General features: G+C 73.6%; 50 protein-coding genes and 1 pseudogene (1 of these 51 running past the window's edge). 17 read left to right on the top strand and 34 right to left on the bottom strand.

What is annotated here, in order from left to right:
• The 5 genes and pseudogenes from AC3ET3_RS14740 to AC3ET3_RS14720 all read left to right on the top strand — a co-directional run.
• Positions 1 to 136 carry the end of a CNNM domain-containing protein gene (locus tag AC3ET3_RS14740; RefSeq protein WP_432156424.1) on the top strand. The gene continues 524 nt to the left of window position 1, outside the view, so 136 of the gene's 660 nt are visible here — the last part of the coding sequence; its start codon lies beyond the left edge, outside the window; the stop codon is at positions 134 to 136.
• Positions 30 to 755 (top strand): CBS domain-containing protein, encoded by a 726-nt coding sequence (locus AC3ET3_RS14735; RefSeq protein WP_432156425.1) that lies wholly within the window; start codon positions 30 to 32, stop codon positions 753 to 755. The genes AC3ET3_RS14740 and AC3ET3_RS14735 overlap by 107 nt, the downstream gene beginning before the upstream one ends.
• Positions 756 to 1254: 499 nt before the next feature.
• The gene (locus tag AC3ET3_RS14730; RefSeq protein WP_435612277.1) at positions 1255 to 2217 is read left to right on the top strand and encodes a hypothetical protein; all 963 of its coding nucleotides are present in this window, start codon (positions 1255 to 1257) and stop codon (positions 2215 to 2217) included.
• 252 nt (positions 2218 to 2469) lie between these two features.
• Entirely contained in the window at positions 2470 to 2823 is a 354-nt protein-coding gene (locus AC3ET3_RS14725) for a hypothetical protein (protein WP_432133811.1), read from the top strand.
• Between the two features lie 53 nt (positions 2824 to 2876).
• Positions 2877 to 3188 (top strand): annotated as a pseudogene (locus tag AC3ET3_RS14720) (hemerythrin domain-containing protein); the annotation flags it as partial.
• Here AC3ET3_RS14720 and AC3ET3_RS14715 read toward each other — a convergent pair.
• Both AC3ET3_RS14715 and AC3ET3_RS14710 read right to left on the bottom strand, forming a co-directional pair.
• Positions 3170 to 3766 carry a hypothetical protein gene (locus tag AC3ET3_RS14715; RefSeq protein WP_435612295.1) on the bottom strand — a complete coding sequence of 199 codons (597 nt, stop codon included), beginning with the start codon at positions 3764 to 3766 and terminating at the stop codon, positions 3170 to 3172. The pseudogene AC3ET3_RS14720 and the gene AC3ET3_RS14715 overlap by 19 nt on opposite strands.
• A gap of 7 nt (positions 3767 to 3773) precedes the next feature.
• On the bottom strand, positions 3774 to 4112 hold the full coding sequence (locus AC3ET3_RS14710) for a hypothetical protein (protein ID WP_435612276.1): 339 nt from the start codon (positions 4110 to 4112) through the stop codon (positions 3774 to 3776).
• Between the two features lie 275 nt (positions 4113 to 4387).
• Between AC3ET3_RS14710 and AC3ET3_RS14705 the strand changes: the two genes are divergently transcribed.
• Complete coding sequence (locus tag AC3ET3_RS14705) at positions 4388 to 5098, top strand: hypothetical protein (protein ID WP_432133809.1); 711 nt, start codon at positions 4388 to 4390, stop codon at positions 5096 to 5098.
• Between the two features lie 112 nt (positions 5099 to 5210).
• Here the strand turns inward: AC3ET3_RS14705 and AC3ET3_RS14700 are convergent, their stop codons facing one another.
• The 9 genes from AC3ET3_RS14700 to AC3ET3_RS14660 form a co-directional block, all read right to left on the bottom strand.
• Positions 5211 to 6746, bottom strand: coding sequence for an NCS1 family nucleobase:cation symporter-1 (locus AC3ET3_RS14700; RefSeq protein WP_435612275.1), 1536 nt, complete (start codon positions 6744 to 6746; stop codon positions 5211 to 5213).
• A 173-nt stretch (positions 6747 to 6919) separates the two neighbouring features.
• Positions 6920 to 7942 (bottom strand): TIGR03842 family LLM class F420-dependent oxidoreductase, encoded by a 1023-nt coding sequence (locus tag AC3ET3_RS14695; RefSeq protein WP_432133807.1) that lies wholly within the window; start codon positions 7940 to 7942, stop codon positions 6920 to 6922.
• A gap of 11 nt (positions 7943 to 7953) precedes the next feature.
• Positions 7954 to 9354 carry a dihydropyrimidinase gene (hydA, locus tag AC3ET3_RS14690; protein WP_432133806.1) on the bottom strand — a complete coding sequence of 467 codons (1401 nt, stop codon included), beginning with the start codon at positions 9352 to 9354 and terminating at the stop codon, positions 7954 to 7956.
• A gap of 94 nt (positions 9355 to 9448) precedes the next feature.
• On the bottom strand, positions 9449 to 10291 hold the full coding sequence (locus tag AC3ET3_RS14685; RefSeq protein ID WP_432133805.1) for a nitrilase-related carbon-nitrogen hydrolase: 843 nt from the start codon (positions 10289 to 10291) through the stop codon (positions 9449 to 9451).
• Positions 10292 to 10470: 179 nt separating this feature from the next.
• Positions 10471 to 12054: a PucR family transcriptional regulator gene (locus AC3ET3_RS14680; RefSeq protein ID WP_432133804.1), complete on the bottom strand. Its 1584-nt coding sequence runs from the start codon at positions 12052 to 12054 to the stop codon at positions 10471 to 10473.
• 16 nt (positions 12055 to 12070) lie between these two features.
• A complete protein-coding gene (locus AC3ET3_RS14675) occupies positions 12071 to 13369 on the bottom strand; it encodes an aspartate aminotransferase family protein (RefSeq protein WP_432133803.1) in 1299 nt (432 codons plus the stop codon).
• A complete protein-coding gene (locus AC3ET3_RS14670; RefSeq protein WP_435612274.1) occupies positions 13366 to 14208 on the bottom strand; it encodes a nitrilase-related carbon-nitrogen hydrolase in 843 nt (280 codons plus the stop codon). The genes AC3ET3_RS14675 and AC3ET3_RS14670 overlap by 4 nt, the downstream gene beginning before the upstream one ends.
• A 340-nt stretch (positions 14209 to 14548) precedes the next feature.
• Positions 14549 to 16204: a hypothetical protein gene (locus AC3ET3_RS14665; RefSeq protein ID WP_432156427.1), complete on the bottom strand. Its 1656-nt coding sequence runs from the start codon at positions 16202 to 16204 to the stop codon at positions 14549 to 14551.
• Positions 16205 to 16302: 98 nt separating this feature from the next.
• A complete protein-coding gene (locus AC3ET3_RS14660; protein WP_432133800.1) occupies positions 16303 to 16566 on the bottom strand; it encodes a helix-turn-helix domain-containing protein in 264 nt (87 codons plus the stop codon).
• A gap of 33 nt (positions 16567 to 16599) precedes the next feature.
• On the opposite strand from AC3ET3_RS14660, the gene map reads away from it, so the two are divergent.
• The gene (map, locus tag AC3ET3_RS14655; RefSeq protein ID WP_435612273.1) at positions 16600 to 17370 is read left to right on the top strand and encodes a type I methionyl aminopeptidase; all 771 of its coding nucleotides are present in this window, start codon (positions 16600 to 16602) and stop codon (positions 17368 to 17370) included.
• Between the two features lie 119 nt (positions 17371 to 17489).
• A complete protein-coding gene (locus tag AC3ET3_RS14650) occupies positions 17490 to 20033 on the top strand; it encodes an ATP-dependent Clp protease ATP-binding subunit (RefSeq protein WP_432133798.1) in 2544 nt (847 codons plus the stop codon).
• A gap of 9 nt (positions 20034 to 20042) precedes the next feature.
• On the opposite strand, the gene ggt is transcribed toward AC3ET3_RS14650, so the two are convergent.
• Complete coding sequence (ggt, locus tag AC3ET3_RS14645; protein WP_432156428.1) at positions 20043 to 21854, bottom strand: gamma-glutamyltransferase; 1812 nt, start codon at positions 21852 to 21854, stop codon at positions 20043 to 20045.
• A gap of 140 nt (positions 21855 to 21994) precedes the next feature.
• Here ggt and AC3ET3_RS14640 point away from each other — a divergent pair, with 140 nt between their 5' ends.
• Positions 21995 to 22756 carry a hypothetical protein gene (locus tag AC3ET3_RS14640; protein ID WP_432133796.1) on the top strand — a complete coding sequence of 254 codons (762 nt, stop codon included), beginning with the start codon at positions 21995 to 21997 and terminating at the stop codon, positions 22754 to 22756.
• A 145-nt stretch (positions 22757 to 22901) separates the two neighbouring features.
• Complete coding sequence (locus AC3ET3_RS14635; RefSeq protein ID WP_432133795.1) at positions 22902 to 24467, top strand: alpha/beta fold hydrolase; 1566 nt, start codon at positions 22902 to 22904, stop codon at positions 24465 to 24467.
• Between the two features lie 556 nt (positions 24468 to 25023).
• On the opposite strand, the gene AC3ET3_RS14630 is transcribed toward AC3ET3_RS14635, so the two are convergent.
• The 4 genes from AC3ET3_RS14630 to pcaDC form a co-directional block, all read right to left on the bottom strand.
• Positions 25024 to 25539 (bottom strand): DUF6278 family protein, encoded by a 516-nt coding sequence (locus AC3ET3_RS14630; RefSeq protein ID WP_432133794.1) that lies wholly within the window; start codon positions 25537 to 25539, stop codon positions 25024 to 25026.
• A 97-nt stretch (positions 25540 to 25636) separates the two neighbouring features.
• Positions 25637 to 26416, bottom strand: coding sequence for an exodeoxyribonuclease III (locus tag AC3ET3_RS14625; protein ID WP_432133793.1), 780 nt, complete (start codon positions 26414 to 26416; stop codon positions 25637 to 25639).
• Positions 26417 to 26452: 36 nt separating this feature from the next.
• Entirely contained in the window at positions 26453 to 27088 is a 636-nt protein-coding gene (locus AC3ET3_RS14620) for an MBL fold metallo-hydrolase (protein WP_432133792.1), read from the bottom strand.
• Between the two features lie 96 nt (positions 27089 to 27184).
• The gene (gene pcaDC, locus AC3ET3_RS14615; RefSeq protein WP_435612272.1) at positions 27185 to 28669 is read right to left on the bottom strand and encodes a bifunctional 3-oxoadipate enol-lactonase/4-carboxymuconolactone decarboxylase PcaDC; all 1485 of its coding nucleotides are present in this window, start codon (positions 28667 to 28669) and stop codon (positions 27185 to 27187) included.
• A gap of 767 nt (positions 28670 to 29436) precedes the next feature.
• Between pcaDC and AC3ET3_RS14610 the strand changes: the two genes are divergently transcribed.
• Positions 29437 to 29742: a PepSY domain-containing protein gene (locus AC3ET3_RS14610; protein ID WP_435612271.1), complete on the top strand. Its 306-nt coding sequence runs from the start codon at positions 29437 to 29439 to the stop codon at positions 29740 to 29742.
• Positions 29743 to 29746: 4 nt separating this feature from the next.
• Positions 29747 to 31246: a hypothetical protein gene (locus tag AC3ET3_RS14605; protein ID WP_435612270.1), complete on the top strand. Its 1500-nt coding sequence runs from the start codon at positions 29747 to 29749 to the stop codon at positions 31244 to 31246.
• 195 nt (positions 31247 to 31441) lie between these two features.
• Here the strand turns inward: AC3ET3_RS14605 and AC3ET3_RS14600 are convergent, their stop codons facing one another.
• The 5 genes from AC3ET3_RS14600 to AC3ET3_RS14580 all read right to left on the bottom strand — a co-directional run bounded on the left by AC3ET3_RS14600 (position 31442) and on the right by AC3ET3_RS14580 (position 36992).
• Positions 31442 to 31732 (bottom strand): hypothetical protein, encoded by a 291-nt coding sequence (locus AC3ET3_RS14600; protein ID WP_432133788.1) that lies wholly within the window; start codon positions 31730 to 31732, stop codon positions 31442 to 31444.
• A 92-nt stretch (positions 31733 to 31824) separates the two neighbouring features.
• Positions 31825 to 32109: a hypothetical protein gene (locus AC3ET3_RS14595; RefSeq protein WP_432156433.1), complete on the bottom strand. Its 285-nt coding sequence runs from the start codon at positions 32107 to 32109 to the stop codon at positions 31825 to 31827.
• Between the two features lie 279 nt (positions 32110 to 32388).
• Positions 32389 to 32907 (bottom strand): hypothetical protein, encoded by a 519-nt coding sequence (locus AC3ET3_RS14590; RefSeq protein ID WP_432133786.1) that lies wholly within the window; start codon positions 32905 to 32907, stop codon positions 32389 to 32391.
• Positions 32908 to 33203: 296 nt separating this feature from the next.
• Positions 33204 to 35849, bottom strand: a complete 2646-nt coding sequence (locus AC3ET3_RS14585; RefSeq protein WP_435612269.1) for a winged helix-turn-helix domain-containing protein — start codon at positions 35847 to 35849, stop codon at positions 33204 to 33206.
• A gap of 177 nt (positions 35850 to 36026) precedes the next feature.
• Entirely contained in the window at positions 36027 to 36992 is a 966-nt protein-coding gene (locus AC3ET3_RS14580) for a YhjD/YihY/BrkB family envelope integrity protein (protein ID WP_432156435.1), read from the bottom strand.
• 208 nt (positions 36993 to 37200) lie between these two features.
• On the opposite strand from AC3ET3_RS14580, the gene AC3ET3_RS14575 reads away from it, so the two are divergent.
• From AC3ET3_RS14575 to AC3ET3_RS14565, 3 genes are all read left to right on the top strand, one after another.
• Positions 37201 to 37398: a hypothetical protein gene (locus AC3ET3_RS14575; protein ID WP_432133783.1), complete on the top strand. Its 198-nt coding sequence runs from the start codon at positions 37201 to 37203 to the stop codon at positions 37396 to 37398.
• A 339-nt stretch (positions 37399 to 37737) separates the two neighbouring features.
• Positions 37738 to 38229: an SHOCT domain-containing protein gene (locus tag AC3ET3_RS14570; RefSeq protein ID WP_435612268.1), complete on the top strand. Its 492-nt coding sequence runs from the start codon at positions 37738 to 37740 to the stop codon at positions 38227 to 38229.
• A 27-nt stretch (positions 38230 to 38256) separates the two neighbouring features.
• Entirely contained in the window at positions 38257 to 38709 is a 453-nt protein-coding gene (locus AC3ET3_RS14565) for a DUF7144 family membrane protein (protein ID WP_432133781.1), read from the top strand.
• A gap of 193 nt (positions 38710 to 38902) precedes the next feature.
• Here AC3ET3_RS14565 and AC3ET3_RS14560 read toward each other — a convergent pair whose 3' ends face one another.
• On the bottom strand, positions 38903 to 39907 hold the full coding sequence (locus AC3ET3_RS14560; RefSeq protein WP_432156436.1) for an alpha/beta fold hydrolase: 1005 nt from the start codon (positions 39905 to 39907) through the stop codon (positions 38903 to 38905).
• 185 nt (positions 39908 to 40092) lie between these two features.
• Between AC3ET3_RS14560 and AC3ET3_RS14555 the strand changes: the two genes are divergently transcribed.
• Positions 40093 to 41040, top strand: a complete 948-nt coding sequence (locus AC3ET3_RS14555; protein ID WP_435612267.1) for a helix-turn-helix transcriptional regulator — start codon at positions 40093 to 40095, stop codon at positions 41038 to 41040.
• A 397-nt stretch (positions 41041 to 41437) separates the two neighbouring features.
• On the opposite strand, the gene AC3ET3_RS14550 is transcribed toward AC3ET3_RS14555, so the two are convergent.
• The 9 genes from AC3ET3_RS14550 to AC3ET3_RS14510 form a co-directional block, all read right to left on the bottom strand.
• The gene (locus tag AC3ET3_RS14550) at positions 41438 to 41758 is read right to left on the bottom strand and encodes an ANTAR domain-containing protein (RefSeq protein ID WP_432156438.1); all 321 of its coding nucleotides are present in this window, start codon (positions 41756 to 41758) and stop codon (positions 41438 to 41440) included.
• Positions 41759 to 42002: 244 nt separating this feature from the next.
• Positions 42003 to 44525 (bottom strand): SWIM zinc finger family protein, encoded by a 2523-nt coding sequence (locus tag AC3ET3_RS14545; RefSeq protein WP_435612266.1) that lies wholly within the window; start codon positions 44523 to 44525, stop codon positions 42003 to 42005.
• On the bottom strand, positions 44522 to 47359 hold the full coding sequence (locus tag AC3ET3_RS14540; protein WP_435612265.1) for a DEAD/DEAH box helicase: 2838 nt from the start codon (positions 47357 to 47359) through the stop codon (positions 44522 to 44524). Before AC3ET3_RS14540 ends, AC3ET3_RS14545 begins: the two co-directional genes overlap by 4 nt.
• 116 nt (positions 47360 to 47475) lie before the next feature.
• Positions 47476 to 48069 carry a sugar kinase gene (locus tag AC3ET3_RS14535; protein ID WP_432156441.1) on the bottom strand — a complete coding sequence of 198 codons (594 nt, stop codon included), beginning with the start codon at positions 48067 to 48069 and terminating at the stop codon, positions 47476 to 47478.
• Entirely contained in the window at positions 48066 to 49214 is a 1149-nt protein-coding gene (locus AC3ET3_RS14530; protein WP_432133774.1) for an ROK family glucokinase, read from the bottom strand. Before AC3ET3_RS14530 ends, AC3ET3_RS14535 begins: the two co-directional genes overlap by 4 nt.
• Positions 49215 to 49317: 103 nt before the next feature.
• The gene (locus tag AC3ET3_RS14525) at positions 49318 to 50088 is read right to left on the bottom strand and encodes an ATP-binding cassette domain-containing protein (protein ID WP_432133773.1); all 771 of its coding nucleotides are present in this window, start codon (positions 50086 to 50088) and stop codon (positions 49318 to 49320) included.
• Entirely contained in the window at positions 50085 to 51113 is a 1029-nt protein-coding gene (locus tag AC3ET3_RS14520) for an ABC transporter permease (protein WP_432133772.1), read from the bottom strand. Before AC3ET3_RS14520 ends, AC3ET3_RS14525 begins: the two co-directional genes overlap by 4 nt.
• A complete protein-coding gene (locus AC3ET3_RS14515; protein ID WP_432133771.1) occupies positions 51110 to 52114 on the bottom strand; it encodes a sugar ABC transporter substrate-binding protein in 1005 nt (334 codons plus the stop codon). Before AC3ET3_RS14515 ends, AC3ET3_RS14520 begins: the two co-directional genes overlap by 4 nt.
• Before the next feature lie 198 nt (positions 52115 to 52312).
• On the bottom strand, positions 52313 to 53050 hold the full coding sequence (locus tag AC3ET3_RS14510; RefSeq protein ID WP_432133948.1) for a GntR family transcriptional regulator: 738 nt from the start codon (positions 53048 to 53050) through the stop codon (positions 52313 to 52315).
• Positions 53051 to 53180: 130 nt separating this feature from the next.
• On the opposite strand from AC3ET3_RS14510, the gene AC3ET3_RS14505 reads away from it, so the two are divergent.
• Positions 53181 to 54206: a Gfo/Idh/MocA family protein gene (locus AC3ET3_RS14505; protein WP_432133770.1), complete on the top strand. Its 1026-nt coding sequence runs from the start codon at positions 53181 to 53183 to the stop codon at positions 54204 to 54206.
• 31 nt (positions 54207 to 54237) lie between these two features.
• On the opposite strand, the gene AC3ET3_RS14500 is transcribed toward AC3ET3_RS14505, so the two are convergent.
• The 3 genes from AC3ET3_RS14500 to AC3ET3_RS14490 are packed head-to-tail and all read right to left on the bottom strand — an operon-like array spanning position 54238 to position 56739.
• Entirely contained in the window at positions 54238 to 54678 is a 441-nt protein-coding gene (locus AC3ET3_RS14500) for a PaaI family thioesterase (RefSeq protein WP_432133769.1), read from the bottom strand.
• A 59-nt stretch (positions 54679 to 54737) separates the two neighbouring features.
• A complete protein-coding gene (locus tag AC3ET3_RS14495; protein ID WP_432156442.1) occupies positions 54738 to 55979 on the bottom strand; it encodes a cytochrome P450 family protein in 1242 nt (413 codons plus the stop codon).
• 58 nt (positions 55980 to 56037) lie between these two features.
• Complete coding sequence (locus tag AC3ET3_RS14490; protein WP_432133767.1) at positions 56038 to 56739, bottom strand: response regulator transcription factor; 702 nt, start codon at positions 56737 to 56739, stop codon at positions 56038 to 56040.
• Positions 56740 to 56915: the final 176 nt, after the last annotated feature.

The following is a 56915-nucleotide window of genomic DNA, read 5'->3' as shown; positions in this document are numbered from 1 at the left end:
GCCGCCCAGCCCCGAAAGAGCTACGGGACATGGTCATCAGCCACCGTGGTCTGACCACACAGCAGCGGACCATCATCTCCAGCGCCCTGGAGATCCACGAGCGCCCCCTGCGGACCGTTGTCGTTCCGCGCCCTGACGTGTTCACCCTGCCCGACGACATGCCCGCCGCCCAAGCCCGCCTGGCCCTGGCGCGCTCCGGACACTCCCGTGCCCCCGTCCTGCAAGCGGGCCACTTCGACGACGTCCTCGGCATCGTTCACCTGCGCGACCTGACCACCGGCGACGACACAGCCCCCGTCACCGCCCTCGCCCGGCCGGCACTCTTCTTATCCGACTTCATGAAGGTCTCCGAAGCCCTGCGGCGCCTGATGGCCGCCCACGAGCAGTTCGCCCTCGTCGTCGACGAACACGGTTCCGTCGACGGCATCGTCACCATCGAGGACCTCCTGGAAGAGCTCGTCGGCGAGATCCACGACGAGACCGACCACACCACAACCGACTACACCCAGCCCGACGGCTCCCTGCTCCTGCCCGGCAGCTTCCCCCTCCACGACCTGCCCGACCTCGGCGTCGACCTCGGCGACCTCACCCACGGCCCGTACACGACCATCGCCGGCCTCGCCCTCGCCCGGCTCGGACGCCTGCCGCAGCACCCCGGCGACAGCGTCCGCCTCGCCAACTGGACGCTGGAGATCACCGGCATCCACCGCCATGCCGTCACCGCTGTCCGCCTGAGACCCCATCAGGCACGGTAACCTGCGCCAGGACTCGCCAACCGAACGCAGGAAAATCTCGCCCGTCCCACGCCAAGCGGGTGGCTCCCGGCGTCGGGGCAGAACCCGGACTCTACGAAACCCGGGACAGCTCAATCCGCTCATGTTCACCAGAGCGGCCGATAGCCGGCCAACGCTGCAAGGCACTTCGGTCAGCAGCCTATGAGCCCTACCGAGATTGAAACAGGCCACCGCGTCCTGTCGGGCCTTCGTCACCTGCCGCGTGGCCGACGGTGACCCCGTCTACACACAGGCGCTGTCCGCGAGCGCGGTGGTTGCAGGGGTGGGACCGCATTCAGGAGCGGCTTGGGGCCCATCGCGAGGCCGCTCCGCCTGGGGAGCGGCTGGGGAGCTCTTCATCACTGAGGGGCGACTCTGGGGAGTTCCGGTGGAACACCGCGTAGCGGGTCACACCAGGGGAACCAATACATCGATATAGCGGCACATCAACTTTTCTCTCGGAGGGGCGCGGGTGGAAGCGGTGGATCTCGATGCTGTCGCCGATGAGCTGTACGGGCTGCGGCCGGAGGAGTTCACCGTCGTCCGCGACCGGCACGCGGCCGCCGCCCGCGCGGCGGGTGACCGGGAACTCGCGGACCGGATCAAGGCGCTGCGCCGCCCCACCCTGGCCGCCTGGGCCAGCAATCTCCTCGTACGCGAGCAGCCTGAGGCGGTGGAGCCGCTGGTCCGGCTCGGCGAGGGGCTGCGCCGGGCGCACGAAGAGCTGGACGGCGCACAGCTGCGCGAACTCTCGCGTCGGCAGCACACCCTGGTCGCCGCCCTGACACGGCAGGCCGGCAGCCTCACGGCGGCGGCCGGGCACCGCGTCGGCGGTGCGGTGCAGGAGGAGATCGAGCAGACCCTGCGCGCCGTGCTCGCCGACCCCGAGGCGGCCCGCGAGTGGGCCACCGGCAGGCTGGCCAGGCCGCTCAGCGCCGCGCCCGGCTTCCGGCTCGGCGACACGCGGACGCAGGCGCAGACGCAGACGCAGACGCACCTGACGCTGGTGCCGCCCGTTTCCCGGGAGCGCGGGAAGGCGGCGGAGCGCAGGACACCGGACCGCCGGCCACCCGAACCCAGTGCCGCGGAGCGGAAGGCCGCCGGGAAACGCCGGAGGACCGAGGAACGGCGCCGCCGGGAGTCGGCCGAGGCCCGGGAAGCGGCGGAGCGGGCCGCCGAGGACCTGCGCGGGCGGGAGGCGGACGCCGAGCAAGCCGAGCGGGCGGCCGGGGAGGCGGCGGACCGCGCCGCCCGCCTGCGCCGGCGGGTCGGCGAGCTGGCCGACGCGCTGCGCGGCGCCGAGGCCGACGTCCGGGAGGCCGAGGGCGCGGAACGCGAGGCGCGCGTGCGGGCCCGGGAGGCCGAGCGCGGCCTGCGGGACGCCCGGCGCCGGGCCCGCGTCACGGCCACCCACCTCGCACGTCTGACGCCCGACGACGGCTGAGCCGCCTCCGAGCCGCGGCGAGCCCGGCGACCGGGAGGCGGACACCGTCCGGCAGCCCGTCGACGCCCTCGGCGTCGCCGGGGAGCGCGAAGAGGTCGTCGCTGCCGCCGACCCGCTCGGACGAACCGCCCGGAGCAGATCGACGCGCCGCCGCCTGACGCTTGACGGCGCCGCCGCGGGGTACTCCCTCCCCGACACGTCGACCACCGGCCACCGGCCACCGGGACCATCGAGGTCAGGAGGGACACGGGCATGGCTCTCACTCACGCGCTGGAACACGGTGTCCTGGTGATCACCGTGGACCGTGACCCCGGCGCCGCCGAGCGTGCCCTGCTCGCGGCCGATATCAGCGCCCTCGTCGAGGCGCACCGGCCGTCGCCCGTCGTGATCGTCCTGGACGAGCCGGCCACCGGGAGCGCGGCGGTGGGCGCCGTGCTGCGGGCCCACCGCGCCTGCGGAAGCCTCGGCGTCCTGATGTCCGTCGCCACGCACAGCGCCCCGGCTCGCCGGCTCCTGGAGGCGAGCGCCGAGGACGGCCGCCCCCGGCTGGTGATCCACGCGCGCGCCGACATCGCCATCGACGCGGCCTATGCCGCCGCCGCGTGAGGGGCGGACGCTCCGGGTACCCGGCGGGTTTGGACCACCAAGAAGGATCGATCATGGCTTTGGCCCTGATGCGCGATGACGCCGCCGACATCCTGACCCGCCAGCACGCCCAGATCCGGCGCGGCTTCTACAAGGCCGCCGTACCCGGGCCGACGCGTCGGCGGGCGTTCGACCAGCTGATGCGTCTGCTCGCCGTGCACGAGGCGGCGGAGGAGGCCCACGTGCACCCGGTGGCCCGCCGCGCGCTGCGCGCCGGGCGGGCCGTCGCCGCTCGGCGGCGCGAGGAGGAGAAGCAGGCCAAGAAGCTGCTGGTGAGGCTGTGGCGCACCGGACCGTACGGCAAGGGCTACCTGCGGCAGTTGAACGCGGCCCGCCGGGCCGTACTCGCCCACGCCGCACGTGAGGAGCGCGAGGAGTTCGCGGCACTGCGCCGCGCCGTGGGCGCGGGGCGCCTGCGGATGCTGGGCGCCGAGGTGAAGCTGGCGCAGGTGTACGCACCCACGCGCCCGCACCGGTGGGTGAACAACGAGGCGGCCAACAGTGCGACTGCGGCCATGACGGTGGCGTGCCAGGTGCGGAAGTCCTTCGCCGTGATCTCCAGGCCGGCCGCCTCCTTGAGGTAGGTGTTGACGTCGTCGCCGTTCACCTCGCGCCAGGCGGGCCGCTCCCAGTAGGCCAGCAGCCGGTCGCCGCCGCCCCGGCGCCGCATCAGCGCGGTGAGACTGCGGCAGGCGGCGGGGTCCGCGACCGTCTGGACGATCTCCTTGCCGTGCTTGCCGGTGTAGGTGAACAGCACCGCGCCGGCCCGGCAGCGGGAGTGCTCGCGCAGCAGGGTGGTCAGGCCGTAGCTGTGGTTCAACTCCGTGTACCGGTCGCTGCCGATGCGGAAGAACCCCAGGTCGAGCAGGCGTACGGCGGTCGCCAGTACCCGGCGCCGGGTCACCCCCCGGTCACTCAGGTGACCTTCGACGGTCTCCCGCAGCGCGGGCAGCCGCTCGGCGACGTCGAGCACGCTCGTGCTTGGCCCGTTCCTGCTCGGCGCGGAACCTCGGGTGGTACAAGTACTGCCGCCGCCCGGCCGCGTCGGTGCCCACGGCCTGCAGATGGCCGTGGGCGCGGGCACAGATCCACACCTCGCGCCAGGCCGGCGGGATGACCAGCCCCCGGACGCGGGCCAGTTCCGCCGGGTCGCGCAGCGGGTTCCTGCGGCTGTCGAGGTACCGGAAGCCCCGCCCGTGCGGCAATCGGCGGTACCCGGGCTCCGTGGGGCGGCTGCGGTAGAGGCGCATCCGCTCCCTCCTCCCGTCCCGGCGTCCCCGTCCCGTAGCGGGTTCCTGACAAGCCCCCGTCGTATGCCTGCCGCACGCCGTGTCCCTGCGCACCGTGGGCATCGGGGGCACCCCTGGAGACAAATAAGGACATACACCCCATGGCGCCGGAGAGACTGTGACCACGCGGGCACGGAGCGAGTTGACACTTCCGCACCACACACAGCCGTGTGACACTGGCGTCCCGTGTCCGCAGTGCGGACTGCTCCGCACCCTCCCCCACAAAGAAGTGCGCCGTGCGTTCTCTTCCTCTGCCCGTCGTTCTGACCGCGCGGCTGTCCCCGGTCGCCGTGATCGCCTGCATCGGCTGGGCGCTGTCCTCCGGCCCGCTCGCCGCCACCGAGGACACCGCGGTCAAGGACGCCCGGCAGACCCCGTCCGACGCGCTTCCCGCCCCGTCGGCGTCGACGAAGGCGATGACCCACGAGGCGGCGCCCGCTCCGTGCGGCAGTGTGACCGCGAAGACGGTCGGCTCGCTGGTGCCCGGCGCCAAGACGGCGGGCAAGGAGATCCGGTCCACCGACTCCCAGCTGCGCCGCACCTGTTCGTGGAACGCACTCAAGGGGTACGACTACCGCTGGCTCGACGTCACCTTCGAGATCATGGAGTCCGACGAGGCGGCCCGGACGTCGTACCAGGACCGGATCACGAAGAAGAGCGGCGGCGGGGCCGTGCCGGGACTCGGTGACGAGGCGTACTCGGTGGTGAACCTGACCACCGAGGACAAGCAACAGACGCGCGAGGGCGTGGTGTTCGTCCGTGCGGCCAACGCGCTGGTGGTCGTCACCTACAACGGCAGTGACTTCGAGTCGAAGAAGGCGCCGGGCACGGACGAGATCAACAAGGGCGCCATCAAGGCCGCGAAGGACGCGGTGGCCGCGCTGCGGGGCGGCGGGAAGAGCACGGCTGCCGGCGCGAGCCCCGGCGCGAGCCCGAGCAAGAGCTGAGCGTGGCCGCCCCGGACCGCGCGGCGAGGCCGGGGCCGCGAGGCCGGAGTTCCGCCCTGACGGCGACCCGGCCCCGCACCCGTCCACCTCACGGCGTCACTACGTCACTGCGTCACTGCGTCACTGCGGGGCCCCTGTCCCGTCCCGTGGCGAGGGTCAGCGTCAGGTACAGCACCATGGAGGTGCCCAGACCCACCGCCCAGCCGTAGTCGGCGAGCGGCTCCAGCGCCGGGATGGGCCGTCCGTCGACCAGCGGCCGGAAGTTCGCGCCGCCGATCGCCAGCACACCGCCGGCCAGGAAGGCGGCGACGGCCCGCCAGTTCCAGCCGCCGGCGTACCAGTAGCGGCCGCCCGTACGGTACAGGTCGACCAGGTCCAGCCGGGCCCGGCGCAGGACCCAGTAGTCGGCGATCAGGATCCCGGCGACGGTACCCAGGAGACCGCCGACCAGGCCGAGCCAGGTGAAGATATAGCCCTGCGGGTCGGCGTACAGCTTCCACGGGAAGATCACCACGCCGAGCGCACAGGTGATGAGGGCCCCGGCGCGGAAACCGATCCTGCGCGGCGCGACGTTGGAGAAGTCGAAGGCCGGTGACACCAGGTTCGCCGCGATGTTCACGGACAGCGTCGCCACCAGCACGGTCACCAGCGCGAACAGCAGCCCGACCACGTTGTCGGTCTTGGCGGCCAGCTGCACCGGGTCCCAGATCGGCTCGCCGTAGACGGCCTGCGAGCCGGAGGTGACCATCACCGACAGGAAGGCGAACAGCGTCATCGTGGTCGGCAGCCCGAGCGCCTGTCCCCAGGTCTGCGCCTTCTGGCTGCGGCCGTAGCGGGTGAAGTCGGGGATGTTCAGCGACAGCGTCGACCAGAAGCCGATCACGCCCATGAGGGAGGGCCAGAACAGCTTCCAGAAGTCGGCGCCCCAGCCGAGCCGGGACGGCTGGTCGAGCAGCGGGCCGAAGCCGCCCGCCCTGTCGCTCATCCACCACAGCATCACGAACGCGCCGACCAGTACGAACGGCGCGGCCCAGTTCTCGAAGCGGCGCAGGGTCTCCATCCCCCGCAGGATGATGGCCACCTGAAGCGCCCAGAACAGGGCGAACGACAGCCACATCGTCCAGGCGTGACCGCCGACCACGGCGGCGTCGCTCCAGCCGTCGCCGATCAGCTTCCCGGCGAGGAAGTAGATCGCCTCGCCGCCGATCCAGGTCTGGATGCCGAACCAGCCGCAGGCGACCAACGCCCTGACGACGGCGGGGAGGTTGGCGCCCCGGACGCCGAAGGAGGCGCGGGCGAACACCGGGAAGGGGATGCCGTACTTCGGTCCCGCGTGCCCGGTCAGCAGCATCGGGACCAGGACGATCACGTTGGCCAGGGCGATGGTGAACACCGCCTGCTTCCAGTCCATGCCGACGGTTATCAGTCCGGAGGCGAGGGTCCAGGTGGCCGTGTTGTGGGCCATGCCGACCCACAGCGCGGAGAAGTTGTAGGTGGTCCAGGTGCGCTCGGCGACGGGGACCGGGAGCAGGTCCTCGTTGGCGTAGGGACCGCTGGGGCGGGGGGCGTCGGGGGCGATCTCCACCCGGCCGTCGGCGCGGGTGACCTGGGCGGCCGCGGGTGCGGCCGTGGGGGCGGTGTCGGTCATGGGCGGGCCAATCAGGTGAGACGGGGCGGGGAGTGGCCGTGCGGGCGGCGCCGGGTGTCTCTGGCTGCGGGGGTGCGCCTGTGGGGAAGCGCCCTGGGCCCCCTCCCCGGGACGGCGGGAAGGGGGAGACCAACAAGGAAAGGGGTGAGCAGGGGCCGACAGGCCCGTGGAGGTCAGGAGTTGACCGCCGGGATCACCCGCGAGCCGTAGGCGTCGATGACCGCCTCCTGCGCGTCGTGCATGTCGTAGACGGCGAACTGGTCGACGCCCAGCTCGCGCAGCGCGTTCAGCTTCTCGATGTGCCGCTCCACGGGGCCGATGACGCAGAACCGGTCGACGATCTCATCGGGCACGAACCGGGTGTCGGGGTTGTCGGCGCGTCCGTGGTGGGAGTAGTCGTATCCCTCGCGCGCCTTGATGTAGTCGGTGAGGGCGTCCGGTACGGCGGCGGAGTGCTCGCCGTACTTCGCCACCAGGTCGGCCACGTGGTTGCCGACCATGCCGCCGAACCACCGGCACTGCTCGCGCGCGTGGGCGAGCGCCTCGGGCGAGTCGTCCTCGGTGACGTAGGCCGGTGCGGCGACGCAGACCGTCACCTCGGACGGGTCGCGGCCGGCCGCGGCCGCCGCGTCCTTCACGGCCTTGACCATGTACTCGGTGAGGTACAGGTCGGCGAGCTGGAGGATGAACCCGTCGGCCTCCTCGCCGGCCATCCTGAGCGCCTTCGGCCCGTACGCGGCCATCCAGACGGGGAGTTCGGCGCCGGGCGCGATCCACGGGAACCGTACGACGGTGCCGCCGCCGAGGTCGGCCTCCTCGCCCCGGCCGAGGGCGCGGATGGCCTTCATGGCGGCGCTGATGCGGGCGAGGGTGTTGGGGCTGCGGCCGGCGACGCGCATCGCGGAGTCGCCGCGGCCGATGCCGCAGACGGTGCGGTTGCCGAACATGTCGTTGAGGGTGGCGAAGGTGGAGGCGGTGACCTCCCAGGTGCGGGTGCCCGGGTTGGTGACCATCGTGCCGACCTTCAGCGTGGTCGTGTGGGCCAGGATCTGGCTGTAGATGACGAAGGGTTCCTGCCAGAGCACGGCGGAGTCGAAGGTCCAGCCGTGGGTGAAGCCGTTGTGTTCGGCGCGCTTCATCAGGTCGACGACCCTGGAGGCCGGCGGGTCGGTCTGCAGGACTAGTCCGAAGTCCATGGGCGGCACTCCTAGTTCAGGTACTGGCAGGTGGAGCGCGGGGTGTAGACGCCGTGGCCCGGGCGTCCGGTGTACTCCCGCTCGGTGATGACGGGTTCGCCGCGTGAGAGGACGGTCTCGACGCGGCCGGTGATCCGCTTGCCCTCATACGCCGAGTAGTCGACGTTCATGTGGTGGGTGGCGGCGGAGAGGACCTGTGCCGCGTGCGGGTCGTAGAGGACGATGTCGGCGTCGGCGCCCGGGGCGATGGTGCCCTTCTTCGGGTAGAGGCCGAACATCCGGGCCGGGGTGGCGCAGGCGATCTCGATCCAGCGGCGTCGGGAGATGTGCCCGTCGAGGACGGCCTGGTGGAGCAGGTCCATGCGGTTCTCCACGCCCGGCAGCCCGTTGGGGATCTTGGAGAAGTCGCCCCGGCCCAGCTCCTTCTGGCCCACGAAGCAGAAGGGGCAGTGGTCGGTGGAGACCACCTGCAGGTCGTTGGTGCGCAGGCCCTGCCAGAGCCGGGCCTGGTGCTCCCTGGGGCGCAGGGGGGTGGAGCAGACGTACTTGGCGCCCTCGAAGCCGGGTTCGGCGAGGTTGTCGGTCGACAGGAAGAGGTACTGCGGGCAGGTCTCGCCGAACACGTTGAGGCCGTCGTCGCGCGCCCGGGCCAGTTCGGCCACCGCCTCCGTCGCCGAGACGTGCACGACGTACAGGGGCGCCCCGGCGACCTGGGCGAGCCGGATGGCACGGTGGGTGGCCTCGGCCTCCAGCAGGGCCTTGCGGACCTCGCCGTGGTAGCGGGGGTCGGTCTCACCGCGGGCGAGGGCCTGTTCGACCAGGACGTCGATGGCGATGCCGTTCTCGGCGTGCATCATGATCAGCCCGCCGTTGTCGGCGGAGCGCTGCATGGCGCGCAGGATCTGGCCGTCGTCGGAGTAGAACACACCCGGGTACGCCATGAACTGCTTGAAACTGGTCACGCCCTCCTCGACCAGGAGGTCCATCTCCTTGAGCGTCTCCTGGTTCACATCGGAAACGATCATGTGGAAGGCGTAGTCGATCGCGCAGGTGCCCTCGGCCTTGGCGTGCCAGGTGTCCAGGCCGTCGCGCAGGGTGCGGCCGACGCTCTGCACGGCGAAGTCGACGATCGTGGTGGTGCCGCCCCAGGCGGCGGCGCGGGTGCCGGTCTCGAAGGTGTCGGAGGCGAAGGTGCCACCGAACGGCAGCTCCATGTGGGTGTGGGCGTCGACCCCGCCCGGGATGACGTACTTCCCGGTGGCATCGATGACCCGGGCGTCCGTCCACGCCTCGGCGGCCGGGGTGCCGGTGGCGGCGAGGGCGGCGATGCGGCCGTCCTCGATCAGGACGTCGGCGTGGATCTCGTCGGATGCGGTGATGACTAGGCCGCCGCGGATCACTGTACGGGGCATCGGTCGCTCCTCGCGGTGTGGGTCTGCCGGTGGTCGGTGGCTGGTCGCGCCGTGCCCCGCGCCGGTTGCGGGGGCGCGGGGCGGGCCCGCCCCGTCAGGGGGCGGTCAGCGGGGTGTACGCGCCCGGCGCGCGGTCGCGGTAGAACTGCCAGCGGTCTCGGACCTCGCGCAGCTTGGCCAGGTCCAGGTCGCGGACGACGAGTTCGGGTTCCTTGTCGCTCGCCGGCTCCCCCACGAACTGGGCCTCCGGGTCGACGAAGTAGCTCGTGCCGTAGAAGTCGTTGTCGCCCAGGTCCTCGACGCCGACCCGGTTGATCGCGCCGACGAAGTACTCGTTGGCGACGGCCGCCGCCGGCTGCTCCAGCTGCCAGAGGTAGCGGGACAGGCCGCGGGAGGTGGCCGACGGGTTGAAGACGATCTCGGCGCCGGCCAGGCCGAGCGCGCGCCAGCCCTCGGGGAAGTGGCGGTCGTAGCAGATGTAGACGCCGACCTTGCCGACGGCCGTGTCGAAGACCGGCCAGCCGCTGTTGCCGGGGCGGAAGTAGAACTTCTCCCAGAAGCCGCGGACCTGCGGGATGTGCGTCTTGCGGTACTTGCCGAGGTAGGTGCCGTCCGCGTCGATCACGGCGGCGGTGTTGTAGAGGACGCCCGGCTGCTCCTCCTCGTACATCGGCAGCACCAGGACGATGCCGTGTTCGCGGGCGAGGGCCTGGAAGCGGCGGACGATCGGGCCGTCGGGGATCCGCTCGGCGTACGCGTAGAAGGCCGGGTCCTGGACCTGGCAGAAGTAGGGTCCGTAGAACAGCTCCTGGAAGCACAGGATCTCGGCGCCCTGGGCGGCCGCGTCGCGCACCGCCCGCTCGTGCGCCTCGATCATCGACTCCTTGTCGCCGGTCCACGCGGTCTGGAAGACGGCGGCGCGGATCACTCTGCTCATCGGGACCTCCGGTCGCTCGGTGTGCGAGAAGGCTAGAGAGCGGGCGGAGTCGCTTCGAGTTGCAGCGTGTCACGTCCACGGGCGTGCGGCGTGTCACGCTGTCACCCTGGCCCGGGCCCATGTATCACCGCCGTTTTTCCAGGTGGTCGCGTGTTTCGGAGCTGTTGCGCGGGCCTGGCTCAGGCCTGCTGCGCGTCGTGCGCGAGGAGCGCGATGTGGACCGAGGCCGCCTGCTCGAAGTCGTCGAGGTCGACGCCGAGCCGGGCCTGTATGGCCTCCAGGCGGCGGTAGAGGGCGGGCCGGGACACGTGGTGGAGCTGGGCGGTGCGGGACTTGTTCCGGCCGGTGGCGAGGTAGGTGCGCAACACGCCGAGCAGGTCGTCGTCGGCGGCGCCCAGCAGCCCGTCCAGCTCCCGCTCGGCGAAGGACTGCACGTGCGGGTCGTCGCGCAGCAGGCGGACCAGCCCGCGCAGATGGACGTCCCTGAGGCGGACCACGGGCGGCAGGTCGAGGGCGGCGGCGGAGTCGGCGACCGCGTCCGCGACGTGGCGGGCCTCGCGCAGCCCGGCCGGGACGTCGTCCCAGGCGGGGCGGGCACCGGCCGCCGCGACCACGGTGCCGGCGGTGCCCGACTCGGTGCGCAGCCTGGCCGCGAAGTGGGAGGTGAGCGCGTCGGCGTCCTGGTCGCGGGCGAGGCTGAGCAGGATCGCGGTGGTGCCGGGGGCGAGTTCGGCGACCAGGCCGGACATCCCCAGCAGGCGCAGCACGCGGTCGAGCCGGCCCGGGTCGCCGTCGGGGACGACCAGCGGGACGAACGTGCGGCGGTTGACGGGCAGCCCGGCGGCTCGGGCGCGGGCCAGCAGCCGGCGGGCCGGTACGACCCCGGAGACCAGGTCGGTGAGCAGGCCCTGCGCGGACTGCTCCTCCCAGGAGCAGGCGGAGCCACCGCCCAGCATGCGGTGCAGGACGAGTGCTTCGGCGGCCCGGTCGGCGAGCAGCCGGCCGCCCGCGCTGTCGCCGCGGTAGCCGCAGAGCATGACCTCGCCCCAGCGTTCGCCGCGCCCGCCGAGCTCGGCGCGGACCCAGCCGTCGCCGGCGCCGCCGCCCGCCTGGCGGGCGATGCGCTCCCAGTCGCGCAGCACGTCGTCGACCGCGGGCCGCTCCCCCGCCGTGGCGAGCACGCGGTGGGCGAGGTTGGTCACGACGACGGGGCACCCGCTGTGCCGGGCGACCTCGTCGAGCAGGCTCTGCAGGGGGGCGCCGGCCGTGATGAGCGCGGTCAGGGCGGTGCGGACCGACTCCGAGAGGCTGACGGCTGCGAACTTGCGCCGCACCAGCCGGGATTGGACCTCCTCGGTCAGTTCGGCGAAGGGGAACGGGCGGTGCAGCACGACGAGGGGCAGCCCACACCGCTCGGCGGCGCGCCGCATCACCTCCGGCGGGGCGGGGAAGGCGCGTCCGAGGCCGAGTACGACGGCCGCCGCCTCGGCGCGGTGCAGGGACCGGATGTACTCGGCCTGCAGGGCGTCGTCACCGGCCAGCAGCACGCCCGTGGTGAGTACCATCTCGCCGCCGGTGAGCATCACGCCGACGTCGGCGGCCTCGGCGACGTGCACCCAGCGCACCGGCCGGTCCAGCTGGGCGGCGCCGGCCACCACCTCGGGCTCGCCGGCGAGGACCCGTTCCAGGGAGAGCACCTGGCGGACCGACAGGGCGGGCTCCGGGGGCTGGGCCGGCCCCCGGGGTTCGGCGGTGGTGGTCATGGCGGTCTTCCCTCGCTCAGCCGCTCGGGCGCTGACGGGTGCCGCGCAGGGCGCGTTCGAGGATCGCGGCGCCCTCCTCGGCCTCCGCGACGGTCAGGGACAGCGGCGGGGCGACGCGCAGGGCGCTGGTGCTGTGTCCGCCGCCCTTGCCGATGAGCAGTCCGCCGGCACGGGCCGCCTCCAGCACGGCGGCGGCCCGGTCGGGGTCGGCGCGGTCGGTGCCCGGCCGGACCAGCTCGACGCCGATCATCAGTCCGCGTCCGCGCACCTCCTTGACGCCCGGGTCCTGGGCGGCCACCGCCCGCAGCCGCTCGATGAGCAGTCCGCCGACGCGCCGGGCGTTGCCCTGGAGGTCGTGCTCCAGCAGGTAGGTCAGGTTCGCGAGCGCCGCCGCCATGGTGACCTGGGTTCCGCCGAAGGTGGAGATCGAGTTGGCGTCCAGACAGTTCATGATCTCGGCGCGGGCGACGACCCCGCCGACGGACGTGCCGTTGCCGATGCCCTTGGCGAAGGTGACGATGTCGGGCGGGCCGCTGCGGTCGTGGGCCTGCCAGCCCCAGAAGTGGTCGCCGGTGCGGCCCCAGCCGGTCTGCACCTCGTCGGCGATCCACAGGATTCCGTGGGCGTGCAGCACCTCACGGAATGCCGCGTACAGTCCGTCGGGCGGTGAGGTGAAGCCGCCGACGCCCTGGATCGGCTCGGCGATCAGCGCGGCGGGCGCCCGGGTGTGCCCGAGCAGGTCTGTCAGGTCCTCGACGCAGGCCGCGACGAAGCCGGTGTCGTCCAGGTGCGCGTACGGGCCGCGGGTGCGTACGCCGCCGTGGACGTAGAGCGTCTGCAGCGGCGACAGCGAGGTGGGCGACCAGCCGCGGTTGCCGGTGATGCCGACCGCGCTGAAGGAGCGGCCGTGGTAGCTGTTGCGCATCGCCAGGACGGTGTTGCTGCGGCGGTAGGCGGTGGCCAGCAGCAGGGCGGTGTCGTTGGCCTCGGTGCCGGAGGTGGTGAAGAACACCCGCGCGTCCGGGATGCCGCTCAACTGGGCGATGCGCTCGGCGAGTTCGACCATGGGCCGGTTCAGGTACAGGGTGGACGAGTGGATGATCCGCCCGGCCTGCTCGCTCACCGCCTTGGTCACCTCGGGCAGGGCGTGCGCGGTCATCGTGGTGAGGATGCCGCCGAAGAAGTCCAGGTACCGGTTGCCGTCGGCGTCCCAGACGTGGCGGCCCTCGCCGTGGGTGATCTCCAGCGGGTCCCGGTAGTAGAGGGCGAGCCAGTCCGGCAGGACGGCCCGGTGGCGGGCGTACAGGTCGCTCACGGCCGCACCAGCCCCTCGTAGGCGTCGGGGCGCCGGTCGCGGTAGAAGGCCCACTGCTGCCGGACCTCCTCGATGAGGCCGAAGTCGAGGTCCCGGACCACGAGTTCCTCCTTGGTGTCGCTGGCCACGTCCCCGACGAACTGCCCGCGCGGGTCCACGAAGTAACTGGTGCCGTAGAAGTCGTTGTCGCCGTAGATCTCCTGTCCGACGCGGTTGATCGCGGCGACGAAGTACTCGTTGGCGACGGCCGCCGCCGGCTGCTCCAGCCGCCACAGGTGGGAGGACAGGCCGCGGTGGGTGGCCGACGGGTTGTACACCAGCTGGGCGCCGTTGAGGCCGAGTTGCCGCCAGCCCTCCGGGAAGTGGCGGTCGTAGCAGATGTAGACGCCGACCTTGCCGACGGCCGTGTCGAAGACCGGCCAGCCGAGGTTGCCCGGCCGGAAGTAGTACTTCTCCCAGAAGCCGCTGACCTGCGGGATGTGGTGCTTGCGGTACTTGCCGAGGTAGGTGCCGTCGGCGTCGATCACGGCGGCGGTGTTGTAGTAGAAGCCGGACTGCTCGACCTCGAACACCGGAACGACGATCACCATGCCGGTCTCGCGCGCCAGGTCCTGCATACGGTGTACGGTCGGCCCGTCGGGAATCGGCTCGGCCCAGCCGTAGTGCTCCGGCTCCTGGACCTGGCAGAAGTAGGGCGCGTTGAAGACTTCCTGGAAGCCGATGACCTTGGCGCCCCGGCGGGCGGCCTCGTGGGCGTGCTCCACGTGTTTCGCCACCATGGACCCGGTGTCGCCGGTCCAGGTGGCCTGGACCAGGGCGGCGCGTACGACGTTGGCCATGAGCTGCTCCTTCGACAGGACGTCAGAGCCTCTACGCCCGTAGAAACGGGCCGTAGAGGGACGAACGTAAGCCTCCGGGAGAGGCTTGCCAAGACCATCGTCGTCAACGCACGGAGTCGATCGTGTTTCGCACTCCGGTGGGTGAGTCGCGAGCCATCCGGCGTACCGGCGCGACCTGCGGCGACGACGCGGCCGGCTCGCCGGTCGGGCGGTCGGGCGGTCGGGCGGTCGGGCGGTCAGGCGGTCAGGCGGTCAGGCGGTCAGGCGGTCAGGCGGTCAGGCGGTCAGGCGGTCAGGCGGTCAGGCGGTCAGGCGGTCAGGCGGTCAGGCGGTCAGGCGGTCAGGCGGTGAAGCCGGCCACCCGGAGCGCGTGGACCAGGTCCCAGTGCCGCTCGTCCGACACGGCCCGGGCGGCCTCCAGCAGCAGCGGGACCAGGGTGCGCGGATCGGGGGCGGCGCTGCGCGCGGCCTCCTCGGGGGTGCGGACCCGGACGTAGGCGTCGAGCAGCGCCCGCACCTCACGGCGGCGGCCCTGCCCGGCCAGGTCCCGTACGGCCTCCCCTATCTCGGCGGCGGGCCGGGCGACGCCCTGCCGCAGGATCTGTTCCCCGTCGGCGGCGCGGCCGGCCCCGACGAGCGCGTCGGAGGCGGCGACCAGCCGGTCGGCGGGCAGCGAGGCGGCCTCCCACAGCAGGGTCGCCCAGTCGGCGCCCAGCCCGGCGCGCCGCAGCTCGGCGGCGAGCAGCGGGACGCGGGGCGCGGGCCAGTACGCCAGCTCGGCCAGCAGGGCGTGCGCCTCACCGCTGCGGCCCTCGGCGCGCAGCCGCACCAGCCGCCGCACCGCCTCGACGGCCTCCCCCTGCGCCCTCGCGTCCACCGGCTCGGCCGTGTCCCCGGGGTCCGCTCCCCCGTCCTCGGCGGCCCCGGCGAACCGCGCGCCGCGCGGGGTGCGGCCGGAGCCGGGACCGGGCGCACCGGGCTCCGCGGGTACGGCGACCGCCGCGGCGCCGTCGTCGGCCGCACCGGCGAACCGGGCACCGCCGCGACGGCGCTTGCGCTGCTTGGCGGCGCGGGCGGGCACCGCGGGCTCCGCGGGCACCACGGGCTCCGTAAGGGCGGTGGCGCCGGACCCGGCACCCGAAGCTTCGGCGGGGGCCGGTGCCGTGCCCCGGGCGTACGCCGCGTCGTGAGGGGATCCGGCGCCGCCCCGGTCCGCCCCGGCACCGCCCGACGGCCCGGGACCCGCCCCCTCACCGGCCGCCGCGTCGCCGGCACCACCGGAACCGGCACCGGGGCCCGGGCCGCCCCCCGACCACCCCGCCTCCGCGGGCCCGGCGTCCCCGGCGACACCCCCGCCCGTGCGGCCGTCCCGGTCGGACGTCCGGAAGCCGGGACGGTCGGCAGCCGGGGCATCGGCGCCGCGGGGCTCCGCCCGGCCGGGGACCGGGGGCCCGGCAGCGCCTCCTGACGGCGTTCGCGCCTGCGCACCGGTCCGCTCCAGCCGTTCGATCCGGTGGCGGAGTTCGGCGCAGCGGGCCGTCGCCCGTTCATGGTCGTCGTGGGCCCAGGCGAGGTCGAGGCGCAGGGCCTCGGACTCCTCGCGGGTGGTCGCGGCGGCGAGGAGGCGGCCGAGTGCGGCCTGGCGTTCGGCGGCGTAGCGCTGCTCACGGAGCATGACGTCGAGCCGGTCGCCGAGGGCGTCCCGGCCGCCGGGCCGGCCGTCGTACGCGGCCAGCGCGTGCGCGTGCAGCGGGCGGGCGCGTTCGGCCTCTCGCTCGGCGGCCCCGGTGCCGTGTCCGGCCGCGAGGTCCTGCAGCAGCGCCTGGACCACGTCCCAGGGCGGCACCTCACGCCCGTCGAGGCAGGCCCGCATGCCGTCGGGGTCCCGCTGCCAGAACACCGCCGCCCAGCCGGTGTGCTGATCGAGGCGCGCGAGCAGCCCCTCCAGGTAGTCCGCGAACTCCCGCACGGCTCCCGGGAGCTGATCCACACTCATCGCTCGACCCCCACCCGACCGGATCATCCGACTCCGTAGCGAACACCAGCCGTGTTACAGACCGGCTACGGGGAGTTTTCGAAGGGGACGCGACCCGCTCATGACGCGAGGGTGACCCCTGCGAGAGCGCAGCGCGCCGCGAGCTCGTCCATGGACAGGCCGAGAGCGCCGGCGAGCGCGGCGACGGTGAAGAAGGCGGGGGTCGGCGCGCGCCCCGTCTCGATCTTGCGGAGCGTCTCGGCGGAGATGCCGGCGTCGGCCGCCACCTCGGCCATGCTCCGGCCGCCGCGGGCCTCGCGGAGGAGCCGGCCGAGCCGTTCGCCGCGTTCGCGCTCTTCGGGGGTCAAGGGGGTGCGTACCATGCACCCCATTCTAATACCGGTATAGTAATTGGCATGGTGGAACTGAAGACGGACGCGTCGATCGACGCGATGCACGAGGCGGGCCAGGTGGTGGCGAGGGCGCTGACGGCGGTGCGGGACGCCGCCGACGTGGGCGTGTCCCTGCTGGAACTGGACGAGGTGGCCCGGTCGGTGCTGCGGGAGGCGGGGGCGACGTCCCCGTTCCTCGGCTACCGTCCGTCGTTCGCGCCGACCCCCTTCCCGGCGGTCGTCTGCGCCTCGGTGAACGACGCGATCGTGCACGGCATCCCCACCCGCTACCGGCTGCGCGACGGCGACCTGGTCTCCGTCGACTGCGGTGCCGAACTGGCGGGCTGGGCGGGCGACTCGGCGCTCAGCTTCACGGTGGGACGGCCGCGCCCGGCGGACACCGCGCTGGTCCGGACGGCCGAGCGGGCTCTCGCGGCGGGCATCGAGGCGGCTGTCGTGGGCAACCGCATCGGCGACATCGCCCACGCGATCGGCAGGGTGTGCCGCGAGGTCGGCTACGGCATCCCGGACGGGTTCGGCGGCCACGGCATCGGCCGCCGCATGCACGAGGACCCGCCCGTCCCCAACGAGGGCCGGCCCGGCCGGGGCCTGCCGCTGCGTCACGGCATGGTCCTCGCCATCGAGCCCATGCTCATCGCGGGCGGCGGGGACGGCTACCACGCGGCCCCGGACGGCTGGACGCTGCGCACGGACGACGGTTCGCGGGCGGCCCACGCGGAACACACGGTGGCCGTCACCGACGGCGGCCCGAGGGTGCTCACCGACCGGGGATGAGGTAGGGGGGCCGGGCCCGACCGGACGTGCCGCGCCCCACCACCCGTGCCATGGTGGTGTAAGCCCCGCAGGGACAGGGCACCCGCCTGCGAACCGGTACGTCGATCGAACGGAACGCCATGACCAGCGGCTTCACCAGCCCGGAGGGCTACGGCGACCCCTTCGGTGAGTTCCTGGCCCGCTTCTTCGGCGGGCCCCGCCCCGGCCCCCGACAGATCAACATCGGACAGCTCCTGAGCCAGCCGGCGAGGGAGCTGGTCCGCGGCGCCGCCCAGTACGCGGCCGAGCACGGCAGCCGTGACCTGGACACCGAGCACCTGCTGCGCGCGGCCCTCGCGGCCGAGCCGACCCGTTCGCTGCTCAGCCGGGCCGGCGCGGACCCCGACACGCTGGCGTCGCAGATCGACGAGCGGTCGGGCCCGGCGCAGCATCCGCCCGGCGAGGTGCCACCGCCGACCTCGCTCAGTCTCACCCCGGCCGCCAAGCGGGCCCTGCTCGACGCCCACGACCTGGCCCGCTCGCGCGGGGCGGGCTACATCGGCCCCGAGCACGTGCTGAGCGCGCTGGCCGCCAACCCGGACTCGGCCGCCGGGCACATCCTGAACGCGGCCCGGTTCGCGCCCGGCGGCATGCCGGCGGAGGCCCCCGAGGCGGCTCCGGCCGCCCGGCCCGACCAGCGGCGGCCGACATCGACGCCGACGCTCGACAAGTACGGGCGCGATCTCACCGACATGGCGCGGCAGGGCCGTATCGACCCGGTGATCGGGCGGGACGAGGAGATCGAGCAGACCATCGAGGTGCTCTCCCGACGCGGCAAGAACAACCCGGTGCTGATCGGGGACGCGGGCGTCGGCAAGACGGCCATCGTCGAGGGGCTGGCCCAGCGGATCGCGGACGGCGACGTGCCGGACGTGCTGACCGGCCGCCGGGTGGTGGCCATGGACCTGACCGGCGTGGTGGCCGGCACGCGCTACCGCGGCGACTTCGAGGAACGCCTGAACAACATCGTCGACGAGATCCGGGCGCACTCCGACCGGCTGATCGTCTTCATCGACGAGCTGCACTCGGTCGTCGGCGCCGGCGGGGGCGGCGAGGGCGGTTCGATGGACGCGGGCAACATCCTCAAGCCGGCCCTGGCGCGCGGCGAGCTGCACATCGTGGGCGCGACGACGCTGGAGGAGTTCCGGCGCATCGAGAAGGACGCGGCGCTGGCCCGCCGCTTCCAGCCGATCCTGGTGCCCGAGCCGTCCGTCGCGGACACCGTGGAGATCCTGCGCGGACTGCGCGACCGCTACGAGGCGCACCACCAGGTGCGGTACACGGACGAGGCGCTGGTCGCGGCGGTGGAGCTGTCCGACCGCTATCTGACCGACCGCCGGCTGCCGGACAAGGCGATCGACCTGATCGACCAGGCGGGCGCGCGGGTACGGCTGGGCGCCCGGACCAAGGGCACCGATGTGCGGGCCATGGAACGCGAGATGGACCAGCTGATCCGGGACAAGGACCAGGCGGTGGCGGCCGAGCAGTACGAGACGGCGACGCAACTGCGGGACCGGATCGTGGAGTTGAAGCAGCGCATCGCGGAAGCGGCCGGCGGCGGCGAGGCGGACGAGGGGATGGACCTGGAGGTGACCGCGGAGGCGATCGCCGAGGTGGTGTCCCGGCTGACCCACATCCCGGTGAGCAGCCTCACCCAGGAGGAGAAGGACCGGCTGCTGGGTCTGGAGCAGCACCTGCACGAGCGGGTGGTGGGCCAGGACGAGGCGGTACGGGTGGTCGCGGACGCGGTGCTGCGCTCGCGCGCCGGGCTGGCGAGCCCGGACCGGCCCATCGGCAGCTTCCTGTTCCTCGGACCGACCGGCGTCGGCAAGACGGAGCTGGCGCGCGCCCTCGCGGAGGCCCTGTTCGGCAGCGAGGAGCGGATGGTGCGGCTCGACATGAGCGAGTACCAGGAGCGGCACACCGTGAGCCGGCTGGTCGGCGCCCCGCCCGGGTACGTGGGCCACGAGGAGGCCGGCCAGCTCACCGAGGTGGTCCGCCGGCACCCGTACTCGCTGCTGCTGCTGGACGAGGTGGAGAAGGCGCACCCGGACGTCTTCAACATCCTGCTCCAGGTGCTGGACGACGGGCGACTCACCGACGCCCAGGGCCGTACCGTGGACTTCGCCAACACGGTGATCGTGATGACCAGCAACCTCGGCTCGGAGGCGATCACCCGGCGCGGCGCCGGGATCGGCTTCGGGGCGGGCGGTGCCGACGCGGACGAGGAGGCGCGGCGCGAGCAGATCCTGCGGCCGCTGCGCGAGCACTTCCGTCCGGAGTTCCTCAACCGGATCGACGAGGTGGTCGTCTTCCGTCAGCTGACGACCGATCAGCTGCGGGAGATCACCGACCTGTTGCTGGAGAAGACGCGCCGGCTGCTGCACGCGCAGGGCATCGCCGCCGAGTTCACCGGCCCGGCGGTGGACTGGCTGGCCGAGCGCGGCTACCAGCCGGAGTACGGGGCCCGCCCGCTGCGCCGCACCATCCAGCGGGAGGTCGACAACCAGATGTCGCGGCTGCTGCTGGACGGCCGGATCAAGGAGGGCGACCGGGTCACGGTGGACGTCGAGGAGGGGCGGCTCGCCTTCCGCACGGGCGAGCCGCCCGCCCCCGAGCTCTGACCCGGTGGGCTATCGCGCGGGGCGCACCACCTGGGCGGAGCCGCCGCCCCGGCGTACGGTCTCGGCGGCGGCCAGCCACTTGCCGCCCGGCAGGCGCTGCACCCCGGTCGCCGCGCCGATCTCCGGGTTGAGCGCGAAGGAGTGGCCGATGGCCTCCAGCCGGCCCCGCAGCGCGGCGTCGTCGTAGAGCTCGGGTTCGAGGAGCGTCCGCGCGGTGTTGCGCTGGCTGGCGCGCGGAGCCGCGATGGCCTCGACGAGGGGCCGCCCCCGGTCGACGAACTCGGTGAGCACCTGCAGCACGGTGGTGATGATGGTGGAACCGCCGGGCGAGCCGAGCGCGACGACGGGCCGGTGGTACCGGTCCAGCACGATGGTCGGGGAGATCGACGACCTGGGCCGCTTGCCCGGGCCCGGCAGGTTCGGGTCGTGGACGGCCGGGTCGGCCGGGGCGAAGGAGAAGTCGGTCAGCTCGTTGTTGAGCAGGAACCCGCGGCCGGGGACGGTGATGCCGCTGCCGCCGGTCTGCTCGATGGTGAGGGTGTAGGCGACGACGTTGCCCCACCGGTCGGCGACGGTGAGGTGGGTGGTGTTCTCCCCCTCGTAGGTGGTCGGGGCCGCCGCGCCGGCGCTGCCGCAGTCCGCCGGGTGGCGCGGGTCGCCGGGCGGGAGCGGGCTGGTGAGCACCGCGTCGTCCTTGATCAGGCACGCCCGGGAGTCGGCGTACGACTGGGCGAGCAGTTCCTTCGTCGGTACGTCCTCGAAGGCCGGGTCGCCCAGCCAGCGGCCGCGGTCGGCGAACGCGATCCGGCTCGCCTCGATGAAGCGGTGCAGGTACTCCGCCTCGCTCGCCCGGGAGAGGTCGGTCCCCTCGAGGATGTTGAGGGCCTCGCCGACCGTCGTGCCGCCGGAGGAGGAGGGCGCGATGGAGTAGACGTTCAGCCCCCGGTACGACGTCCTGGTGGGCGCCTGGAGCTTGGCGCGGTAGGCGGCGAGGTCCTTCAGGGACAGCTCGCCCGGGCGGGCGTTCCAGCCCGAACCCGGGTCGACCGGAGGGTGGTTGACCGTGTCGACGATGTCCTCGGCCAGTCGGCCGCGGTAGAGCGCGCCCACTCCCCGGGCGCCCAGTTCCCGGTAGGTCCGGGCGAGGTCCGGGTTCTTGAACGTGGAGCCCACCGCGGGAAGCCGGCCGCCGGGCAGGAAGAGCTCCGCGGTGTCGGGGAAGTAGCGGAAGCGGGCTTCGTTGGCCGCGGTCTGCGCGCGGAAGGTCTCGTCGACGGTGAAGCCGTGGCGGGCCAGCCGCTCGGCGGGCTTGAGCAGGGTGCTCAGGGACCGGCTGCCCCACTGGTCGAGCGCGCTCGCCCAGGTGGCGGGGGTGCCGGGGGTGCCGACGCCCAGGCCGCTGCTGACGGCGTCGGCGAAGGCGAGCGGCTTGCCGTCTTCCAGGAACAGGCCGGAGTCCGCGGTCAGCGGGGCGGTCTCCCGGCCGTCGACGGTGTGCACCGTGCGGGACTTCGCGTCGTAGTAGACGAAGTAGCCGCCTCCGCCGATGCCCGCGGAGTAGGGCTCGGTGACGCCCAGGGCGGCGGCGGTGGCGACGGCCGCGTCGACGGCGTTGCCGCCCTTGCGCAGGATCTCGATGCCGGCGGCCGACGCGTCCGCGTCGACGCTGGCGACGGCACCGCCCCAGCCGACCGCCACGGGGGACTTCTCGACGGGGTGGGCCGGGCTGCCCGGGTGTAAGGGCGGGGCCGCCGCCCCCACCGACACCATGGCGGCCGAGACCGCCAGGACCGACAGTTTCCGAGCGACAGGGCGACGCATCCGCACCTCCAGTCAGGACCGTCCGCGCAGCGTAACGAGATCGCGCGGGTCCCGACAGCCCCCGTCCGGGCGGGCCGGCGGCGATCCGGGCTCGAACACGGGTACGCCGCGGGGGTGTCGGCCCGCTACCATGCCCGCCCATGAACGACGACGTGCGCAACATCGTCCTGGGCGTGGTGGCGGCGGGGCTCAGCGCCCTGCTGGGCTGGCTCGTCCGCACCTCCGTGTGGAAGCGGAAACTCCGGCGCAGGCAGGCGTTCTTCGGGCTGCCGGCGAACTCCGAGTCGCTGCTCGTCGTGAACCGCGACCCGGCGACCTCGGAACCGGCGGTCCACCGCTTCGACGTGTTCGCCCTGCTGGAGCTCGCGGCGCTCATCAAGGACTGCGGGGCGCACGTGCAGGTGGTCACCCAGGACGGGGTGCAGCAGGGCTTCGGCGAGCGCACGGAGTTCTGCGTGGGCGGCCCGGGGTCCAACCGGCGGATGCTGGCCCACATGTCGGCGATGCTGCCGGGGGTGCGGATGAACATCGATCCGGAACCCGGGCCGGACCGCGGAGCCTTCCAGATCGGGGCCGAGCGCTACCGCATGGAGCCGGGTGTCACGGAGTACGTCCTGCTGGCCCGGCTGACCGCGGGCGACCGGCGGGAGGCGCGGCCGGTGTTCCTGTTCTGCGGGCAGCGGGCGATCACCAACCAGGCGGCGACGCGCTATCTGGCCCGCCACCACGAGCGGTTGGCCCGCAAGCACGGCAAGGGATCCTTCGTCCTGCTGCTGAAGGTGGTCAACTCCCAGGCGTACGGGCCGGATGTGGTGGAGCTGGTGGCGGACGTGACGCGGGCGGCGCAGGCGCCGCTGCCCGCCCAGGCGAAAGCCACCCCTTCCTCCCACCGCGCCTCCTGAACTCCTCCACCCGGCAACCACATTCATTCATCACACAACAATCGTTACTCCCACGTAACTTACCGACGGGTTACTTACGGTAAGAGGTCACGGTTACCGTCTGGTCACTTTGTACCGGCACCCGTGCCACACGTGAGGAGTGACCGTGGGACACCGCAGGACCCTGCGCACGACCGCCGTCGGAGCCGTCTCCGCGAGCCTGATCGCCGCGGGCGCGCTCGTCGCCGCCCCCGCCGCGACCGCCGCCACGAACGGCATCCGCTTCGTCGACATCGCCGGAGACGGCGGCACCGTCCTCAAGGCGAACGTCATCACGCCGGCCGGCGCCGACGGCACCCGCCGCTACCCGCTCATCGTGTTCCCGACGAGCTGGGGCCTGCCCCAGCTCGAGTACCTCGCCCAGGCCCGGAAGCTGGCCGACTCCGGGTACGTGGTGCTCACCTACAATGTCCGGGGGTTCTGGCAGTCCGGCGGCGAGATAGAAGTCGCGGGCCCGCCCGACATAGCCGACGCCGCGAAAGTGATCGACTGGGCGCTCGCCCACACCCCCGCCGACCCGCGGCACATCGGCATGGGCGGCGTCTCCTACGGCGCCGGCATCAGCCTGCTCGCGGCCGCGCACGACCCCCGCGTCAAGGTGGTCGCCGCGCTCAGTGGGTGGGCGGACCTGATCGACTCCATCTACTCGGGCCGCACCCAGCACTTGCAGGCGGGCGCCGTGCTGGACACCGCGGGAGCGGTCACCGGCCGCCGCAGCGAGGAACTCAGAAGCGTCTTCCGGGGCTTCTACGCCTCCGACCTGTCCCGGGAACAGGCCATGATCGACTGGGGGAAGAAACGTTCGGTCGCTACCTACCTGGACCGACTCAACCACAACGGCACGGCCGTCCTGCTCGCCAACGCCTGGGGCGACACCGTCTTCCCGCCCAACCAGTACGCGGACTTCTACGAGAAGCTGACCGGGCCCAAGCGGCTGGAGTTCCGCCCGGGCGACCACGCCACGGCCGAGCTGACCGGCCTGTTCGGGCTGCCCAACGACGTCTGGACCGACACCGGGCGCTGGTTCGACCGCTACCTCAAGGGCGAGCGCAACGGCATCGACCAGGAGCAGCCCGTGCAGCTCAGCTCCCGCTCCGGTGGCGGCTACGAGGGGTACCCGGACTGGAAGTCGGTCGGCGCGACCAGCCGGAAGATCGGCCTCTCGGGCACCACCACCATCCACACCAACGTGAACTCGGGCGCCGACGGCGGCATCGTGTTCCTGTCCAGCATCGTCGACCAGGTCGCCCAACTCCCCCCGACCGCCTGGATCCCGCTGCTCCCCCGCCGCTGGGCGGCCGTGTGGCAGTCGGAGCGGTACCGCGACGCCCAGCACATCCGGGGCACCGCGACCCTGCACACCACCCTCACGCCGACCGCGGAGAGCGGCACCCTCGTCGCCTACCTGTACGACGTGGGGCCGTTCGGCATCGGCAAGCTGGTCAGCAACGCGCCGTACACCTTCCACGGGCGCACGCCGGGGCGCCCGTTCGGGGTGGACCTGGAGCTGTTCTCGACGGCGTACGACGTCCCGAAGGGACACCGGCTGGCGTTGGTGGTCGACACCGTGGATCCGCTCTACATCGAGCACAACCCGTCCGGCGCGCGGCTGACCTTCTCCTCACCGGCGGACGACCCGTCATATCTGGCGGTCCCCCTGCGCGAGCAGTGATCTCCGGCCGCGCGGCCGGGCGGGTATGGCTCTTGTGAACTGCTGCCCCCCGCGGACGAGGGCCGTGGGGGGCTTCCCCCACCCGGCAGCAGCCCCTGGGACGCCTCCCACGGTGGGCCGGTGACCCACCATCACCCCAGGGATGAACGGCCCATCCTAGTCGAGGCCCGCCCCGGCCGACCCGTCCAGGGCGTACCTCGACGACGGCGGCGGACGGCGCGGAGGACGGGCGGCTTCCGGACGGGCGGCGGCCGGACGGCCGTGGGCGCACGGGAGGCGGGGGGCACGGCACGGGTGCGGCCCCCGCGGGTGCCCGAGGATCCTGGACACCTTCACCCGGCCCGGCGAGACGTTCCGCAGAACGTGCGGGTCCCCACAGTGCTCCTTGACGTTCCCCGGTTCGATCAACGGATCGACGGCCATCCCAGCCCAACTCACTCTCAGCCGTGTCGTGGTGGCCGCAAACTATCCACGCGGGGATGACCGGACGGCACGACACGCACCTTCCGGGCAATAGCCGTATTTACGGCGCGGGGTGGTGGCGCCGGGGGCGGGCTCAGGCCTCCGCGATCTCCGCGTACACCTGGGACAGCTCGGGGACCCCCGTGGCGGCCCAGTCCCGGCCGTCGGCGACCACGTCGACCTCCCGGCCGGAGACGAGCCGCACGACCGGCGGGCCGTCCCCCGGGATCCGCCAGCCCGCCCCGGGGACGGTGCGCACCACGACGGTGCCCAGGTACAGGCCGGCGTCGGTGCCGAGCCCGGACTGCGTCTCCTCGTCGTCGCGCCAGCGCGGCTTCAGCTGGTCGAGGGCCGCCAGCGAGGCGGGGGTGTCGTCGAGCCGGACGCCCTCCCGTTCGGCCAGGGAGCGCAGCAGCTCGCACTCGGCGAGCAGATCGGCGTAGCCGCCGCGGCCGCCGTCGTCCGGCTCCCCGCCCTCGCGGAACCGGTCAGCCGGGTCGGGCCGGTGGAACTCGTCGGTGCCGCCGGCCGCGCCGGTCTCGGGGAGGACCGCGAGCGAAGGGTCCGCGTCCCGCCTCTTGCGCCATCTGTCCAGGAAACGGATGTCCATGTCACCAGCGTGACATTCATACCGCTGTGCACACCACAGGGCGCGCGGGCCCGCGGCGGCGGGTCGGACGGACGCCGGTCCCCTCGCGCCACCGGCCCTACACGTCCAGGTCCACCACCACCGGCGCGTGGTCCGAGGCGCCCTTGCCCTTGCGCTCCTCACGGTCGACGTAGGCGTCCTTGACCGTGTCGGCGAACGGCTGGTTGCCGTAGACCAGGTCGATGCGCATGCCCCGGTTCTTGGGGAAGCAGAGCTGGCGGTAGTCCCAGTACGTGAAGGGGTGGTCGTACTTCAGGGGACGCGGCACCACGTCGGACAGGCCGGCCTCACGCAGGGCGGCGAGGGCGGCACGCTCGGCGGGGGTGACGTGGGTGGCGCCCTCGAAGGCCGCCACGTCGTAGACGTCGTCGTCCGTCGGGGCCACGTTGTAGTCGCCGAGGACGGCGAAGGGGCGGTCGCCCCGCGCGTCGCCGGCGACGGCCGCGCGCAGGGCCTCGAACCACTGCATCTTGTAGGCGTAGTGAGGGTGGCCGACCTCGCGGCCGTTCGGCACGTACACCGACCAGACGCGGACCGGGCCGCAGGTCGCGGAGATCGCGCGGGGCTCCACCGCGCCCTCGTAGCCGGGGTCGCCGGGCAGACCCTTGACCACGTCCTCCAGGCCGACGCGGGAGAGTACCGCCACGCCGTTCCACCGGCCGGTGGCGTGGACGGCCGCCTCGTACCCCAGCTCGCGCAGCGGGTCGAACGGGAACTGGTCCTCGGCGAGCTTGGCCTCCTGCACGCACAGCACGTCGGTGCCGCTGCTCTCCAGCCAGGCCAGCAGCCTGGGCAGGCGGGCGGTGATCGAGTTGACGTTCCAGGTCGCGATGCGCATGCCTCACAACCTACCCGGCGGGTGTGACAACCGGCCTCAGACGTCCGCCGAGCCGCCCGGCGCCAGCCTCAGGTGCTCGGCGCCGCCGAGGGCGCCGATCTGGCGGTCGTAGATCGGACGGGCCAGGTCGGTCAGGAGGGCGTCGTGGATGTCGTAGGCGCGCTGCGGCCGCACCTCGCGGACGTAGTCGATGACCTCGGAGATCTTGCTCCAGGGCGCCTGCACGGGGAGCATCAGCGTCTCCACCGGGTGGTCGGGAACGGTGAGGGCGTCGCCGGGGTGGAAGACCCGGCCGCCGTCGATGAGGTAGCCGACGTTGGTGACGCGCGGGATGTCGGGGTGGATCACCGCGTGCAGCTCGCCGTGCACCTGGACGTCGAAGCCGGCGGCGGTGAAGGTGTCGCCGTGGCCGACGGTGTGCACCCGGCCCGGGAAGGCCGCCGCGATCTTCTCCGCCACCGACCGCAGCGTCCAGATCTCGGTGGCCGGGCCGGCCTCCAGGGCGGCGCGCAGCCGCCCCTCGTCGAAGTGGTCGGGGTGCTCGTGGGTGACCAGCACGGCGTCCGCGCCGACCGCGGCGTCCTCCTCGCTGAACCCCCCGGGGTCGACGACGAGCGTCCTCCCGTCCTTCTCCAGCCGAACACAGGCGTGCGACATCTTCGTGAGCTTCATGTCCCCCATCCTGCCCCTTGGCCACACCTTCACCGGCCCGGCAGGCCGTCCTACCGGGCGGCCACCGGGCGCCCCACGGGGGCCGAGCCCCCCGGGTCAGTCGTCCAGGGTGGTCTCCTCGCGGATGACCTCCTGGGCCACGCGGAACGCGCTTCCGGCGGCCGGCACGCCGCAGTGGACGGCGGACTGCAGGAGCACCTCCTTGATCTCGGCGGGGGTGAGGCCGTTGCGCAGCGCGGCCCGGGTGTGGACGGCGAGGTCGTCGAGGTGGCCACCGGCGACCAGCGCGGCGAGCGCGACGCAGCTGCGGGCCCGCCGGTCGAGTCCGGGCCGGTCCCAGATCTCGCCCCACGCGTACCGGGTGACGAGTTCCTGGAAGTCGCCGGAGAAGTCGTCGGCCTGGGACAGCGCCCGGTCGACGTGGGCGTCGCCGAGTACCTCGCGGCGCACCTTCAGTCCCGCGTCGTACGGGTCGGGACGGCCGCCCTGCGCGGGCGGCTGCGCGACGGCGGCGGGCGCGATCTCCGCGACGGGCGCGGTGGGCTGCGGCGGGACGGCCGGGGCCGCGGCGGCGGGCATCCCGGGCAGCATCGTCTGGCCGGTACCGGCGGCGGTACCCGTGGGGGGGACGGCCCCGAGGCCGGTGCCGGTGTGGGGGCCGGTGGCGGCGTGGGCGCCGGTGGCGGTGTGGGGGCCGGTGCCGGTGTGGGGGCCGGTGGCGGCGTGGGCGCCGGTGGCGGTGTGGGGGCCGGTGGCGGTGTGGGGGCCGATACCTGCGTGGGTGCCGGTGTCGTAGGCGGGCTGCCAGGCGGTGGAGAAGTGGGTGACCAGCAGGTCGGTGACCGCCGCGGGCTGCTCCACCGGCACCAGGTGCGAGGCGCCCGGTACGACGGCCAGGCGCGCGTCGGGGATGCCGGCGACCAGGGTGCGCGCCTCGGCGGGGCCGGTGACCTGGTCCTCGGAGCCGACCAGCACCAGGGTGGGCACACCGACCATGGCCAGCTCGGCCCGTACGTCGAAGCCGGCGAGCGCCTCGCAGGCGGCGATGTAGCACCCGGGGTCGGTGGTGCGCACCATCTGCACCGCCCAGTCGGTGATCGCGGGCTGCGCGGCGGCGAAACCCCCGGTGAACCAGCGGTCGGGCGAGGTACGGGCGATGGGGTCCAGCCCGTTGGTGCGGACCACGACGCCCCGCTGCCGGAACTCGTCGGCCGTGCCGAACCGGGGTGAGGCCGCGATCAGCGCGAGGGACGCCAGCCGCTCCGGGTGACGCAGCGCCAACTGCACGCCGATGGCCCCGCCGAGCGCGCATCCCGCGTAGCCGAAGCGCTGCACCCCGAGCCCGTCGAGGGTGGCGAGCAGACGGGCGGTCAGCTCGGCGACGGAGCCGGCCGGGTAGGCCGGGGCTCCGCCGTGGCCCGGCAGGTCGAAGCGGAAGACCCGCCACTGCTGGGCCAGTTCGGGAACCTGGCGGTCCCACATGTGCCATGTGGTACCGAGGGACGGTCCCAAGATCAGCACGGGAAGGTGTTCTGGCCCGTCAAAGCGGTATTGCAGCGTTTCGATCTTGCCTTCGGTCACGGGTTCACACCTTCGTCTGTCACGATCTGTCACACGCCCCCTGCGAGACCTCCCCGTGCCTGTGCCGCTGGAAGCAGGTCCGCCACGTCCGGCTTCACGTACCACTTCTTCGTCGTCTTCACGTTGGTGTGCCCCGCCCACCTGGCGAGCAGGTGATCCGGCACGCCGTTGTCGGCGAGACATGTGAGGCAAGACGCCCGAGCATCGTACAGACGGACCCGCGAAGGCCGTTTGCGTCCATCGCCGCCCGCGGACCTCAGCCGGGCGGAGCCCAACTGGCCCAGGTGCAGTTCGCTGCCTTCCAGTTGATCGGAGGTGGCCATTTGATCGGGGTGGCCATGCTGCTCAGCCGTAATCGGCCGGCCGGCCCCGGAATGGGTGGACGGGTGGGACGCCGCAGCGGCAGGCGCAGTGGGCGTGCGCCTCCTCGATGCGCGGTGCGGCCGCCCCGTCGATGCCCCCGGGCGCCGAACCCTCCCGTGGCAGCCGTCGTGTCAGCGGGGACTGGGTGCTCGATGCGAGCCGGCATACCGCCCCGTGGCGCCCGCCTCCGGTCTCCGGCTGACCCGGTCGGGCCGATCCGGCGAGCACGACGTCCTTCGGCCCGAGCGCGGGACGTTGTGCGCGGTGGTGGCGAAAGATTGGCCGTTTGCCGGCCTGTCTCTGTCAGTTCTCTGGCCGTGCTCTGGAAGGCGTGTTTCTGGGGTCGTTGACGTTCCCCCGGAAGTCCCCCCGACTCCGTACTCCTACCGCTCTGGAGACACCTGATGCGTGCAGTGCCCCGTCGTGCCCTCGCCGCCGTTCCCACCGCCGTGCTGATGTGTGCGCTCGTCGCCTGCGGCGGCGGTTCCGACTCCGGTGATTCCACCACCGGTGCGGCCGACGCGCAGGCTGCCGCTCCCGCCGAGGGCGGCGATGCGGTGGAGACGCCGCTGACCGGCGAGGCGAAGGAGAAGGCCGAGGCGGCTGCGCTGGCGGCCTACCCTGGAACGGTGGTCAAGTCCGAGAAGGACGCGGAGAACCCCGGGTTGCTGGCGGTGGAGATCAAGTCGGGAGGCAGGGTGGCAGGATGACGTGGTGTCCGATTCCCTCCGTGAACTGTGGCTGCGCGGCATCGCCTTCAACACGGCGGCCCCGGCCGACGTGCTCATACGCCTCCTGGACGAAGCCGCCGGTGAGGCCGGCCTGCTGATGTGCGAGGGTCGCGACCTGCCCGACGCCGTCATCGACGCGGCCCTGTGCCACCCGGTCGAGCGGATCCGCCGCGCCCTCGCCCGCAACCTGCACGTCGACCCCGCACGGCTTGCTCCCTTGGCGTCGGCCCCATCGGGACTCGTCCGTGCCCGTCTCGCCGGCGGCACCCGGCACCGGCCTCGGTGGGTCCGGCCCCTGCCGAACGACATCCTCGTCACTTTCCTGACCGCTCAAGACGGAGGCGAGGACGGCCGGGTCACCGAAATGGAGATCGCCTCGGAACTCTGCTCCTCCCGGCAGGTCCCTCGGTCCTTTCCCCGGCACGCGGCTGGTCACGACCACCCCGCGCTCCGTCTGTACGCCGCGTTCCAGTGGCAGTCGCTCACCGCCTCGCAGCGCAATGCCCTGCTCGACGACCCCGACCCCGCCGTGCGGGAAGCAGCGAGGGAGGGCAGCCGGCAGCTGGACCCGGAGGCTGTGGAGGCCGAGCTGCCACCCATCGGATCACGCCACGCGATGTTCGTGCTCTGCACCCGCGCCCTGTCACCGGCGGTCGTCGAGCGGTGCCTGCTGAAGGACGAGGTGTACCCGCTGGCCGTGAACCGCCATACCCCGGCCAACGCCCTCTCCCAGCTCGCCCGCCACCCCGATGCGGAGATCCGCAGGCTGATCGCCACCCGGCCCGACCTGGGACCGGAGGCGGCGGAGCTGAGGCAGGATCCGGACGAGGACGTGCGGATGCGTGCCCGCCTCCAGCCCTCCATCCGTACCTGGGACGAATTCCAGGCGGTCGACGGGGTCGTCGGGCACGGGCCCGACTGCACCTGCCCGATCACGGAGCCGGCCACCGAGCCGTCGCCCGAGTGGTACGCCACCTGCGCGGCGTCCGAGGAGCCGGTGCTCCGCCGGGTTGCGGCGAGCTGGCCCCGCCTGCCCGCAGAACTCGTCGGGATACTGGTGCTCGATGAGGACGAGGAGGTACGGATCCGGCTGGCCTGCCACCACCCGCTGGCTCCGCCGAATCTCCTCCTCGACATCTTCGTGACCCGGCCCGCCCACCGCCCGCACCTGCTGACCCTGCCCGCGTTCCCCCGCACCGGCCTGACCCACCTCGTCGGCCACCCGGAGCCCGAGGTACGCGCCTTGGCCGCCGCCGACCCCACCCTGCCCGAACCTCCGCTGGACGACCCCGACGACGCGGTACGCCGGGCTGCCGCCGCCAACCCGACCATGCCACCGGAGATCCTGGACACCCTCCTCACCGGCCTCGGCACCGCAGAGGGCGCCGCGGCCAACCCCTCCCTCCCCGTGCCCCGCATGCACACTCTGCTCGACCACTGTCTGAGCGGTGCCGCCACACCGCCGACGGCAGCCCGATACTGAGTGCACTCGCGGACGGGTTCCCGGATGGTGCCATGAGTGCGACCCCGCGCCGGCATGACCGGGCAAAGAGCCCGACGACAGGCACGCGCATCGCCTGCGCGGGCGGTTCCGCGAGCGCCGCGAAATGCACGCACTGCGGACCGCGTGCGGGGTGGACGCGCGGGGAGCGTCACCCGGACGGCCTTTGGCACCCGGTTACGGTGCCGCGCACGTCGGGTCGTCGACGATCACCGCGTTGGCCGGAATGATCACGATCCCGTTCTCTCCCTTTTCCTCATTCTGTACGGACCGCGTGGTGGTGTAGCCACGCTTGCCCTCTCCGACGCACTTCGTGGCCAGATTTCCGAAGCCGTCGGGGAAGTTGTAGACCTCGGCAGCGGTGTTCTGGCCCGCTCTTCCCTTCACCGGGGCGTCAGCCTTGCCCCGCTCGTCGTAGTAGTCCTGGGAACAGCCGGCAAGCAGCACGGCGGACAGCAGGGCACCCATGACCGCGACACCGGCTCGCGCGCCACGCCGGAGGCCCGGGTGCGGGTGCGGGTGCGGACCGCGCCGATCCGCCCGCGTGCGCGCCGCCCTGCTCAGCCCGCGCACGACTTGTCCTCCACGACCTGCACGTTCGACGGGCCGGTGGCGTTCGTCGTGACATAGGCGCGGAAGCCGTGCCCCACGCACTTCGTGGCGAGGTTTCCGAATCCGTCAGGCATGTTGTAGACCTCGGCCGGTGTGTCTTCACCCTTGCCGCCCTCCACCGGGGCGTCCCCCTTGCCCCGCTCGTCCTGGTACTCCTGCGAACAGCCCGCGAGAAGGGCTCCCACAGTGAGCACCAGGGCCGCGGCCCCAACGGACGCACGTATACGCCTCATCAGCTGCTCCCTCGGACCGGCCGGAAGGCACGGATGGTCGATCATGTCCCCAGAGACAGCGCAACGGCCTGGTCCGGTTCCCGTCGAGGCAGCGGCCGCAGTTGACGTCAGGTCCGGTCTTGCTCGGTTCGCGGTCGTGGTCGCTCGATCGTGGTACCGGACGCTGGACGCCTTGCCGGCGGCCGCCCCCCGCGCGCCTCACCCCGGGCCGGCGAGGCACGGCGTTCGCGCCGTGCCGGGCGGGCGCCGTCGGGAGGGCGGTCCGGGGCGCCGGTAGTGTCAGTGCTTCACGAACAGCTTGAACGAGATGATCAGCAGGCCGAGGACCAGATTGACCAGGGCGGTGAGCGCGATCAGGCGGTGTGGGGCGCCGGCCCGCCGTGCGGCCGCCACCGACCACCCGATCTGGCCGGTCACGGCCACGGAGAGCGCCAGCCACAGGGCGCCCTGGACGCCGAGCCCCAGCAGGGGGCTGACCGCCACGGCCGCGGCCGGCGGGACGGTCCCCTTGACGATGGGCCATTCGTCCCGGCAGACGTGCCCGACGGTGTGGCGGTCGAGGGGGTGCTGCGCCAGGCGGGCGCCGAACAGCTGGGCGTGCACGTGCGCTGTCCAGAAGGCCACCCCGCTCAGGAGCAGCAGGGCGACCAGCTCCAGCCGGGGGAAGGAGCCCAGCGTGCCGGCCCCGATCAGTACGGAGGCGGCCAGCATGGAACCGTAGACACCACCGGTGTAGTCGGCGTGAGCGCGGCGCTCCCCGCGCCGGTCACGCGTGGTGGTGGTCTCGGTTCTCGGCATGACGGCTGCCTTCCGGACGTCGGCCCGGTGGTCGCGGGCCGTGGGCGAGGAGCCCGGTGGTCGCGGGCCGACCCCTAGGGCGGTCGGGCCCGCCGGGCCCGGCCGTACGGTCGGTCGGCGGGTGCCGGGTGGCCGTCCGCGGGCGCCCGGTGCCGGTCGGACGCCGTCGGCCCGGCCCGCCCTGTCCAGGGGACCGGACCGCGCCGGGGAACGCCTCACCCTTGGCGGAGGATGGCACGTCCCCGGGCGGGGCGGAGGCCGATGCCGGTCCGGGACGCCCGGTGCGGCGGTGTGTCTCACAGGAGGCCCAGCCTGCGGGCCTGCCGTACCGCTTCCGTGCGCCGGTTCACCGCCAGCTTGCGGTGGAGGTTCTTCACGTGGGTCTTCACCGTGTTCACCGACACGTACAGGTCGGCGGCGATCTCCTCGGTGGACATCATCCGTGCCAGGCGCACCAGCACGTCCCGCTCGCGCTCACTGAGCCGTTCGACCAGTACGGGCGCGGGCTCGGCACCGGGCGCCGCGTCACCGGGCTCGAGCCACCCGGCGGCCAGCTCCCGCAGGGGCGCCCCCGCGAGGAGGGGCCCGAGCCACGCGCCGGCCTCCCGGAAGGGCCTACGCAGCCTGTCGCGGCGGGCGGTCAGCAGCGCCTCGGTGAGCAGCCGGCGGGTGGCGGCGGCGTCCCCGTCGGCGTGTGCGGCCTGCGCGCGGACCAGCGTGGCCCGTACCCGCACCGCGGGACCGACGTGCCGTGCTCCGGGCAGCGCGTCGAGCACGTCGAGTGCCGTCGTCCGGTCCCCGGCCGCGAGGTGGGCCCGTGCCGCACCCACCACGCACGCCGGCTGCTCGGTGTCCAGGTCGCGCAGCACTTCCGCGGCGGCGTCCGGCCGCCCTTCGGCCAGGTGCGCGCAGGACGCGACCAGTGCGGTGTGGCCCTGCGCCCAGGGCGAGGCGACGTCGGCCGGCACCTCCGCGGCGGCGGCCGCGACCGCGGCGTGCGCCCTTCCGCGGGCCAGCAGCAGCCGGGCCGTCACGAGCGACCGGCCGGCGGCCGTCACCGGGTCCGGTACCGCGCATCCGGGCGTCCCGTCGAGCAGTGCCTGAGCCCGGTCCAGTTCGTCACGCTCGACCGCCACCGCCGCCAGGACCAGTCCGCCGAGGCCGCAGTCGGCGCACTCGGGCACGCCGAACCGCTCCGACTCCGCGAGGGCGGCCGTCACGCGGCGCTGCGCCTTGTCCGGCCAGCCGTCGAGGTAGTCGATCAGCGCCAGGTGGGCGAGCGACTCCTGCCGGGCCATCGCCGTCGAGGCGCTGCCGTGCTCGTCGGTCACCGAGGTCAGTGCCTCGCGCGCCTCTTCCAGGTGCCCCGCCCACAGCCTGGCCGACCCCACGTGGGTCAGCAGCAGGGCGGGCAGCTCGGGGTGCCGGTCGAGCAGGTGGGCCGGGACCTCCCGCTGGATCTCGCCGGCCGCCCGGGCGGCCTGTTCCGCCCGGTGCGGGGAACCGGACAGCCGGGCGGCCAGCGCCTCCAGCAGCGCGTAGCTCAGCTGGACCGCCGGGGGGCGGGCGTTGTCGGCGGCGAGGTGTTCCCTCGCGTCCCGCAGGTGGACCAGGCCCCGGTCGAGGTCGTGGCGGGAGAGGTCACGGGCCGCCTGGACGAGGTCGGACTCCGCGGTCGCCGTGCCGGGTTCCATGTCGGCGAACAACCGGGCCAGGTCGTCGTGGCACAGTCCGGTGAACAACTGTCCGATCGCCAGGTCGTCGACCAGGGCACGGGCCGTGAACTCCCAGTCTCCCGCGGCCGCGCCGTGGGCGACCATCTCGGGCAGGGCCCCGGACCGCCGCAGCCAGTGCGCGGACCGCCGGTGCAGCTCCGGCTCCAGACCGGGGTACCGCTCGCGCAGATGCACCCGGAGGATCTCCCGGAACAGCGGATGCAGGCGGTACCAGGAGTGGCCGAGGTCCTCGACGAAGGCATTCACGCGGTGCAGCTCGGCCAGGGTGGGCTCGGCGTCCCGGCGACCGGTCAGCTCGTCCGCCAGTCCGGCGCAGAAGCGGTCGAGGACGCTGACGCGCAGCAGCAGGTCCTGCGTCGGAGCCGGCTGCCGCTGGAGCACCTCGGCCAGCAGGAAGTCGGCGACGGTGCTGTGCCCGGCCTCGAACTCCTTCAGGTACCGCTCCGGGTCCGGGCTCCGGCGAGCGGCCAGGGCGCACAACCGCAGGCCGGCCGCCCACCCGCGGGTGCGGTCCACCAGGGCCTCGGCCGCGGCGAGGGGCAGGCGCAGCCCGTGCCGCTCCAGCAGTTCGACGGCCTCCTCGGGCGTGAAGGCCAGATCGGCGTCCCTGATCTCGGTCAGTTCGCCGGAGGCCCGGTAGCGGTGCAGCGGCAGCAACGGTTCGGTACGGGTGACCAGCACCAGGTTCAGACCCGGCCCGGCGTGGTGCAGGACGAATCCCAGCTGCTGCGAGACCTCGGGGTCGACCTGGTCGTACTCGTCGACCACCAGGGTGACGCCGGTGCGGTCGCCGCTGAGCCGTGCCGCCAGCCGGTTCAGCAGGGTGGGGTCCGCCTGGCGTGCGTCGGAGGGGAAACCGACGTCGGCGGGGATCGGCACGCCGGCCGTGCCCAGAGCCTTGATCAGGTGGGCCCAGAACATGCCCGGCCGCCGGACCGTCTCGTCCACGGTCAGCCAGGCGGCCCGCCGGCGCAGGCCGGCGGCCCAGTCGGCGACGAGGAGGGTCTTGCCCGCGCCCGCGGCTCCGTTGACCATCACCAGGGGTGTCGTCGACGCCTGCCGGAGGCGTTCGACCAGCCGTTCACGGCGCAGGAACGTCGCGGGTCTCGACGGAGGTGTGAACCGGGTCCGCAGAAAGGGATCGCCCAGCGGATCGACGTCCGGGCCGGCAGGAGGCCGCGACGATGTCTCGGCGTCAGGTGCCACAGCTCTCACCACCCGCTGGATCGCAGTGGCCTTTTCTTGCTACCACCATCAAGCCTCGCTGTCCGTGAACACGCCACCCAGAGGCCGAAAGCCCCTGATGGGGACCGATGGGCCTGCCCCCGCGGGCCCCGGGGGCCCCGGGGCGGGGAGACAGCCGGCGGTGCGCCGCCCGGCAGGTCAGGGCTCGGTGCGCTTCCTGCGGCGGCGGGACACATCGTCGCGGACCTTGTGCCAGCGTGACCGGGTGTCCTCCACCAGGCTCTCCCACTGCTGCCGGACCTCGTGCTCGGAAGGCTGCAGGCCGTCCCGGATCCGGACGAGTTCGTCCCCCACCTCGCGGCCCACCGCGGCCGACGCGACGAGGACGACCATGGCCGCGAAGAGCGCCGAGAGCATCGCGAAGACACTGCCGACCACGCCGTAGCGGTCCGCGTACGAATTGAACAGCCGCGGCAGGTAGAAGTCCGCGCCCCAGGAGTAGACGGCCATGAGCGCCGCCGCGATGACCCCGAACGGCACCAGCTCGCGCCAGGCGATGCGCTTCGCCGCGAGGATCCAGCCGCTCCAGGTGAGGAACACCGCCGTCACGGCCGCCTCGCACACCGTGGCCGGCAGACCGGCCGCCGCCCCTCCCAGCACCGCGGAGATCCACCCGGTGAGCAGTCCGTAGGCGCCGAGGGTGAGGATCCACCACAGGCCGTTGCGCGAGTTGCGCACGCTGAGGGGTTTCAGCTCCCAGGTCTGCTCGAAGAGACGCTGCGCCGCGCGGGCGAAGCTCAGCACGGAGACCGTCAGGAAGAGCGCGCTGAAGACGCCGGTGCTCGCGTCCTCGCTCTGCTGGGGGGAGAACAGGTAGGTCACCGCCTCGGCGCCGGCACCGCTGAGGTCGTAGCGCTGGATGATCCGCTGGGCGGCGTCGACGTGGACCAAGTTGCCCAGGACGACGCCCGCCAGAAGGGCGAGCGGCACCAGCGCGGTGAAGGCACTGGACGCCAGGGCCATGGAGCGGTCGAAGCCCGCGACACGCTGGAAGCGGTTGAGGACGCGCAGGGCGAAGGCAGGACGCAGCCAGAAGGTCAGGGTCCTGAGCACACGCTCGCGGTCGATCCCAGCCGTCGTCTCGCCCTCCTGACGCGCGCGCACCGTGGAACGGCACGAGCGTAGCCGCCGTCCGCGCGCCGGGCGGGGCGCCACCAGGACAGTTCAGCCGGGCGGCCCCGTGCGGTGCCCGCCGCCGGGGCGGGCGCGGGGTCTCACCTGCCCGGGGTGAGGCGGCACGCCGCCGGAGGGCGGCATGCTGGGATCCGCAGGGCCACGAAGCTGCCATCGGCTGTCGGCGGGAGAGCGGCACATGCGCTACGAGATCCGCGTCGAGGGGCACCTCTCGGACACGCTGGCCAAGGTCTTCCCGGAGCTGAACCACGTGGTGGTCTCCGACGAGACCGTGCTGTACGGCCGTGTCGTCGACGAGGCCCATCTGTACGGGCTGCTGGGCCGCTGCCGGTCGTTGGGGCTGCGGGTGCTGGAGATGCGGCGGCTGCCCGACTGAGGCCGTGGTGCCGAGCGCCGCGGACACGCCGATACCGGCGGCCGCTCCGGGCCACCGCCGTACGCCACCGCGGGACCCGCCGCGCCGGCGCCTTCCTGCTCGGCCCGGACCTCGGCGACGTCGTCGACCAGGTCGAAGAGCGGCTGGTCGACCAGGGCTACGACAGGGCGTCCGCCGTCCCCAGGCCCGACCGGCAGGTCCGGGACCGGCGGAAGCCCGCGCGGGCCAGGCTCACCCGTGCGGGGTGAGGCCGGGCCCGCGCGGGGGTGCGCACGCTGGGAGCAGCCGGGGCGGCGGGCAGGACACCTGTCCCGGACCGAGAAGAGAGATGAGCACGCCATGGAACTCGCCTACGACTACCCGCTCCTCAGCATGTTCTGGACCATGCTGTGGTTCTTCGTGTGGATCATGTGGCTGATCCTGCTCTTCCGGATCATCGGCGACATCTTCCGGGACGACGAGTTGAGCGGCTGGGGCAAGACCGGCTGGATGATCTTCGTCGTCGTGCTGCCCTTCCTCGGCGTCTTCGTCTACGTCATCGCCCGCGGCAAGGGCTTGGGCCGGCGCGAGATCGACCACGCCCGCGCCCAGCAGGCGGAGTTCGACGCCTACGTCCAGAGAGCGGCGGGCGTCGGCAGCCGGCCGTCGAGCGCCGACGAACTGGCCAAGCTGTCCGACCTGCGCTCCCGCGGGGACATCACCGACGAGGAGTTCCGCCGGGCCGAGGACCTCGTGCTCAGCGGCGCCGGCACCGCCGCGGGCTCCGGCACCACGACCGCGTCCACCACCGCCGCCACGGCTTCGTCCCCCACCGCACCCGCCGGCCACTGAGCAGGCGTCAGGAATCGAGGCAGAAAGATGACCACCACCCATGCTCCCCAGGAGGCGCAGTCCACGAAGTACGCGTGGGCAGCGGGTCTGACGACCTTCGCCGCCGTCATGCTCACCCTGGTGGGCATCCTCGACATCTTCCGCGGCATCATGGCGATCGCGGAGGACGACGTGTTCCTCGCCACGCGCAACTACGTCTTCGAGTTCGATCTGACCGGCTGGGGCTGGATCCATCTCGCCCTGGGCATCGCCGCCGTCCTCATCGGGATCGGCCTGTTCCAGGCGGCGACCTGGGCCAGGGTCCTCGGCGTGGTCGTCGGCGCGTTCGTCGTCATCGCCAACTTCCTCTCCCTGCCGTACTACCCGGTGTGGTCCATCGTCATGATCGCCATGTCCGGGTTCATCATCTGGGCCCTGTGTGTCGCCCGCAAGGAGGACTTCGACGATCCCTTCGAGACCGTGCCGCGCGGCGACGTGTGAGGGCGTCGCCCCACCGCTCGGCTGCGCCGCACGGCATGCCCGGTCCGGCCGTTCCGTGACGTCGCCCCCGGGCGCCCCGTCGCCCCGGTCCCCCGCGCGGAGGCCGGGGCGGTGCCGCGGGCGGCGGGTGGGGCACCCCGGGTCAGCCGGCCGACCGCGGCAGAGGGGTCGTGAACGCGGGCGCCGAGGCGGGTCAGGTCGGCAGAGCGGCGAGCCAGTCGGTCAGGATGCGGTTGACCTCGGTGGGGCGTTCCTGCTGGATCCAGTGGCCGCAGCCGTCGAGGAGGTGGGAGGAGACCAGGCCCGGCAGGGTCACCGGATACGCCTCGATCGCGTCGGCCAGCCATGCGACGGAGGCGTCCCGGCGGCCGCCCACGAACAGGGACGGCTGGGTGACGGGCGCGCCGTCGAGAGCGGCGAGGTCCTCCCAGTCCCGGTCCATGTTCCGGTAGCGGTTGAGCGCGCCGGTGAAGCCGGTCCGTTCGAACTCCCCCGCGTAGTGGTCGAGTTCCCGCTCGCCGAGCCAGGCGGGCAGCGGGCCGCCGGCGGCCGGGAACCGGTCCCGCAGCGTCCCGCCCCTGCTGACGAAGTGGGGGGCGGGCGCGCCGGGTCCGGGCATGGTGTCGCCGGACAGCGCGGTGTAGAAGCCCGCGAGCCAGCCGCGGACGTCGGGCTCCATCTCGGCCTCGGCGCGGCCCGGCTCCTGGAAGTACGACACGTAGAACTCCTCGTCGCCGCCCATCCGGGAGAAGATCTCGCCGGGGCGCGGGCCGCCGCGCGGGGTGTAGGGGACGCTCAGCAGCCCCACCGCCCGGAAGACCTCCGGCCTGAGCAGGGCGGAGTTCGCGGCGATGGCCGCACCCCAGTCGTGGCCGACGATCACCGCCGTCTCCTCACCGAGGGCGCGCACCACCGCCGCGTTGTCGGCCACCAGGTCGAGCATCCGGTAGTCGTGCGTCGCGGCCGGCTTCGAGGAGCGGCCGTAGCCGCGGACGTCGAGGGCGACCGCGCGATACCCCGCCGCCGCGAGCGCGGGCAACTGGTGACGCCAGGAGTACCAGGACTCCGGGAAGCCGTGGACCAGCAGGACCAGCGGTCCGGTCCCCTGCTCCACCACGTGCGTCCGGCCCGCCGGTGTGGGCACCGACCGGTGGGTGATCTCAGCGGGGTGGTGCGACATGTGATCCTCCTGGGCCATCGGTCCGCGGTCCTTGCCATCGCCACCGATCTTCCTGAAACCGTTGGGCGGAAAGCGAGGCCGTTTGCCGTTTCCGCAAAGCGGCTCGGTGCCCTGTCCGGCATGCGGGACGTCGGCGCCTACTTCCCGCCCGGCGGGGAAGGACGCTGACATGGCACTTTTTACCTGGTCAGGGCACTGACGTGATGGGCTCGCTGGTGTTCGACAGCGACGACCTGGAGGCGACGGAGGACTTCCTCTGTCAGGCGTACGCCCGCATGACGATCGGCGCCTCCCGGGCGGGCCGGGCGCACATACGGCGCGACAGCATGCCGTCGGTCACCGTCGACGAGATCGCCCTGGGCTTCGACATGAGCTACGCGGTGACGCCGCTCGGGCGGATCTGCCTGTGCCTGATGCACGAGGGCACCATCGAGGACCACGTCTTCCAGGGCGTGCGGGACAGCTTCGGGCCCGGCGACATGGTGCTCTTCGCACCGCCGGACCTGCCCTACGCGGGGCGGGTCCGGACCGCCCGCTACAACATCACGATGCTGGACACCGCCCTGCTGGACCAGGTCGCCGCCACCGCCGCGGGGCGGCGCCCGCAGCCCGTACGGCTGACCGGGCACCGGCCCCACTCGGCCGCCGCCGCGCGCCGGCTGAAGAGCACCATCGGCTACCTGCGCGACCACGTAGTCGCCGAGCCGACGGCAGACGAACCGCTGATCGCGTCGACCAGCGGCCAGCTCCTGGCGGCGACGGTGCTCGCCGCCTTCCCCAACACCGCGCGCACCGACCCGACCGCGCGGGACCGCTCGGACGCGCACTCGGACACACTGCGGCGCGCCGTCGCGTACATCGACGACCACGCCGACCAGCCACTGAGCGTCGCGGGCATCGCCGCCGCCGTACACGTGACCGTGCGCACCCTGCAGTACGCCTTCCGGCGCCACCTCGACACCACCCCGCTCGGCTATCTGCGCCGGGTCCGCCTCGCCCACGCCCACCAGGAGCTGCGCGCCGCCGACCCGACGGACGGCACCACCGTCGGTTCCGTCGCCGCCCGTTGGGGCTTCCCCCACCCCGGCCGGTTCGCCGCCCAGTACCGCCAGGCGTACGGCACGAGTCCGTCCCACACGCTGCGGGGGTGAGGCGGGGTCGGTGCGGGTGCCGGATCGGCGCACGTGCCAGATCGGCGTACGTGCCGGATCGGCGCACGTGCCAGGTCGGTGGCATCCGGGCGCGGATACGTGCTGGGCCGGCACACGTACCGGGTCGGTGCCATCCGGGCGCGGTGCCGTCCGGGCGCGGTGCCGTCCGGGCGCGGTGCCGTCCGGGCGCGGTGCCGTCCGGGCGCGGTGCCGTCCGGGCGCGGTGCCGTCCGGGCGCGGTGCCGTCCGGGCGCGGTGCCGTCCGGGCGCGGCGGCGGGGCGGGCGCGGCGGCGGGGCGGGCTGGATGCCGGTTCGGGCTTCTTGCGGGCGCGAGGTCGGGACGGAGCGGTACTGGGCGGTACTGGGCGGGACGTGCGGCGAGTCGGCATCGGGGCGTCATGGCCGCGTTTCTCTCCTCACCATGCGCTTGCGTGTCCCGGCCAGAGAGGCCGTCAGCTCCCGATGGATCTCCGGCGGCAGCCATCCGCAGCGCGGCCACTGCACGAGGTGCTCCGCCACCTCGCGCAGTTTGGTGTTGGTGTGCTGGGAGACCTCTCTGAGAACGTCCCAGGCGCAGTCGGGCCGCAGCCGGCCGTACGCGACCACGACCCCGATGGCCTGATCGACGACGGCATGGGACACGACGGCGTGCTTGAGCTGCTCGACCTCCTCCTGGAGGGCGGCATTCCTGCGGACGAGGTCCTCGTGGTCGCACATGGAGGGACTGCTCCCTGAAGCGGCTCTTCCGGATACGGACAGGGTCCTCCTTCCCGGGTCCCGCCGCCCCAGGAGCACCGGAAACGAAGACCTGCGGCCACGGCAGTCCGGAATGCGAAAGCGACGACCACGGACGCCGACGGCGCTGGTCAAAGCCGCGGGCCGACTCCGAGGACCTCCCGCTTCCCTGACTATGCGTTGGAACGGCCGGGGCGTGTGCTTGTAGAGGGGCCGGTGTCTGGGCTCACAGTCCTCCGGAGCCGCCGAGGCCGGTGAGTGCGCCCACCGGGTCCGGGTCGGGGGTGCCGCGGGGCCACCAGTCGTCCCGGTCCGGTTCCGACTCGTAGGCGTACCACAGGCCGTCCCGGCCGAGGCGGAGCTGGACATCGCCGGCCGGGTGGGTGAGGCGGTTGCGCCAGGGCCGGAAGGCGGGCAGGTCGGCGGCGAGGAGCAGGGGGCGGGCCCGGTCGAAACGCCCGGCCGGCGGGTCCCAGGGATCCTCCAGCGCCGCCAGTCCGTCGGGGCCGCCCTGCCGCCAGGCGGCGACCGCGCGGGCCAGATCGGTCGGGGTGCGGCCGGTGGCGGAGGCGAGCGCGGAGTACAGGGCACGGCTCGCGGCGGTCAGCCCCGAGCCGGGGCGGGCGGCGGCTGTGCGGACCGCGTCCTGCCACAGCGTGAGCTCGCCGATCTCGTCCCGGCCGGTGGTGAGCAGGGCGTGGGCGCGGGCGGCCGCGTCGGTGGCGAGCTGGTCCAGGGCGAAGGAGTCCGGGCCGTCCGGCGCGGACGGGTACGCCGGGGGCTGTTCGGGGTGGGCCGGCGGGGGGAGCGGGGCCGGCAGGGGCGGCAGCCTGCGTTCGGCGAGGGCGTCCGTGGCGCGTACCCCGGGCAGGGGCTCCGGCTCGCGGTCCCGCGCGGCGCGGGCCGCGCGGGTGGCGTTGCGGCGGGACAGGGCGTCGAGCAGGTCGCGCTCGCCCCGGCCGCGCAGCAACAGCAGCACGAAGGGGTCGGCGTCGAGGAGGCGGGCCGTCTGGTAGCAGAGGGCGGCGGCGTGTTTGCAGGGGTGGCCGCGGTCCGGGCAGCTGCAGTGCGGGTCGAGGTCACCCGGGCCGGGCAGCAGCGGGACGCCGCAGTCGGCGAGGGACTCCGGCATCTCCTTGTCCAGCAGGGCCGCGATGCGGTCCGGCCGGTCCACGGCAGCGTCCAGGAAGCGGTCCCAGTCGGCGTCGTCCAGGGTGCGCAGCCGGACCTGTACGCGGTACGGCCTGGGCCGGCTGCCCCGGACGTACGCCAGCACCAGTCCCGGTGTCACGGTGATGGCGTCGACCTGGCCGCCCTCGGCGTAACCGCGCCCGCGCAGCAGCCGCTTGACGTCCAGCGCGCCTTCCTCCAGGGCGGTGACCCAGGCGTTGCCCCACCAGGTCTCGGCGAAGGCGGCGCCCTCGCCGTCCGCGGTGCCGGTGCCGGTGCGCTGCCGGGACGCCGGGAACGCCGGGAACGTGCGCCGCAGGTCGCCGTCACGGGACGGGGCGGCCATGGAGCGGGGCGCCCGCGCTGCTGCCCCGACCGACGGCGCCGTCTCGTCGCGGCCGGGCTGCCCGGCCGCGTCGGCCGCGTCGGCCGCCCGGGTTCGGGCAGGCTCCTCGGCGGCCGCCGGGGTCCGGGCGTCGGACGGGCCGCCGGCACGGGCCCGGGCGTCACCTCCGGCGTCCGGCCCGGGGTGGATGTCCGCGGCTGAGGGGGTGGCGGCCGGAGGGCCCGTCGGCTCCCCGGAGGTGTCCGGTGGGGCGTCGTGCGGGAGGGGCGGTGACTCGTCCGCCGGCATCCGGAAGGCGCCCGACAGCATGGCGCGGAGTTCCCGCGCGCGCTGGCCGGCGCCATGGGCCCCCTCTGCGGTCCGGTGGGCCCGCTCGCCGGCGCCGGGCGCCCGTGTGTCACTCCGGCGGCCTACGGCGTCCTTGTCGGCCCCGGCGCCCCGCCCGGCTCCGCCCCGGCGGCGGCCGCCCTCCCGTCGGGCCTCCTCGGAAGCGCTCCGCCGGGCCTGCGCACGAGCGGCGCGCAGCGCCTCCCGCGCGATGTCCGCGGCGCGGGGCTGACCGGCCGCGCGGTGTGCCGGAGAGGGGGCCGGGGCGGACGCGGCCGAGGCAGCGGGGGCGGATGGGGATGAGGGCGGGACCTGGGCGGCGGAGGCGGGCTCGGGAGCAGGGGCTGCGGTGGAACCGGCGGGGTGGTCCCGTCCGCCGGAGTCGGCCGTGCCGGTCTCGCCGGACGCCCCCGCGGCGGGCACACCGACCTCGTCGGCCGCCCCCGCGGCGGGCACGCCGGCCTCGCCGGACACCCCCGCGGTAGGCACACCGGCCTCACCGGACACCCCCGCGGTAGGCACACCGGCCTCACCGGACACCCCCGCGGTAGGCACGCCAGTCTCGCCGGGCGTCGTCCCAGCCCGGCCCTCGACCGCGGCGGCGGCCACGCGGCCGTCGCCGCGGTCGTTCCCGGGCTCGCCGCTCGTGCCCTCGGCCTTCGCCCGTCGCAGGGCGGCCCGGGCGGCGTCGCCGGGGCCGGGTTCCCGCTCCCGTGCGCGGTCGCGGGCCGCTTCCTGGTCCTCCTCGTCCGCCGCGCTCCCGGTCGCCTCCCGCGCGGCCCGCAGCGCGCGTCGCACGACGTCCGCCGGGCGCACGCCGGCCTCCGGACGCTCCCGGCCGCGTTCCTCCCCGCCCGCGACCGCGTCCGTCCGCGGGTGTTCCCCTTGCCGCCGCTCGTCCGTCACCGCGCCTCCCTCCGCAGCGACACCAGGTCGGCCAGCTCACGGTCCGTCAGTTCGGTCAGGGCCGACTCGCCGGAGCCGAGGATCGCGTCGGCGAGCGCCCGCTTGGCGGCGAGCATCTCGGCGATGCGGTCCTCCACCGTGCCCTCGGTGATCAGGCGGTGGACCTGGACGGGCTGGGTCTGACCGATGCGGTAGGCGCGGTCGGTGGCCTGTTCCTCCACGGCCGGGTTCCACCAGCGGTCGAAGTGGACGACATGACCGGCGCGGGTGAGGTTCAGCCCCGTACCGGCCGCCTTCAGGGACAGCACGAGGACCGGGGTGGTGCCGGCCTGGAAGCGGTCGACCATGCGCTCCCGCTCCGGCACCGGGGTGCCGCCGTGCAGGAGGTCCACGGGTACGGCGCGGCCGGTGAGGTGCGCGGTGATGAGCCGGGCCATGCCCACGTACTGCGTGAAGACGAGCGCCGAGCCGTCCTCCGCGAGCACGGTGTCCAGCAGTTCGTCCAGCAGGGTGAGCTTGCCCGAGCGGGCGGCGAGGAGGTGACCGGTGGCCGTGGCGTGCTCCTCCTTCAGGTAGAGGGCGGGATGGTCGCAGATCTGCTTCAGGGCGCCCAGCAGCTTCAGCACCAGTCCGCGCCGGGCGATGCCCTCCGCCGTCTCGATGGCGAGCATGGACTCGCGCACCACCGCCTCGTACAGCGCGGCCTGTTCGCGGGTGAGCGGCACGGGGTGGTCGGTCTCCGTCTTGGGCGGGAGCTCGGGCACGATGCCGGGGTCGGACTTCCTGCGCCGCAGGAGGAAGGGACGGACCAGCCGGGCGAGGCGCTCGGCGGCCTGCTCGTCCTCGCCGGTCTCCACCGCGCGCGCGTGGCGGGCGCGGAAGGACTTCAGGGGGCCCAGCAGACCCGGTGTCGTCCAGTCCAGGAGCGCCCACAGTTCGGACAGGTTGTTCTCGACCGGTGTGCCGGTGAGGGCGACGCGGGCGGGCGTCGGGATGGTCCGCAGCGCCTTCGCCGTCGCCGAGTACGGGTTCTTCACGTGCTGGGCCTCGTCGGCGACGACCATGCCCCAGGGCTGGGCGGCGAGGGTGGCGGCCGCGGACCGCATGGTGCCGTACGTCGTCAGCACGAAGCCGCCGGACAGGGAGTCGAGGCTGCGGTCGGCGCCGTGGAAGCGGCGCACGGGGACTCCGGGGGCGAACCGGGCGATCTCCCGCTGCCAGTTGCCGAGGAGGGAGGCCGGGCAGACGACGAGGGTCGGTTCGGTGCGGGCCCGCTTCAGGTGCAGGGCGATGACGGTGACGGTCTTGCCGAGGCCCATGTCGTCGGCGAGGCAGCCGCCGAGGCCGAGGCCGGTCATCAGCTCCAGCCAGGCCAGGCCGCGCAGTTGGTAGTCGCGCAGGGTGGCCCTCAGCGCGGCGGGGGGTTCGGCGGGGCGCAGGCCGGCCGTGAGACGGTCGCGGAGCGCGGCGAGGGCACCGGCCGGCACGGCCGGAACCGTCTCGCCGTCGATCTCGGCGGTGCCGGTGAGGGCGACGGCGAGCGCGTCGACCGGGTCCAGCAGGCCCAGTTCGCGGCGGCGGGCCTTGCGGACGAGGTCGGGGTCGACCAGCACCCAGCGGTCGCGCAGCCGGACGACCGGGCGGTGCGCCTCGGCGAGGGCGTCCATCTCGGCCTCGGTGAGCGGGTCGCCGCCGAGCGCCAGCTGCCAGCCGAAGCGCAGCAGGTCCTCGCTGTCGAAGAAGCCCGTGCCGTCGGTGGCCGAGCCGGGGGCGGGCCGCACCACCGCGGTGGCGGTCAGGTCGTGGGCCAGGTCCCTCGGCCAGTGCACGGCGACGCCGGCCGCCGCGAGCCGGGTCGCGGCGACACCGAGGAGGTCGCTCACCTCCTCCTGCGACAGGGCCAGAACGTCGGGAACGTCCTGTTCGCCGAGCCGGGCGAGCGGCGGCCAGACACGGGCGGCGCGGCGGACGGCGAGGGCCGCGTCGACGCGGGCGCGGCGGCCGAAGGCGCCGTCGGCCTCGCCCGCCCACAGGGACGCGGCGTCGGCCACGAGGGTGGGGTCGGCGAGGCTGTGCACCTGGACGATCGCGGCCCCCGCGCCGTCGGTGCGGGCGCCGCCGTCGAAGAGGTCGTACGCCGACAGGTCGAGGCGGAGCGAGATCCGCACGCCCGCGTCCATGCCCGCGGCGACCTCGGCCGCCCAGTCGCGGGCGCCGGGGAGCCGCTGGGGCCGGCGGTCGGCGAAGGGCCGCCCGGCGGCGTACGGCGCGGCGGGGGTGCGGGGCAGGGTGTCCGCGACCGCGTCCAGGAAGGCGCGCAGCAGTGCCTCGGGCCGGGGCAGCCGCAGCGGGCCGGCACCCGGCAGCGGCACGGCGTGGCCCTCGGGGGGCAGGGCGGCGGCGACCGCGCGCAGGTGTGCGACGTCCTGCGGGTCGAGCGGGCCGGCCCGCCAGGCGTCGTGGCCGGTCGGGGTCAGTCCGGGCAGCAGCCTGCCGCGCGCGGTGAGCCGGAGGGCGTGCAGCGCGGCGGCGCCCCAGCAGGCGGTGGCGGGGTGGGCCAGCGGGTCGTGCCGGGCGCGCACGAGCAGCGGCAGCGCACGGTCGAGCGGCAGCGACAGCGCGGGGGCCGGCTTGCGGCGGACGGCGGCGCCGTGGCGTCGGACGACGGTCAGTTCGGTGCGTTCGGCCGGCTCCCCGTCCGGGAGGGCGGGCAGCGGGTCGCCGTCGGGGGCCCAGAAGGCCATGCGGCCCTCGCGGGGCAGGGCTGCGGGCAGGAAGACGGCTGCGAGACGCACCGGGACCCGGGTCCGCTCGGCCACGGCCATGTCGCTCATCCGGTCTGTTCACCTCCCGCCCGCGCGTCGGATCAGTCGTCTTCGACTCTACGGGCGGGGTCTGACAATCGGTCCCGGCGACCGGCGCGCCCCGGCACAGCCGGCCGCCGCGCCGGTCAGGGGACGGTGCGGGAGACGACGTACACCACGGGGTGGGCGGGGTCGCCGGTGTTGACGACGACGTCCTGGGTCGGCCTGGGGTCCTCCTGCTCGTGCACGAGCCCGGAGTGGTCGCCGGGCCGGAAGCCGGGCCCGGTGAACTTCCAGCCGGTGACCTGCTGGTCCCGGGCGCTGATGGTGATGTCGCCCGCGGTGAGGTCGGAGCGGTTGACGCCCAGCCCGGTCAGGAACGCGTCCAGGCCGGCCGGGGTGGTCCGGAACTGCACGTAGAGGCGGCTGGTCTTCCAGTTGTTCGTCTCGTAGTAGGCGACGCTGGTCGAGCCGCCGGGGATCGGCACCTGGTAGAGGCGGCTCTGGACGCTGGACGGCCAGCCGGCGGTGAGGCCGGTCGCCGCGTACTTGCGTTCCTTGTCCTTGCCGCTGTCGCGGCTCTGCGCGGCGGAGATCACCAGGTATCCGGCCGGTACGCCGATGAGGAGCACGATGATCAGCAGCGTGAGCGCCCGCCGGCGGATCATGTGGCGGCGGTCCTCCGGCGGCCGGGCGGGCTCGTCCGGGTGCGCGCCCTGGTGGGGCAGTACCGCGGTCACGCGCTGTCCCGGGTCCGTCGGGCGGCCTCGGCGAACCGCTCGAAGCGCTCGTAGCGCTCCACCCGGCGCCGCTTGGCGCGCCGGAAGCGGCGGGCGACCAGGCGGGCGAGGTCGGCGGCGCCGACCATGCCGGCCTCGGGGCCGAGCTGGGCGCGCACGATGCGGGCCTCGGGGCGGTAGCCGCGGCCGGTGAGGTGCCGCTTGAACGCGTCGCGCGCGGGGCCGATCAGCAGGTCGTCTGCGGCCGAGACGCCGCCGCCGATCACGAAGCAGGAGGGGTCGAGGGCGGCGGCGAGGTTGGCGATGCCGACGCCGAGCCACTGGCCGATGTCCTGGAGCAGCTCCACGCACATGGCGTCGCCCTCGCGGGCCAGCTCGGTGATCATCGGGCCGGTGATGTCCCCGATGTTGCCCTTGACGTGCTCGATGATCCCGTACGCCACCGGCGAGTCGGCGGCGGCCAGCTCCCGGGCCTCGCGCACGAGGGCGTTGCCGGAGCTGTACTGCTCCCAGCAGCCGCGGTTGCCGCACGGGCAGCGGTGTCCGCCGGGCACCACCTGCATGTGGCCGAACTCGCCGGCGACTCCGTACTTGCCGCGCTTGACCTGCCCGTCCTCCAGGATGGCGCCGCCGATGCCGGTGCCGAGGGTGATCATGACGAGGTGGTCCTCGCCGCGGCCTGCGCCGAACCGCCACTCCGCCCACGCCGCGGTGTTGGCGTCGTTGTCGACGAGGACGGGAACCGCGAGGCGTCCGGCGATGCGGTCGCGCAGCGGCTCGTTGCGCCAGGACAGGTGCGGGGCGAACAGCACGCGGTTGCGGTCGGCGTCGACCCAGCCGGCGGCGCCGATGCCGACCGCGTGCACGTCGTGGCGGTCGGACAGGTCCAGCACCAGTTCGACGATGGTGTCCTCGACGACCTTGGGGCTCTTGGACTTGTCCGGGGTCTCGGTGCGCACCTTCTCCAGGATGTTGCCGTCGGCGTCGACGACCCCCGCCATCACTTTGGTGCCGCCGATGTCGATACCGACCGTGGGCACGCGGGGTGCGGTCAGATGCGAGCGGCGCTCCCGGGTGCCGACGGTTCTCAGGACCGGGGCACGACGGGAGCCGATGGGGGCGGTGAGGTCGCGGTAGGTGCTCATCGGGGCCGATTCTGCCTCACGGTGGCCAGCGTTGTCGGGTACGGGTGTGTTGTGGCTGGTGGGGCTCGCCGGTGGGGCCGCGCGCGGGGCACGGTCCCCGGTCTCAGGTCCGCCGCAGCTCGTGGCGCAGATCGTCCAGGTCGCCGCCGCCGGCCATCTGGCCGGTGAGTTCCTCCAGCGTGATGGCGTCGCGTTCGTGGCTGCCCACCATGGTCCCGCGCCGCAGCAGCACGAACCTGTCCCCCACCAGGTGGGCGTGGTGCGGGTTGTGGGTGATCAGGACCACGCCCAGGCCCCGGTCCCGGGCCGCCGCCACGTACTTCAGCACCACCCCGGACTGCTTGACGCCGAGTGCGGCCGTCGGCTCGTCCAGTACGAGGACCTTCGCGCCGAAGTGCACGGCGCGCGCGATGGCCACGCACTGTCGTTCGCCGCCGGACAGGGTGCCGATGGGCTGGTCGACGTCGCGCAGGTCGATGCCCATGCGGAGCAGTTCCGCGTGGGTGGTCCGCCGCATGAGGTCGACGTCCAGGCGCTTGAAGGGGCCGGCGCCCTTGCGGGGTTCGGAGCCGAGGAAGAAGTTGCGCCAGACCGGCATGAGCGGGACCACCGCCAGGTCCTGGTGGACCGTGGCGATGCCGCGGTCCAGGGCGTCGCGGGGCGAGGCCAGCCGGGTCTCCTCGCCGTCGACGCGCAGGACACCGCCGTCGTGCTGGTGCAGTCCCGCGACGATCTTGATGAGGGTCGACTTGCCCGCGCCGTTGTCGCCGAGGACACAGGTGATCTCGCCCGCGTTCACCGTCAGGGAGACGCCCTCCAGGGCCCGGACGGTGCCGTAGTGCTTGCTGACGTCGGTCAGCTCGACGAGCGTCACTTGGTGGCCTCCGCGCGCTTGCGGACCCAGGCGTTGAGCAGGGTCGCGAGGAGCAGCATCGCTCCGAGGAAGAACTTGAACCAGTCGGGGTTCCACTCGGCGAAGACGATGCCCTTGCCGGTCATGCCGAAGATGAACGCGCCGACCGCCGAGCCGACGGCGCTGCCGTGGCCGCCGGTGATCAGGCAGCCGCCGATGACAGCCGCGATGATGTAGATCAGCTCGTTGCCGACGCCCTCACCGGACTGGACGACGTCGTACGAGAAGAGCAGGTGCTGGCCGGAGACCCAGGCGCCGAGGGCGACGCCCGTGTAGAGGCCGATCCGGGTCCGGGTGACGGGGACGCCGACCGCGCGGGCGGCTTCGGCGTTGCCGCCGACGGCGAAGATCCAGTTGCCCGCGCGGGTGCGCAGCAGGATCCAGGAGGCGACCGCGACCAGGGCGAACCACCACAGGATGGTGATCTTGAAGTCGACGCCGCCGATCGTCACCGTCGACGCGAAGACGGCGTGGGCGCTGGGGAACCCCTCCATGTCGGCGATGGTCTTCGTCGAGACCGTGCCGTCGATCAGCTTGGTGCAGCCCAGGTTCAGCCCGGTCAGCATGAGGAAGGTGCCCAGCGTGACGATGAAGCTGGGCAGCCCGGTGCGGTTGAGCACGAAGCCGTTGAAGGCGCCGATCGCGAGGGTGGTCACCAGGGACACGACGACGCCCACCCAGACGTTCGCCGTCATCTGGTAGCTGAACATCGACGAGATCAGCGCGGACGACGTCACCATGACGCCGGCCGACAGGTCGAACTCGCCGCCGATCATCAGCAGCGCCACCGGTACCGCCATGATGCCGATCGTGGAGGAGGCGTACAGCACCGTGCTGAGGCTGGGCGCGCGCAGGAAGCTGTCGGCGGCGAGCGCGAAGAACAGGAAGACCGCGACCGCGCCGACGACGGAGCCCAGCTCCGGCCGGCCGAGCAGCCGGCGCAGGGCGGAGGCGGGCAGCAGTCGCTCGTCGGTGACGGCGCTCATCGGGTGCCCCGTTCGGTGTACCGGGCCAGTTCGGCCGCCTGGTCCTCGGTGACGATCTGCGGGCCGGTCAGCACCGGCCGGCCGCCGCCGAGGACGTCGCCGTTGTACTTGTACAGCCACAGCAGGTCGACGGCCTCGTAGCCCTGGAGGTAGGGCTGCTGGTCGACGGCGAAGCCGAGGGTGCCCGAGCTCAGCCCGGCGGCGACCTTGGCGTTGAGGTCGAAGGTGTCGATCTCGGCCTTGCTGCCGGCGCTCTGTCGTGCCTTCACGGCGGTGTCGGCGTAGGGGGCGCCGAGAGTGACGACGGCGTCGACGGCGGCGTCGGCCTGGAGCTTGGCCTCCAGGGCGGACTGCACGTCGGGCATGTTGGTGCCGTTGACGTAGAGCCGCTGCAGTTGTCCGTGGAAGGTCTTCCCGACGCCGTCGCAGCGCTGTTCGTGGCCGACGTTGCCCTGCTCGTGGAGCACGCAGAGAGCCTTCTCGCGGCCGCGCCGGTTCAGCTCCTCGCCGACCGCCTCGCCGGCGACGGACTCGTCCTGGCCGATGTGGGCGAGCGCGCCGTAGGCCTTGGACCGCTCCGAGCCGGAGTTCACGGTGATCACAGGGATGCCGGCCTCGGCGGCGCGGGCGAGGGCGGCCTTCATCGCGTCGGGCTTGGCGAGGGTGACGATGAGGGCGTCGACCTTCTTGTCGATGGCCGCGTCGACGAGCTGGGCCTGCTGCTGGGCCTCGTCGTCGTGGGAGTACAGGAAGTTGATGTTGTCCTTGATCGCGGCCTGCTTCGCGCCGCTCTGGACGATGTCCCAGAACGTGTCGCCGTCACCCGAGTGGGTGATCATCGCGAACGTCCAGCGCGGTGTGTCCACCCCCGGCCCGCCCCGGGCGGCGGCGGCCCTGCGGGCGTCCTCCGCGCGCTTGCCGCCGGTGCTGCTGCACCCCGCGAGCGATACGCACAGCGCCCCCGCCAATGCGATTCCTGCCCAGGTCCGAAACCGTGCCACGAGGCCGTGCCCTTCTTGCTGTGCTCCGGCGTACCGACGCCGTCCTGACGTGCGCGCGTCCGGTGACCGCTCACCGGACGCAAACGCCCCAGTATCGAACACGGGCCCCGCGCGGCACGTGACCGGGGACCGTGACGGGGTCGCATTGTCCGGACATTGCGACGAAGTCGGGCGTCGGGCAGGGGTCCGCCGGAGGGTTCAGGGCCGTACGAGGAGCTGGAACTCGAAGGAGTAGCGGCTGGGCCGGTAGATGTGGTCGCCGAACTCGACCGGGCGGCCGGTGTCGTCGAAGGTGGTGCGCTGCATGGTGAGCAGCGGGGCGCCCTCCGCCTCGGCGAGCCGTTCGGCCTCGGCGGCGGTGGCGGCGCGCGCGCCGATGGACTGGCGGGCGCTGTGCAGGGTGATCCCGGCGGTCCGCATCAGCCGGTACAGCCCGGTGGCCTCCAGCTGTCCGGTGTCCAGATCGAGCAGGCCGGCCGGCAGGTGGTTGCAGAGGTAGGCCATCGGCTCCCCGTGGGCGAGGCGCAGCCGCTCCACCCGCTGGACGTCGCCGCCCTCCGCGACGCCGAGCGCGGCGGCGACCTCGGCCGTGGCCGCCACGACGGTGTTGACCAGGACGGTGGTGGCGGGCCGCTGCCCGGCCGCCTCCAGGTCGTCGTAGAGGCTGCTGAGTTCCAGCGGGCGCTTGACCTGGCTGTGCACGACCTGGGTGCCGACTCCTCTGCGACGCACCAGGAGACCCTTGTCGACCAGCGACTGGATGGCCTGGCGGACGGTCGGGCGGGACAGCCCCAGCCGGCCGGCCAGCTCGATCTCGTTGCCCAGCAGGCTGCCGGGGGTGAGCGATCCGTGCTCGATCGCCGCTTCCAGCTGCTGGGAGAGCTGGAAGTACAAGGGGACGGGAGAACTCCGGTCCACGCGGAGGTCGAGCTGCACGGTCGGGTCCACATCTGGTTTCGGCACGGGGCCGAGCGTAGCTCCGTGGCCGGTTGACGGGAAGTCGTGTAGTTAGATTGTCCGGACATACGCATTGACAGGGCAGGCGCTCCGACCGCACTTTGTTTCCATGCGCATCGGGGTCATCGGGACCGGCCGCCTCGGCACGATCCACGCGAACACGCTCAGCCGCCACCGCGAGGTCGGATCGCTGATCCTGACGGACGCGGAGCCCGCGCGGGCCCAGGAACTGGCGCGGCGGCTCGGCGAGACGGCGGCGCCGGGAGTCGACGAGATCTTCAGGTGGGGCGTGGACGCGGTCGTGATCACCACGGCCACGTCGGCCCACGCGGAGCTGATCGGCCGGGCGGCCCGCTCCGGTCTGCCCGTCTTCTGCGAGAAGCCGATCGCCCTGGACCTGGCGGGGACCTTACAGGCCATCGAGGAGGTGGAGGCCGCCGGGACGGTTCTGCAGATGGGCTTCCAGCGGCGGTTCGACCGCGGCTACACCGGTGCCCGGGAGGCGGTGCGCTCGGGCCGGCTCGGCCGGCTGCACACCGTGCGGGCGGTGACCTCCGACCAGGCGCCGCCGCCCGCGGAGTGGCTGCCGCTGTCCGGTGGCATCTACCGGGACGCGCTGATCCACGACTTCGACGCGGTGCGCTGGCTGACCGGGCGGGAGGTGTCCGAGGTGTACGCCACCGGGTCGGCCGCCGGACCCTCGATGTTCCGCGCGGCGGGCGACGCCGACACCGCGGCCGTGGTGCTCACCCTGGAGGACGGCACGCTCGTCACGGCCACCGCGACCCGGCTCAACGGCGCGGGCTACGACGTGCGCATGGAGCTGGCCGGGGAGCTGGACCAGATCGTGGTGGGACTGGACGACCGCACCCCCATCGCCTCGACCGAGCCGACGGGGCCACCGGCCGCGGACAAGCCGTGGGCCGGTTTCCTGGAGCGGTTCGCGCCCGCGTACGAGGCGGAACTGGCCGCGTTCGTCGAGGTGGTGAACGGGGAGCGCGCCAACCCCTGCGACGGCCGCGAGGCGCTGCAGGCGCTGCGGATCGCCGAGGCCTGCGACGTCTCGCGGCGGGAGCACAGGCCGGTGCCGCTGCGGGAGATCCCCGGCGGCCGGGAGCCTGCCCCGCTGGGGTGAGCGCCGGCCCGCCTTCGCCGCCCGGCCGGCCTCAGCCGCCCTCCACCGCCAGCACCGTGCCCTGCGCGACGGCGCAGAGCCTCTCCCCGCCGTCCTCCCCCACCGTGTGCAGGTCGCAGCGGACGACGGCCTGGCGGCGGCCGGCCTGGACGACCTCGGCACGGGCGCGCAGTGTGCGCCCGGTGGCGGGGCGCACGTACTGGATGGAGAAGCCGCCCGTCAGGACGGCCGGGCCGAGGGACGAGCCCCCGGCGAAGGTGAGGGCGTTGTCCGCGGCGTAGGACAGCACTCCGCCGTGCAGGAAGCCGTTCTGCTGGCGCAGGTCCTCGCGGATGTCGAGCTCCAGCGTGGCCGCGCCGTCGCCGAAGGCGGTCAGCCGGGCGCCGAGCAGACGGCTGAACGGCTGGCTGTCCAGCGCCTTCCGAGCAAGGGTCAGGTCGAAGTCGGCGGACGGGGCGGGCGCGGGCGGCACAGTGCGTGATGCGGTGGGCGAGGTCGGTGAAGTGGGCGAGGTGGGTGAGGTGGGTGATGTCAACGCGCGCTCCGAGGGTCGGCGGACGGGTCGTCGGACGGGTCGGCGCCGGGCCGCCAGCGCACCGGCAGGGCGCGCAGACCCCGCATGAGCATTCCGGGCAGCCGTTCGCCGGGCGGGCCGTCCAGGGTCAGGCCAGGGGCACGCTCCAGCAGCGTCCCTATCGCCGTACGGGCCTCCAGACGGGCCAGCGGGGCGCCCAGGCAGTAGTGGATGCCGTGGCCGAAGGCGAGGTGGCCGCGCGGGTCACGGTGGATGTCGTAGCGGTCGGCGTCGGGATAGCGGCCGGTGTCCCGGTCCGCGGCGGCGAGGCCGACCAGAACCGGCGCGCCCTTCTCCATCGTGACGCCGCCGATCTCCACGGGCTCGGCGGCGTACCGGTAGGTGGCGTTCTCCACCGGGCCGTCCCAGCGCAGGGTCTCCTCGATCACCCCGTCGAGCAGGCCGGGGTCGGCGCGCAGCGCGGCGAGCTGTCCGGGGTGGGTGAGCAGGGCGTGGACCGTGTTGGTGATGAGATTGACGGTGGTCTCGTGACCGGCGACGAGCAGCAGGAAGGCCATGCCGCGCAGCTCCCCGGCGGAGAGCCGGTCACCGTCCTCGGAGGTGGTGCGGATCAGGTCGCTCAGCAGGTCGCCGCCCGGCCCGGCGGCCCGCTTGTCCTCGATCAGCTCGGTCAGGTAGGCGCCGAGACGGACGAAGGCCTCGTACCCACGCTCCGCGTCGGTGGGGGCCACCACCTCGGTGGACATCTCGCGGAAGGCGGTGCGGTCGATCTCGGGGACGCCGAGGAGTTCGCAGATGACGGTGATGGGCAGCGGGTAGGCGAGGGAGGCGACGAGGTCGGCGCGGCCCTGCGGCAGCATCGCGTCGAGCAGGTCGTCGGTGATCCGCCGCACGCGCGGGCGCAGCTCCTCCACGCGGCGCGCGGTGAACGCCCGGTTGACCAGGGAGCGCAGCCGGGTGTGCTGCGGCGGGTCGGTGATCAACAGGTGCTTGCCGATCAGCTGCGCGTCCAGGAACGTCGCCGAGACCGTCTCGAAGTCCTTCACCAGGCGCGGGTCGGTGAGGGCGGCTCGCGCCTCCTCGTACCCCACCACGAGCCAGCTCTCGTACGGACCGTCGGGGCCCGGCAGCCGCACCCGGTGCACCGGGCCGCGCTCCCGCAGCCGCGCGTACACCGGGTACGGGTCCCGGCGCAGCTCCTCACCGGCCCCGCTCAGGTCGACCACCTCGGTCGTCATGCTTCCCCTCCCGCCCTGCCGACGCCCCCGTCACCAGGACAACGGCCGGGCACGCCGATCAGTGCCCGGGCCACGCTTTGCGGTCGACGTCGTCCTCCCCGTCCTCCAGGAGCCCCGCGTCGTGCGCCAGGAGCGCTATCTGCACACGGTTGTTGAGTTCCAGTTTGGCGAGGACGCGGGAGACGTGGGTCTTGACGGTGGCGACGCTCATGAACAGGGCGGTGCCGATCTCGGCGTTGGACAGGCCGCGTCCGACGGCGACGGTGACCTCGCGCTCCCGCTCGTTGAGGGCCGCGAGGCGCGCACGCGCGCGTGCCCGGCGGGTGTCGGCGGCGGTACCGGCCGCGTGCCGCATCAGCTGACGGGTGACGGCGGGCGACAGCACGGGGTCCCCGGCCGCGACCCGGCGCACCGCCGCCACGATCTCCGCGGGCGGAGTGTCCTTGAGGACGAACCCGGCGGCGCCCGCGCGCAGCGCCCCGAGGACCTGCTCGTCGGCGTGGAAGGTGGTGAGCACGACGATCTGCGGGGCGTCCGGCCTGCCACGCAGCAGTTCGGTGGCGGTCAGCCCGTCCACCGAAGGCATCCGGATGTCCATCAGCACGACGTCGGGGCGGGTGCGCTCGACGAGCGCCTCGACCTCGCCGCCGTCGGCGGCCTCGCCCACGATCCGGATGTCGTCGGCCCCGCCCATCATCAGAGCCAGTCCTGCCCGCACCAGCGGGTCGTCGTCGACGAGGAGCACTTTGATCGCGGTCATACGCCTCACGCAATCATGCCGGTACGGCGAGGACGGACACGGGGACGGCACGAGGCGTGACGGACGTGACCGACGTAAAGGACGGCGTCCATGACGACTCGCGCGGCAGCAGGCGCGGCGACGGCAAGTGCCCGAGGCGGGGCGGCGGGTACGAGGGCGGGGGCGGCCGGGGAGGC

Source organism: Streptomyces sp. bgisy159, assembly GCF_057707805.1.
This window is presented reverse-complemented; position numbering and strand designations above follow the sequence as displayed.

Bases quoted from the DNA above. Each gene is read 5' to 3' on its own strand.
- AC3ET3_RS14520 (WP_432133772.1), bottom strand. From the start codon at position 51,113: ATGAGCGCCGTCACCGACGAGCGACTGCTGCCCGCCTCCGCCCTGCGC.
- AC3ET3_RS14640 (WP_432133796.1), top strand. From the start codon at position 21,995: ATGAACGACGACGTGCGCAACATCGTCCTGGGCGTGGTGGCGGCGGGG.
- AC3ET3_RS14530 (WP_432133774.1), bottom strand. From the start codon at position 49,214: ATGAGCACCTACCGCGACCTCACCGCCCCCATCGGCTCCCGTCGTGCC.
- hydA (WP_432133806.1), bottom strand. From the start codon at position 9,354: ATGCCCCGTACAGTGATCCGCGGCGGCCTAGTCATCACCGCATCCGAC.
- AC3ET3_RS14505 (WP_432133770.1), top strand. From the start codon at position 53,181: ATGCGCATCGGGGTCATCGGGACCGGCCGCCTCGGCACGATCCACGCG.
- map (WP_435612273.1), top strand. From the start codon at position 16,600: ATGGTGGAACTGAAGACGGACGCGTCGATCGACGCGATGCACGAGGCG.
- AC3ET3_RS14540 (WP_435612265.1), bottom strand. From the start codon at position 47,359: ATGAGCGACATGGCCGTGGCCGAGCGGACCCGGGTCCCGGTGCGTCTC.
- AC3ET3_RS14695 (WP_432133807.1), bottom strand. From the start codon at position 7,942: ATGGACTTCGGACTAGTCCTGCAGACCGACCCGCCGGCCTCCAGGGTC.
- AC3ET3_RS14650 (WP_432133798.1), top strand. From the start codon at position 17,490: ATGACCAGCGGCTTCACCAGCCCGGAGGGCTACGGCGACCCCTTCGGT.
- AC3ET3_RS14550 (WP_432156438.1), bottom strand. From the start codon at position 41,758: ATGTGCGACCACGAGGACCTCGTCCGCAGGAATGCCGCCCTCCAGGAG.
- AC3ET3_RS14600 (WP_432133788.1), bottom strand. From the start codon at position 31,732: ATGGGTGCCCTGCTGTCCGCCGTGCTGCTTGCCGGCTGTTCCCAGGAC.
- AC3ET3_RS14725 (WP_432133811.1), top strand. From the start codon at position 2,470: ATGGCTCTCACTCACGCGCTGGAACACGGTGTCCTGGTGATCACCGTG.
- AC3ET3_RS14590 (WP_432133786.1), bottom strand. From the start codon at position 32,907: ATGCCGAGAACCGAGACCACCACCACGCGTGACCGGCGCGGGGAGCGC.
- AC3ET3_RS14490 (WP_432133767.1), bottom strand. From the start codon at position 56,739: ATGACCGCGATCAAAGTGCTCCTCGTCGACGACGACCCGCTGGTGCGG.
- AC3ET3_RS14555 (WP_435612267.1), top strand. From the start codon at position 40,093: ATGGGCTCGCTGGTGTTCGACAGCGACGACCTGGAGGCGACGGAGGAC.
- AC3ET3_RS14665 (WP_432156427.1), bottom strand. From the start codon at position 16,204: ATGAGTGTGGATCAGCTCCCGGGAGCCGTGCGGGAGTTCGCGGACTAC.
- AC3ET3_RS14560 (WP_432156436.1), bottom strand. From the start codon at position 39,907: ATGGCCCAGGAGGATCACATGTCGCACCACCCCGCTGAGATCACCCAC.
- AC3ET3_RS14575 (WP_432133783.1), top strand. From the start codon at position 37,201: ATGCGCTACGAGATCCGCGTCGAGGGGCACCTCTCGGACACGCTGGCC.
- AC3ET3_RS14710 (WP_435612276.1), bottom strand. From the start codon at position 4,112: ATGCGCCTCTACCGCAGCCGCCCCACGGAGCCCGGGTACCGCCGATTG.
- AC3ET3_RS14570 (WP_435612268.1), top strand. From the start codon at position 37,738: ATGGAACTCGCCTACGACTACCCGCTCCTCAGCATGTTCTGGACCATG.
- AC3ET3_RS14610 (WP_435612271.1), top strand. From the start codon at position 29,437: ATGCGTGCAGTGCCCCGTCGTGCCCTCGCCGCCGTTCCCACCGCCGTG.
- AC3ET3_RS14660 (WP_432133800.1), bottom strand. From the start codon at position 16,566: ATGGTACGCACCCCCTTGACCCCCGAAGAGCGCGAACGCGGCGAACGG.
- AC3ET3_RS14670 (WP_435612274.1), bottom strand. From the start codon at position 14,208: ATGGCCAACGTCGTACGCGCCGCCCTGGTCCAGGCCACCTGGACCGGC.
- AC3ET3_RS14620 (WP_432133792.1), bottom strand. From the start codon at position 27,088: ATGAAGCTCACGAAGATGTCGCACGCCTGTGTTCGGCTGGAGAAGGAC.
- AC3ET3_RS14625 (WP_432133793.1), bottom strand. From the start codon at position 26,416: ATGCGCATCGCGACCTGGAACGTCAACTCGATCACCGCCCGCCTGCCC.
- AC3ET3_RS14735 (WP_432156425.1), top strand. From the start codon at position 30: ATGGTCATCAGCCACCGTGGTCTGACCACACAGCAGCGGACCATCATC.
- AC3ET3_RS14595 (WP_432156433.1), bottom strand. From the start codon at position 32,109: ATGAGGCGTATACGTGCGTCCGTTGGGGCCGCGGCCCTGGTGCTCACT.
- AC3ET3_RS14680 (WP_432133804.1), bottom strand. From the start codon at position 12,054: ATGACCACCACCGCCGAACCCCGGGGGCCGGCCCAGCCCCCGGAGCCC.
- AC3ET3_RS14685 (WP_432133805.1), bottom strand. From the start codon at position 10,291: ATGAGCAGAGTGATCCGCGCCGCCGTCTTCCAGACCGCGTGGACCGGC.
- ggt (WP_432156428.1), bottom strand. From the start codon at position 21,854: ATGCGTCGCCCTGTCGCTCGGAAACTGTCGGTCCTGGCGGTCTCGGCC.
- AC3ET3_RS14630 (WP_432133794.1), bottom strand. From the start codon at position 25,539: ATGGACATCCGTTTCCTGGACAGATGGCGCAAGAGGCGGGACGCGGAC.
- AC3ET3_RS14565 (WP_432133781.1), top strand. From the start codon at position 38,257: ATGACCACCACCCATGCTCCCCAGGAGGCGCAGTCCACGAAGTACGCG.
- AC3ET3_RS14700 (WP_435612275.1), bottom strand. From the start codon at position 6,746: ATGACCGACACCGCCCCCACGGCCGCACCCGCGGCCGCCCAGGTCACC.
- AC3ET3_RS14495 (WP_432156442.1), bottom strand. From the start codon at position 55,979: ATGACGACCGAGGTGGTCGACCTGAGCGGGGCCGGTGAGGAGCTGCGC.